Source organism: Actinomadura violacea (genome assembly GCF_017573465.1).
Lineage (GTDB): Bacteria > Actinomycetota > Actinomycetes > Streptosporangiales > Streptosporangiaceae > Spirillospora > Spirillospora violacea.
Genome location: NZ_JAGEPF010000024.1, coordinates 1 through 55,954 on the forward strand (window position 1 = coordinate 1; position 55,954 = coordinate 55,954).

The 55,954-nt window shown below is 73.8% G+C and carries 54 protein-coding genes (1 of these 54 cut by a window edge); 20 read left to right on the forward strand and 34 right to left on the reverse strand.

The features are described from left to right. Window positions 1-243: 243 nt before the first annotated feature. Complete coding sequence (locus J4709_RS35180; RefSeq protein ID WP_208247463.1) at window positions 244-729, reverse strand: carboxymuconolactone decarboxylase family protein; 486 nt, start codon at window positions 727-729, stop codon at window positions 244-246. A gap of 189 nt (window positions 730-918) precedes the next feature. Here J4709_RS35180 and J4709_RS35185 point away from each other — a divergent pair, with 189 nt between their 5' ends. After that, on the forward strand, window positions 919-1,833 hold the full coding sequence (locus J4709_RS35185; RefSeq protein ID WP_208247465.1) for an RNA polymerase sigma-70 factor: 915 nt from the start codon (window positions 919-921) through the stop codon (window positions 1,831-1,833). A 17-nt stretch (window positions 1,834-1,850) separates the two neighbouring features. Here J4709_RS35185 and J4709_RS35190 read toward each other — a convergent pair whose 3' ends face one another. Genes J4709_RS35190 through J4709_RS35205 form a run of 4 tightly spaced genes read right to left on the reverse strand, consistent with a single transcriptional unit; the run spans window position 1,851 to window position 5,713 of the window. Continuing rightward, the gene (locus J4709_RS35190; protein ID WP_208247467.1) at window positions 1,851-2,279 is read right to left on the reverse strand and encodes a hypothetical protein; all 429 of its coding nucleotides are present in this window, start codon (window positions 2,277-2,279) and stop codon (window positions 1,851-1,853) included. Beyond that, window positions 2,270-3,535, reverse strand: coding sequence for a S53 family peptidase (locus tag J4709_RS35195; protein ID WP_208247469.1), 1,266 nt, complete (start codon window positions 3,533-3,535; stop codon window positions 2,270-2,272). The genes J4709_RS35190 and J4709_RS35195 overlap by 10 nt, the downstream gene beginning before the upstream one ends. Before the next feature lie 45 nt (window positions 3,536-3,580). After that, on the reverse strand, window positions 3,581-5,128 hold the full coding sequence (locus tag J4709_RS35200) for a hypothetical protein (RefSeq protein ID WP_208247470.1): 1,548 nt from the start codon (window positions 5,126-5,128) through the stop codon (window positions 3,581-3,583). 33 nt (window positions 5,129-5,161) lie between these two features. Beyond that, a complete protein-coding gene (locus J4709_RS35205; protein ID WP_208247472.1) occupies window positions 5,162-5,713 on the reverse strand; it encodes a hypothetical protein in 552 nt (183 codons plus the stop codon). Window positions 5,714-6,169: 456 nt separating this feature from the next. On the opposite strand from J4709_RS35205, the gene J4709_RS35210 reads away from it, so the two are divergent. Next, window positions 6,170-6,802, forward strand: coding sequence for a TetR/AcrR family transcriptional regulator (locus tag J4709_RS35210; protein WP_208247474.1), 633 nt, complete (start codon window positions 6,170-6,172; stop codon window positions 6,800-6,802). Here the strand turns inward: J4709_RS35210 and J4709_RS35215 are convergent. The 6 genes from J4709_RS35215 to J4709_RS55070 are packed head-to-tail and all read right to left on the reverse strand — an operon-like array spanning window position 6,795 to window position 11,814. Beyond that, window positions 6,795-7,649: a glycosyltransferase family 2 protein gene (locus J4709_RS35215; protein WP_232384554.1), complete on the reverse strand. Its 855-nt coding sequence runs from the start codon at window positions 7,647-7,649 to the stop codon at window positions 6,795-6,797. The two genes, J4709_RS35210 and J4709_RS35215, sit on opposite strands and share 8 nt — an antisense overlap. Before the next feature lie 23 nt (window positions 7,650-7,672). Then, complete coding sequence (locus J4709_RS35220) at window positions 7,673-8,542, reverse strand: CDP-alcohol phosphatidyltransferase family protein (protein WP_208247479.1); 870 nt, start codon at window positions 8,540-8,542, stop codon at window positions 7,673-7,675. Continuing rightward, window positions 8,532-9,611: an iron-containing alcohol dehydrogenase family protein gene (locus J4709_RS35225; RefSeq protein WP_208247760.1), complete on the reverse strand. Its 1,080-nt coding sequence runs from the start codon at window positions 9,609-9,611 to the stop codon at window positions 8,532-8,534. The genes J4709_RS35220 and J4709_RS35225 overlap by 11 nt, the downstream gene beginning before the upstream one ends. 60 nt (window positions 9,612-9,671) lie before the next feature. Further along, the gene (locus J4709_RS35230; protein WP_208247481.1) at window positions 9,672-10,403 is read right to left on the reverse strand and encodes a phosphocholine cytidylyltransferase family protein; all 732 of its coding nucleotides are present in this window, start codon (window positions 10,401-10,403) and stop codon (window positions 9,672-9,674) included. Then, entirely contained in the window at window positions 10,400-11,002 is a 603-nt protein-coding gene (locus J4709_RS35235) for a DUF5941 domain-containing protein (protein WP_208247483.1), read from the reverse strand. Before J4709_RS35235 ends, J4709_RS35230 begins: the two co-directional genes overlap by 4 nt. Next, entirely contained in the window at window positions 10,999-11,814 is an 816-nt protein-coding gene (locus J4709_RS55070) for a DUF5941 domain-containing protein (RefSeq protein WP_208247485.1), read from the reverse strand. The genes J4709_RS35235 and J4709_RS55070 overlap by 4 nt, the downstream gene beginning before the upstream one ends. Window positions 11,815-11,913: 99 nt before the next feature. On the opposite strand from J4709_RS55070, the gene ispD reads away from it, so the two are divergent. Together ispD and J4709_RS35250 are read left to right on the forward strand one after the other, a co-directional pair. Then, on the forward strand, window positions 11,914-12,615 hold the full coding sequence (ispD, locus tag J4709_RS35245; RefSeq protein ID WP_208247488.1) for a 2-C-methyl-D-erythritol 4-phosphate cytidylyltransferase: 702 nt from the start codon (window positions 11,914-11,916) through the stop codon (window positions 12,613-12,615). After that, complete coding sequence (locus J4709_RS35250) at window positions 12,612-13,364, forward strand: glycerophosphodiester phosphodiesterase (protein ID WP_208247489.1); 753 nt, start codon at window positions 12,612-12,614, stop codon at window positions 13,362-13,364. The genes ispD and J4709_RS35250 overlap by 4 nt, the downstream gene beginning before the upstream one ends. Window positions 13,365-13,395: 31 nt before the next feature. Here J4709_RS35250 and J4709_RS35255 read toward each other — a convergent pair whose 3' ends face one another. After that, window positions 13,396-14,211, reverse strand: coding sequence for a hypothetical protein (locus J4709_RS35255; protein ID WP_208247492.1), 816 nt, complete (start codon window positions 14,209-14,211; stop codon window positions 13,396-13,398). A 100-nt stretch (window positions 14,212-14,311) separates the two neighbouring features. Then, window positions 14,312-15,379, reverse strand: a complete 1,068-nt coding sequence (locus J4709_RS35260) for a glycosyltransferase family 2 protein (RefSeq protein ID WP_208247494.1) — start codon at window positions 15,377-15,379, stop codon at window positions 14,312-14,314. 255 nt (window positions 15,380-15,634) lie between these two features. Here J4709_RS35260 and J4709_RS35265 point away from each other — a divergent pair, with 255 nt between their 5' ends. The 3 genes from J4709_RS35265 (at window position 15,635) to J4709_RS35275 (ending at window position 18,721) form a co-directional block, all read left to right on the forward strand. Next, window positions 15,635-17,302, forward strand: a complete 1,668-nt coding sequence (locus J4709_RS35265; RefSeq protein ID WP_208247496.1) for an LCP family protein — start codon at window positions 15,635-15,637, stop codon at window positions 17,300-17,302. A 42-nt stretch (window positions 17,303-17,344) separates the two neighbouring features. Continuing rightward, entirely contained in the window at window positions 17,345-18,148 is an 804-nt protein-coding gene (locus J4709_RS35270; protein ID WP_208247498.1) for a thioesterase family protein, read from the forward strand. 102 nt (window positions 18,149-18,250) lie between these two features. Then, entirely contained in the window at window positions 18,251-18,721 is a 471-nt protein-coding gene (locus tag J4709_RS35275) for a hypothetical protein (protein ID WP_208247500.1), read from the forward strand. A 68-nt stretch (window positions 18,722-18,789) separates the two neighbouring features. On the opposite strand, the gene J4709_RS35280 is transcribed toward J4709_RS35275, so the two are convergent. Both J4709_RS35280 and J4709_RS35285 read right to left on the reverse strand, forming a co-directional pair. Beyond that, window positions 18,790-20,190, reverse strand: coding sequence for a DHA2 family efflux MFS transporter permease subunit (locus tag J4709_RS35280; RefSeq protein ID WP_208247503.1), 1,401 nt, complete (start codon window positions 20,188-20,190; stop codon window positions 18,790-18,792). Window positions 20,191-20,318: 128 nt separating this feature from the next. After that, the gene (locus J4709_RS35285) at window positions 20,319-21,023 is read right to left on the reverse strand and encodes an RNA-guided endonuclease InsQ/TnpB family protein (protein ID WP_232384556.1); all 705 of its coding nucleotides are present in this window, start codon (window positions 21,021-21,023) and stop codon (window positions 20,319-20,321) included. Between the two features lie 65 nt (window positions 21,024-21,088). Between J4709_RS35285 and J4709_RS35290 the strand changes: the two genes are divergently transcribed. After that, entirely contained in the window at window positions 21,089-22,027 is a 939-nt protein-coding gene (locus J4709_RS35290) for a sigma-70 family RNA polymerase sigma factor (protein WP_208247505.1), read from the forward strand. A gap of 14 nt (window positions 22,028-22,041) precedes the next feature. On the opposite strand, the gene J4709_RS35295 is transcribed toward J4709_RS35290, so the two are convergent. Together J4709_RS35295 and J4709_RS35300 are read right to left on the reverse strand one after the other, a co-directional pair. Continuing rightward, a complete protein-coding gene (locus tag J4709_RS35295) occupies window positions 22,042-22,587 on the reverse strand; it encodes a hypothetical protein (protein ID WP_208247507.1) in 546 nt (181 codons plus the stop codon). Between the two features lie 34 nt (window positions 22,588-22,621). Further along, a complete protein-coding gene (locus J4709_RS35300) occupies window positions 22,622-23,791 on the reverse strand; it encodes an acyl-CoA dehydrogenase family protein (RefSeq protein WP_208247509.1) in 1,170 nt (389 codons plus the stop codon). Between the two features lie 116 nt (window positions 23,792-23,907). Between J4709_RS35300 and J4709_RS35305 the strand changes: the two genes are divergently transcribed. Beyond that, complete coding sequence (locus J4709_RS35305) at window positions 23,908-25,242, forward strand: UDP-glucose dehydrogenase family protein (RefSeq protein ID WP_208247511.1); 1,335 nt, start codon at window positions 23,908-23,910, stop codon at window positions 25,240-25,242. Window positions 25,243-25,281: 39 nt separating this feature from the next. Beyond that, window positions 25,282-25,701, forward strand: a complete 420-nt coding sequence (locus J4709_RS35310; protein WP_208247513.1) for a CoA-binding protein — start codon at window positions 25,282-25,284, stop codon at window positions 25,699-25,701. Between the two features lie 25 nt (window positions 25,702-25,726). Here the strand turns inward: J4709_RS35310 and purE are convergent, their stop codons facing one another. Next, a complete protein-coding gene (gene purE / locus J4709_RS35315; RefSeq protein ID WP_208247515.1) occupies window positions 25,727-26,221 on the reverse strand; it encodes a 5-(carboxyamino)imidazole ribonucleotide mutase in 495 nt (164 codons plus the stop codon). Between the two features lie 50 nt (window positions 26,222-26,271). Further along, the gene (locus tag J4709_RS35320; protein WP_208247517.1) at window positions 26,272-27,483 is read right to left on the reverse strand and encodes a 5-(carboxyamino)imidazole ribonucleotide synthase; all 1,212 of its coding nucleotides are present in this window, start codon (window positions 27,481-27,483) and stop codon (window positions 26,272-26,274) included. Between the two features lie 223 nt (window positions 27,484-27,706). Between J4709_RS35320 and J4709_RS35325 the strand changes: the two genes are divergently transcribed. Next, window positions 27,707-28,309: a GtrA family protein gene (locus J4709_RS35325; protein ID WP_208247519.1), complete on the forward strand. Its 603-nt coding sequence runs from the start codon at window positions 27,707-27,709 to the stop codon at window positions 28,307-28,309. A gap of 50 nt (window positions 28,310-28,359) precedes the next feature. On the opposite strand, the gene J4709_RS35330 is transcribed toward J4709_RS35325, so the two are convergent. The 5 genes from J4709_RS35330 to glgX all read right to left on the reverse strand — a co-directional run bounded on the left by J4709_RS35330 (window position 28,360) and on the right by glgX (window position 36,765). Further along, the gene (locus J4709_RS35330; RefSeq protein WP_208247521.1) at window positions 28,360-29,637 is read right to left on the reverse strand and encodes an ATP-binding protein; all 1,278 of its coding nucleotides are present in this window, start codon (window positions 29,635-29,637) and stop codon (window positions 28,360-28,362) included. A 102-nt stretch (window positions 29,638-29,739) separates the two neighbouring features. Then, a complete protein-coding gene (locus J4709_RS35335; RefSeq protein WP_019629095.1) occupies window positions 29,740-30,411 on the reverse strand; it encodes a response regulator transcription factor in 672 nt (223 codons plus the stop codon). Between the two features lie 177 nt (window positions 30,412-30,588). Next, entirely contained in the window at window positions 30,589-32,382 is a 1,794-nt protein-coding gene (gene treZ / locus J4709_RS35340; RefSeq protein ID WP_307801822.1) for a malto-oligosyltrehalose trehalohydrolase, read from the reverse strand. After that, window positions 32,379-34,613 (reverse strand): malto-oligosyltrehalose synthase, encoded by a 2,235-nt coding sequence (treY, locus tag J4709_RS53905; protein WP_307801823.1) that lies wholly within the window; start codon window positions 34,611-34,613, stop codon window positions 32,379-32,381. Before treY ends, treZ begins: the two co-directional genes overlap by 4 nt. Continuing rightward, a complete protein-coding gene (glgX, locus tag J4709_RS35345; RefSeq protein WP_208247525.1) occupies window positions 34,606-36,765 on the reverse strand; it encodes a glycogen debranching protein GlgX in 2,160 nt (719 codons plus the stop codon). Before glgX ends, treY begins: the two co-directional genes overlap by 8 nt. Window positions 36,766-36,955: 190 nt before the next feature. Here glgX and J4709_RS35350 point away from each other — a divergent pair, with 190 nt between their 5' ends. Next, window positions 36,956-37,267, forward strand: coding sequence for a (2Fe-2S)-binding protein (locus J4709_RS35350; protein WP_208247527.1), 312 nt, complete (start codon window positions 36,956-36,958; stop codon window positions 37,265-37,267). Window positions 37,268-37,352: 85 nt separating this feature from the next. After that, window positions 37,353-37,850, forward strand: coding sequence for a bacterioferritin (gene bfr / locus J4709_RS35355; RefSeq protein ID WP_151544618.1), 498 nt, complete (start codon window positions 37,353-37,355; stop codon window positions 37,848-37,850). A gap of 7 nt (window positions 37,851-37,857) precedes the next feature. On the opposite strand, the gene J4709_RS35360 is transcribed toward bfr, so the two are convergent. Both J4709_RS35360 and J4709_RS35365 read right to left on the reverse strand, forming a co-directional pair. Next, complete coding sequence (locus J4709_RS35360) at window positions 37,858-38,889, reverse strand: adenylate/guanylate cyclase domain-containing protein (protein WP_372442191.1); 1,032 nt, start codon at window positions 38,887-38,889, stop codon at window positions 37,858-37,860. A 147-nt stretch (window positions 38,890-39,036) separates the two neighbouring features. Then, entirely contained in the window at window positions 39,037-39,900 is an 864-nt protein-coding gene (locus J4709_RS35365; RefSeq protein ID WP_208247531.1) for a biotin--[acetyl-CoA-carboxylase] ligase, read from the reverse strand. A 175-nt stretch (window positions 39,901-40,075) separates the two neighbouring features. On the opposite strand from J4709_RS35365, the gene J4709_RS35370 reads away from it, so the two are divergent. After that, window positions 40,076-40,849 carry an enoyl-CoA hydratase/isomerase family protein gene (locus J4709_RS35370; RefSeq protein WP_232384541.1) on the forward strand — a complete coding sequence of 258 codons (774 nt, stop codon included), beginning with the start codon at window positions 40,076-40,078 and terminating at the stop codon, window positions 40,847-40,849. A 7-nt stretch (window positions 40,850-40,856) separates the two neighbouring features. Here J4709_RS35370 and J4709_RS35375 read toward each other — a convergent pair whose 3' ends face one another. After that, the gene (locus tag J4709_RS35375) at window positions 40,857-42,257 is read right to left on the reverse strand and encodes a DHA2 family efflux MFS transporter permease subunit (protein ID WP_208247534.1); all 1,401 of its coding nucleotides are present in this window, start codon (window positions 42,255-42,257) and stop codon (window positions 40,857-40,859) included. Between the two features lie 74 nt (window positions 42,258-42,331). Between J4709_RS35375 and J4709_RS35380 the strand changes: the two genes are divergently transcribed. After that, on the forward strand, window positions 42,332-43,093 hold the full coding sequence (locus tag J4709_RS35380; RefSeq protein ID WP_208247536.1) for an ArsR/SmtB family transcription factor: 762 nt from the start codon (window positions 42,332-42,334) through the stop codon (window positions 43,091-43,093). Here J4709_RS35380 and J4709_RS35385 read toward each other — a convergent pair. Both J4709_RS35385 and J4709_RS35390 read right to left on the reverse strand, forming a co-directional pair. Next, complete coding sequence (locus J4709_RS35385) at window positions 43,085-43,528, reverse strand: GNAT family N-acetyltransferase (RefSeq protein WP_208247538.1); 444 nt, start codon at window positions 43,526-43,528, stop codon at window positions 43,085-43,087. The genes J4709_RS35380 and J4709_RS35385 overlap by 9 nt on opposite strands. After that, complete coding sequence (locus tag J4709_RS35390; protein ID WP_232384561.1) at window positions 43,528-46,149, reverse strand: phosphoenolpyruvate carboxylase; 2,622 nt, start codon at window positions 46,147-46,149, stop codon at window positions 43,528-43,530. The genes J4709_RS35385 and J4709_RS35390 overlap by 1 nt, the downstream gene beginning before the upstream one ends. 133 nt (window positions 46,150-46,282) lie before the next feature. Here J4709_RS35390 and J4709_RS35395 point away from each other — a divergent pair, with 133 nt between their 5' ends. From J4709_RS35395 to J4709_RS35410, 4 genes are all read left to right on the forward strand, one after another. Beyond that, entirely contained in the window at window positions 46,283-47,875 is a 1,593-nt protein-coding gene (locus J4709_RS35395; RefSeq protein ID WP_208247542.1) for an acyl-CoA carboxylase subunit beta, read from the forward strand. Window positions 47,876-47,943: 68 nt separating this feature from the next. After that, entirely contained in the window at window positions 47,944-48,186 is a 243-nt protein-coding gene (locus tag J4709_RS35400) for an acyl-CoA carboxylase subunit epsilon (protein WP_208247544.1), read from the forward strand. Between the two features lie 141 nt (window positions 48,187-48,327). Continuing rightward, a complete protein-coding gene (locus tag J4709_RS35405) occupies window positions 48,328-49,395 on the forward strand; it encodes an NYN domain-containing protein (protein WP_208247546.1) in 1,068 nt (355 codons plus the stop codon). A gap of 62 nt (window positions 49,396-49,457) precedes the next feature. Beyond that, entirely contained in the window at window positions 49,458-49,712 is a 255-nt protein-coding gene (locus J4709_RS35410; protein ID WP_208247548.1) for a hypothetical protein, read from the forward strand. 59 nt (window positions 49,713-49,771) lie between these two features. Here the strand turns inward: J4709_RS35410 and abc-f are convergent, their stop codons facing one another. Continuing rightward, a complete protein-coding gene (abc-f, locus tag J4709_RS35415; RefSeq protein WP_208247550.1) occupies window positions 49,772-51,415 on the reverse strand; it encodes a ribosomal protection-like ABC-F family protein in 1,644 nt (547 codons plus the stop codon). A gap of 216 nt (window positions 51,416-51,631) precedes the next feature. Between abc-f and J4709_RS35420 the strand changes: the two genes are divergently transcribed. Next, window positions 51,632-52,846, forward strand: coding sequence for a YncE family protein (locus J4709_RS35420; RefSeq protein ID WP_208247553.1), 1,215 nt, complete (start codon window positions 51,632-51,634; stop codon window positions 52,844-52,846). Here the strand turns inward: J4709_RS35420 and J4709_RS35425 are convergent, their stop codons facing one another. From J4709_RS35425 to J4709_RS35440, 4 genes are all read right to left on the reverse strand, one after another. Then, window positions 52,847-53,512: a response regulator gene (locus tag J4709_RS35425; protein ID WP_208247555.1), complete on the reverse strand. Its 666-nt coding sequence runs from the start codon at window positions 53,510-53,512 to the stop codon at window positions 52,847-52,849. It lies immediately after the preceding gene. Beyond that, a complete protein-coding gene (locus J4709_RS35430) occupies window positions 53,509-54,666 on the reverse strand; it encodes a sensor histidine kinase (RefSeq protein WP_208247556.1) in 1,158 nt (385 codons plus the stop codon). Before J4709_RS35430 ends, J4709_RS35425 begins: the two co-directional genes overlap by 4 nt. A 14-nt stretch (window positions 54,667-54,680) precedes the next feature. Continuing rightward, window positions 54,681-55,271 (reverse strand): hypothetical protein, encoded by a 591-nt coding sequence (locus tag J4709_RS35435; protein ID WP_208247558.1) that lies wholly within the window; start codon window positions 55,269-55,271, stop codon window positions 54,681-54,683. Window positions 55,272-55,412: 141 nt separating this feature from the next. Continuing rightward, window positions 55,413-55,954 carry the 3' end of an AfsR/SARP family transcriptional regulator gene (locus J4709_RS35440; protein ID WP_208247560.1) on the reverse strand. It continues 2,608 nt past the right edge of the window, so only the last 542 of its 3,150 coding nucleotides appear in the window; the start codon falls outside the window, past its right edge; the stop codon is at window positions 55,413-55,415.

Sequence of the window (55,954 nt, forward strand, 5' to 3'; positions counted from 1 at the left end):
GCCCCGCCGCTCGCCCGACGCCGGGGGCCCGCGAGGCCGCGGACGCCGCCCGGGCGGCCCTGGCCGCCGTGGCGGGCTCGCCGGCGGACCGGCTGCTGCGCCGGTTCCTCGACGCGGTCGTCCGCCCCGCCGCCCCTGACGGTGCCCCCTGACGGCCCCCTGACGGCGCCCCGCGCGGCGCCGGGAGACCGCCGTGCCCGGATCCGCCCGCCCGCGACCGGGCGGGCGGTCCGGGCGGAACGGTCAGTTCTCCAGGCCGGCGAACGCGCCCGGCTCGAAGGAACCGCCCTTCTGGCGGACGATCACGCCGAGCCGGTTCGCCGCGTTGATCATCGCGACGAGGTAGACGAGCGCCGCGATCTGGTCGTCGTCGTAGTGCTCGCGCACGAGCGCCCACGTCGCGTCCGACACGCCCTCATGGGCGTCGGCGAGCCGGGTGCCCTCCTCGGCGAGCGCCAGCGCGGCCCGCTCCGCCCCGGTGAACACGGTGGACTCGCGCCACGCCGCGACCAGCGCGAGCCGCACCGCGGTCTCCCCCGCGGCCGCCGCCTCCTTGGTGTGGGCGTCCAGGCAATAGCCGCAGCCGTTGATCTGGCTGGCCCGCGTCATCACCAGGTCCTGGACCGTCCGGGGCAGCGACGACTGCTGGATCGCCAGGCTGACGTTGAAGAACCGCTTGCCGATCTTGGCGCCGATGCCGTTGGCCATCAGGTCGAACCGGGATTCCATGTCTTCTCCTCATCGCCGGGCCGCGCTCCTCGTCGCGCGGCGTCCCGATGCCATGAAGATGCCGGCGCCCCCGATCCTGTGACGGCGCCGTCCTGTGACGTACGCCACCGGCCGCGGGTGTCACAGGGCGGCCGCGGGCGGCATCCCATGCGCATGGCAGCCTTGACGACGAGCGAACAGGAGCCGGCCATGAGCGGACCCGCGGAACCGACGACCGGAGGCGGCCGGCCCGACCCCGCCACCGAGGCGTTCGTCGCCCACCGCAACCTGCTGTTCACCGTCGCCTACGAGATGCTCGGCTCCGCCGCCGACGCGGAGGACGTCCTCCAGGAGACGTGGCTGCGCTGGACCGGCGTCGACCTCGCCGGCGTCCGCGACCACCGCGCCTACCTCGTCCGGATCACCACCCGGCAGGCCCTCGGCCGGCTCCGCACGCTCCGCCGCCGCAAGGAGTCCTACGTCGGCCCGTGGCTGCCCGAGCCGCTGCTCACCGCCCCCGACGTCGCCGACGACGTCGAACTCGCCGACAGCCTCTCGATGGCGATGCTGCTGGTGCTGGAGACGCTCGCGCCGACCGAGCGGGCCGTGTTCGTGCTGCGCGAGGTGTTCGACCTGCCCTACGACGAGATCGCCGAGGCCGTCGGGAAGAACCCGGCCGCCGTCCGGCAGATCGTCCGCCGGGCGCGGGCGCACGTCGCCGCGCGCCGCCCCCGCGGCGCCGTCACCGCGGACCAGACCCGGACCGCGCTCCGCGAGTTCCAGCGCGCGGTCGAGACCGGCGACCTCCAGCGGCTGCTGGACGTCCTCGCGCCCGACGTGGTGTTCCTCGGCGACGGCGGCGGGGTCGCGCAGGCCGCGCTGGAGCCCATCACCGGAGCGGACCGGGTGGGGCCCATCGCCGTCGGGCTGTCCCGGTTCGGCGCGGCGGCGACGCTGCGCCCCGCGCACGTCAACGGCCATCCGGCGCTGGTGTTCCGGCTCGACGGCGAGATCGACACCGTCATCGCGGTCCGCGTCGACGACGGCCTCATCACCGGCCTGTACGCCGTCCGCAACCCCGAGAAGCTCTCCCGCATGGCGGAGGAGACCCCCGTCCTCCGCTGACCGCCGCCCGGACGGGGTCAGCTCGCGCGGACCGAGCCGTCGGCCGCCACGGTGACGCGCCCCTGGCGGGCGATCGTGTCGCAGCCCTTCGCGGCGATGCGGTGCGCCCTGGCGGACACGGTCCGGTCGACCAGCGCGGACCCGTCCGCGGCCGCCACGACGACCCGGATCCGCAACGGAGCGCCGTGATACGGCACCGTGATCCCCTGCGGTTCGGGCGGCTTCGCGGTGAGCGGGACGCACCGGCTCCCCACGCACAGCCGCCGGGCCCGCGGGTGGGCCGCGGCGAACGGCGCCGCGTCGATCGTGATGCCGTCGTGCCCGCGGATCATCGGGCACGCCCGGCCGCCCCCGCCCCCGCCTCCGCCGCAGCCGGCGGCGAGGGCGAGGGCGAGACCGGCCGGCACCAGCGCACCGCGCGCCCGCCGGTGCCCGGTCAGGGCCACCAGGGGTACCCCGGCGTCGCGACGAACGCGCCGATGCCGTTCGGCGTCCCGTTCCCCGTCGGCCCGTCGTAGCCCGGCCCGGCCTGGCAGGCGTAGGACGGGGTGCACGGGTCCCACGAGTTGCGGCCCGCCACGATGTCGTTGAGCTGGTCCGCGTGCTTGTAGACGGAGTAGGCCGGGTCGGTGCCGTCCGAGGCGGGCGGCCCGGCCAGCGCGTACACCGACGCGATGATCGGCGACGACGCGCTGGTACCGCCGTAGACGCCCCAGCCGTTGGTGGCGCCATAGGTGTCGTAGACGGCGACGCCCGTCTCGGGGTCCGCGACGGCCGACACGTCCGTGACCATCCGGTGCGAGCAGCCGGGGTCGGTCTGCCACGGCGGTCTCGGCTGCTCGTACTTCGAGCAGCCCGAACCCGTCCCGGACCAGGTGATCTCGTCCCAGCCCCGGGCGTTGGCGGCGGGCAGCAGGGACGTCCCGCCCACCGCGATCACGTAGGGGTCGGCGGCGGGGAACTCGACCTCCAGGCCGCTGTCGCCCGCCGACGCCGTCACCGCGATGCCCTCGGCCACGTAGTCGGCGTTGCGGTCGGGCGATGACGACGACTCCGTCGAACCGTAGCTGTTGGAGATGTACTTCGCCCCCGTCAGCCACGACGTGGCGGCGGTGCTCACCGCGCCGGCGAGGTCGTCGTTGGAGTTGGAGTCCGCCTCGACGAGCGCGATGTGGCAGTTCGGGCAGATCGCGGACACCATGTCGAGGTCGAGGGCGATCTCCCCGGACCAGCCGCGGTCGGGGTCGGGGTAGTCCTTCGTATCGCCGCGCTGGTTGTACTTGCGGAAGCAGCCGTTCGCGGTGGTGCACGGCGGGAGCCCGTAGAAGGACCGGTAGGCGGCGAGGTCGGATTCGGCGTGCGGGTCGTCGTAGGCGTCGACGATCGCGACCGTCTGGCCCTTGCCGTTCGTCTTCGACGGCAGGTTGTAGGCGTCCTGGAGCTCACTCGGCCCGTATCCGTCGGCCACGACGCCCTTCAGCCCGGCCTTTCCTCCGAGATCGGTGCGCCTGAGCGCGAGGCAGGAGGATCGGCCGTGCTGCGGTGGCCACGCGCACGTCCGCTCGACGCCGCCCGGCGACGGTCCGCCCGCTGACGGTCCGTCCGCCACCGCCGGCGGTACGGGAAGGAGTGCCGCGAGGCAGAGCGACGCGGCGATGGACAGGATCGTTCGGAGGACCCGTGCAGGGGGGAGCACTGTCATCTGTGGCTTCCTCAGAGTCGGAACGACGTGCCGTGGGGATCTCCGTCAGCCCGCCGAGACGGGACCCGTCACCTCGACCGTCGGCACGGTCGACGCCTGGTCGACGACCTTCTGGTAGACGTCCTGCTGCTGCATGTAGGCGAGGATCTGGGCGCGGTTCATGCCGAGCGTCTGGGAGAGGACCGCGTCGTAGAGGTTCAGGGCCGCGTTGCTCTCGTCCGGGGTCAGGACCGGCTCGCCCACCCCGTACGCTCCGCTCATCCCGAGGATGATGTTCAGGACGTCGCTGAGGTTCCCGTCGGTGACCGTCACCGTCGAGTCCGGGTCGGCCAGGACGCCGGCGAGCAGGTCGTGGTAGCGGTCGTAGTACGACAGGGCGTAGGACTGCGCGTCCGCGTCGGCCGTCTTGCCCTGCAGCCGGTCGATGACGACCTGCGAGTTCTGGTACAGCACGGAGATCAGCAGGTTCCCGGTGAGGCTCTGCGAGAAGAACTCGTCGCGCGCCTTGCTGGTCAGCGGGTTGTCGTCGACGAGGGGCAGGTCGTAGTAGCCGCCGACCGCGCCGAGGATCGGGCAGTCGACGCGCGGCTTCACCACGAACGTCATCCCGTCGCCGCCCTGGCAGGCGATCGCCCCCGAGTCGCCGGGCAGGTTGAACGCCTGCGTCCAGATGAGGTCGGACAGCACCCGGACGTCGCTGCGGTCCTGCTTCGCGGAGAAGTCGATCTTCACCTGTGCGGCGAGGGCGTCCACGGTGCTGGACGAGTAGCCGCTGGCCCGCCCGACCTTCTCGAGGTGCATCCCGATCGTCGCGGCGACCGTGCAGGGGGAGGACGAGGTCGCGGGCAGCAGGCTCACCTTCAGCTGCTGCAGCACGTGCCCGATCGGGGTGAGGAAGCAGTTGGTGCCCGCGTCGCCCGCCACGACCATCCCGACCACCGGGTGGGACGCCGAGATCGGCGCCATCAGCCCGTGCGCCACGTCCTGGCCGTAGGCGCTCTGGTCGTCGAGCTGCGCGATGGCCGCGTCCACGAGGTTGTCGGTGGCGGTCGTGCTGACCGCGACGGACCGCTTGAGCTTGGCGACCGTCTCCGCCGTCCCGCCCGCGTCGGCCGTGGCGGGCTGGGCGATGGCCTCCCCCTTCGCCCCGGCGCTCATCCGCCCCACGACGTGGTTGGACGACAGGATGTTGATGGTGCCGTCGGTGTCGTCGCGGACGAAGCAGCCGATCGACCCCGCCACGGAGCCGTGCGTGTTGGAGATCCCGCCGCCCTGCAGCGGCGGGCGGAGGCGGTCGGGGATGGGGCCGCTGGCCCGGCCGTGCCGGGCGAGGCGCCCCACCTCGACGACGTCGACACCGACGGACGCGCCGTCCACGCCGATCGTCTTCGGCAGCAGCCGGCGCCGGGACACGAAACCCTCGCCGAGCTTCTTCACCACCATGGCGACGACGACGGGCTCATCGAGCACCGCCCCCGCCCTGCGGCGGCGGCCGATCGCGCAGCCGGTGAAATTCGGGTCGTCGAAATGGCGGTCGAAGAGGTCGCGCCTGGCGCGTTCCAGTGTCGCCGGCGAATGCGCGTCCAACGTCATGGGTCTCCCTTTGTTCGGCTCGGCTTGTTCGGCTCAGCCCTGGACCGTCGGCCGGATTCCGTTGCGGTGCAGGCGGGCGAGCATTCCGAGCCAGGCGTCCGCGGCTTCGTCGGAACCCGGGTCGAAACGGCGGGACACCGTGGCGACCGCGAGCGCGGTGAGCGCGGTCAGCGGTTTCCTGCGGTCCGCGTCGGCGGCGGCCGCGCCGAGGTCGGCGAGCAGCGCCGCCCCGCTCTTGCGGTGCGCGCCGCGGGCGACGAGGTCCTCCGCGGCGGTCCGCACGGGCGTGAGCCGGGCGGCGTCCAGCTTCGCGGCGGCGGCCCGCAGACGGGGCTCGGTGGCCCGGCGGACGGCCGGGCCGGGTTCGCCGTAGGCCGGGAACGGGACGGGATAGACCGCGCCGATCCGCGCGACGGCCAGCACAGCCGCCGTCTGGTCGGTGGTCAGGGCGGCGCCGTCGCCGCCGGCCGGGCCCTCGGCGGCGCCGGCCGGCGCCGTCCCGACGAGCACGGCGGAGACGGCGGTCCCGCCGGCGACGAGGAAGACGCGGCGGGTCGTGGCTGGGGACGTCGGGTCGGGTTCCATGGCAGCCTCCGGAAACGGCGCATGGCCGTGTGTCAGCGGAAAGGCGGGCAGATCCGGGTCGCGGGACGGCTGGTCCGTCCCGGGCCGGCGACGATGGGAGAGGGAGCGATCGAAAGCCGATTCAAAATCAGTTGATCAGCTCTGTCAACGGTGCGGCCGGACCTGGACTCGCGCCCGGTATCGGCGCCGGGCGGAAAGGCGGCGAATTTTTGCGCACCGGAGCGGAATTCGACCGGGGCCATTCGCGGAAGTCATCGCGATGTGCGTGTTTCCGGCGGTGGCACGGGGGTCACTATCCGCGCCGGGACGGATGCCTCGGATTCCGGCCGGCCGCCCATCGGGGGGCGCCCTCGGCGGCACTCCGCGCGGGCGCCGGCCTGCTGAGCGGGAGGCGCGGGGGCGCGGGCGCGGTTAGGCTGGCGCTGCCTCCTTCCGACACCGCCAGAACGGAGATCGATGAGCGGCCGGAACCCCGCCCCCCGCCGCAGCTACGGTGGCCGCTCCGCCGAGGAGCGCCGCGCCGACCGGCGGGAGCGGCTCCTCGGCGCCGGCCTCGAACTGTTCGGCACCCGCGGCTACGCGGCGACCTCCATCGAGCGGCTCTGCGCCACCGCCAGCGTGTCCACCCGCAACTTCTACGAGGAGTTCGCCGGACGCGAGGAACTGCTCACCGCCCTGCACCGCGGCATCAACGAGCGCGCCCGCGCCGCCCTCGACACCGCCTACGCCGAGGCCGCCGGCGAGCCCCTGCCCGTCCGCGTCGAACGCGCCGTCCGCGCGTTCGTCACCGTCACCGCCAGCGACCCGCGCTGGGCGCGCATCGCGTTCGTCGAGGTCATCGGGGTCAGCCCCGCCCTCGAACGGCACCGGCTGCAGTGGCGCGCGCACTGGGAGGAGGCGATGCTCGTAATGATCCGGGAGGCCGTCGAGCGCGGCGAGGCCGCCGACCGCGACTACCGCCTCACCGTCATCGCGATCATCGGGGCCGCCAACAACCTCGTCCACCACTGGTCCGCCCGCGACCAGACGATCCCGCTGGACGACATCAGCCGGGAGCTGGCGCACCTGATCCTGTCGGCGGTCAGATGATGGGCGGGCGGCCCGTCCTCGTCATGCGCCAGGCGGTGCGGTAGGAGATCGGCCGGCGCGGACCGGCCGGCTTGCGCCAGCCCTCCAGGAAGCCCTTGAACCAGGGCTTCAGGGCGCTCGGCTTGCGCTCGCGCATCAGCGTCATGCCGACCCACACCGCGAGGTAGGTGAACGCCAGCGGCCACGGCAGGTTCCGGCGCGCCAGCCACACGCGGTTGCGCGCGTTGTACCGATAGAACATCTCGTGCCGCGTCGGCAGCACCGCCGGGTGGAACATCACCGCCGACGAGTCGTACACGATGTGGTAGCCGGCGTTGAGGATCTGCCACGCGAGGTCGGTCTCCTCGTGCGCGTAGAAGAAGTCCTCCGGCAGGCCGCCGCCCGCGTCGAACGCGGCGCGGCGGATCGCGCAGGCGCCGCCGAGGAACGTCGTGACCTCCGAGGAGCGCTCGGGGTCGCCCGCGCGCAGCCGCGGCACGTGCCGCCGCTCGCCGCGCCCGCCCTCCGGGTCGCGGACCCGGAACGACATGACGCCGAGCCCCGGATCGGCGGCGAACCGGTCCCGCAGGTAGGTGCCGAGGCGGTTGGAGCGGTAGAAGCCGTCGTCGTCGAGGAACACCACCACGTCGCCGCAGGACGCCTCGACGCCGCGGTTGCGGCCCGCCGGGATGCCGACGTTCGTCGGCAGGCTGATCGTCTTGACGCGCTCGTCGTCGAACGGCGGGATCCCGGCCCGGTCGCCGACCGGGTCGACGCCGTTGCCGACGAGGACGACCTCGACGTCCGCGTGCTCCTGCTCCAGCGCGCTGCGGACGGCGCGGGCCAGCTCCTCCGGGCGGTTGCCCATGGTGAGGACGACGACGCTGAGTTTCACTTCAGTCTCCGGGAGGCCAGGATGCTGACCAGGTGCAGCAGGGTCTGGACGACCGCGACGAGCGCGACGGCGACCATCAGGACGCGGATCGCGACGGGGGTGTCCGCGCCGGTCAGGGTGTCGATCAGGGCGGCGGCGAGGATCAGCAGCGACAGCTCGACGGCGCCGATGATGCGGTGGAAGCGCAGCATCGACGCGGCCTGCCGGGCCAGCGCGATCCCGGTGGAGCGGGGCCGCAGCGCCCGGTCGCCGCCGGACGGGTCGGCGGTCAGGCCCGACTTGGCGCGGGCCACCACGACGTTGTCGGTCTCCGCCTTGATCAGCGCGGCGCCGAGCGCGGCGACGAGCCCGAGCTCGGCCCAGCCGCCGTTCTTCCAGCCGCCCTGCGCGGCGAAGCCGAGCCCGATGAGCAGCGAGATCTCCGACAGGTAGTGCCCGATGCGGTCGAGGAAGACCCCCGCGACCGACGTCTGCCGCAGGTACCGGGCGACCTCGCCGTCGACGCAGTCGAGCAGCAGGTACACCTGGATGAGCAGGGCGCCGCCGAGGGCCGTCCACAGCGCGCCCGTGCCGGACGCGGGCAGCGACACCACGACGCCCGCGACGATGCCGCTCAGCATCATCAGGTACGTGAGCTGGTTCGGGCTGAACCCGAGCCGCAGCGCGATCCACCCGAAGTACGGGGACAGGTCGCGCATGTACAGGCGCCCCGCCCAGTGCTCCTCGTTGCGCCGGTCCTTCAGGCCGGGCGGCTGCCCGTACCGGCGGATGTCGGCGACCTTCGCCGCGTTGCGCGGCGGGCGGTGGTCGCCCTCCTCCGGGGAGCCGGGACCGGCCGCGGGGGGTCCGGGGAGCTCAGTCTCCATGGGCCTGGACATACTCTTCCACCGCCTTGAGCGTCTCGCCCTTGTCGAGGCCGAGGTGTTCCAAGATCGTATAGCGGCCGGGACGGGTGCGCGGGGCGTACAGCACGGCCTCCGCGAACTGGTCCTCGGTCAGGCCGACGTCGGCCGGGAAGCGGGGCAGCCCGTGCCGGCCGAGGCAGGCGAGGATCTCCGCGAGCCGCTCCGCGGCGGTGTCGCCAGCGCCCGCGCCGCCGCCGTCGAGCCGGGTGGCGCGCAGGTGGTAGCAGAACGCCGCGCCGATCCCCGCGAGCTCGCCGTGGTTGGCGGTCCCCGGGTAGAGCTGGTCGACGGCGTGCAGGATCTCGTGGTCGCCGCCGCTCGCCGGGCGCGAGTCGCCGGCGAACGACATCGCCATCCCCGACAGCACCAGGCCCTCGGCGAGGACGGTGAGGAACCGGTCGGACTCGATCGAGCCCGGCTGGTGCAGCAGCGCCTCGGCGGCGGTCCGGGCGACGGTCAGCGCCATCCGGTCGACGCGCTCGCCGCACTGCTCGGCGGCCAGCAGCCAGTCGTCCACCGCGGAGAAGTTGCTGACCACGTCGCCGACCCCGGCGCGGACGAGCCGGTCCGGCGCGTTGTGCACGTAGTCGAGGTCGACGACCATCGCCAGCGGCATCACGACGCCGAACGAGCCCTTGCCCTTGTCGTGCTGCAGGGACGCGACCGGGGAGCAGATCCCGTCGTGGGACAGGTTCGTGGCGACCGACACCATCGGGATGCCCGACAGCGTCGCCGCGTACTTGGTCGCGTCGATCGTCCGGCCGCCGCCGATCCCGACGACGGCCTCGAACGTCCCGCCGCGCAGCTTGCCGGCGAGGCCGACGGCCGCGTCGACGGTGCCGCCCTCGACCTGGAACACCTCGCAGGCCGACAGGGACGGGCGGACGTGCTCGGCGATGTGGTCGCCCTGGCCTTGGCCGACGGCGATGGCCACCCGTCCCTCGGTGGCGATCCGCTTGTCGGCGAGCAGCTCGCCGAGGGCGGCGACGGCGCCGCGCCGCACGTCGATGGACAGCGGCGCGTTCAGCATCCGCGTCAGCAGGGGCATGGGCCTCCTCGCTCGGGGTCGTCCCGCGTGGCGCCGGCGGCGTCAGTAGGTCTTGGCGATCCGGCGGGCCTTCTCCAGGTCGTCGTGGTTGTCCACCTCGACCCAGTCGACCGCGCCGATCGGCGCGACCGCGATGCGGCCGCCCCGGTTCACCAGCTCCTGGTAGCCGTCCTCGTAGTACTGGTCGGGGTTCGCCTCCCAGGTCGCCTTCAGGGCGTCCGCGAGGGGCTCCGCGGCGGCGGGCTCGATCAGGGTGGCGCCGATGTACTCGCCGTAGGCGGCGGACGGGTCCATCAGCTTGGTGATGGTCTTCAGGTTCTCGGACTCGTCGAGGATGACCTTCATCTCCTCGTCGGCGAGAGTTTTCACGTTGTCCACGGCGAGGAGGATGCCCGGTCCGCGGTTCGCCAGTAGCGTCTTCTCGACGCTCACCGGATGGACCGTGTCGCCGTTGACCATGAGGACGCCCTTGGAGAAGTGCTCCCGAGCCAGCCACATGGAGTAGGCGTTGTTCCACTCCTCGGCCTTGTCGTTGTGGACCAGCGTGATGGACACGCCGTACTTCTCCTCGAGGGCGGCCTTGCGCTCCTCGACGGCGCCGGCGCAGTAGCCGACGACGATGACCACGTCCGTCAGGCCGACCTCGGCGAGGTTGCCGAGCGCGATGTCCAGGATGGTGGTCTCGCCGTCCACGGGGACCAGGGCCTTGGGGAGGGTATCGGTGTACGGCCGCAGCCTCCGGCCCGCGCCCGCCGCCAGCACCATGCCGATCATGCCTTCTCTTCCTCCCAGTCGACCATCAATCCGCCGCGACGGGACCGCGCCCACGTGGCGACGCCCTCACCGCCGAACAGCACACCAAGGTAGGCGGCCAGCGCGGCGTACGCGAGCGGAAGGAGCCCGCAGAGGCCCGCGAAGGCCACCCAGAGCATCCGGCCCTCCCAGCCGAGACCGGCGCGGAGGGCGAGCCCTCGCGGCCGGACCCCGCGGCGGGAGCGGTACGCGACGTCGCAGTGGTGGAGCGCGAGGACGGCCGCCGGCACGTAGACGACCGGTGCCGACACTCCCTGCGCAAACCCCAGTACGGCGAGGTAACCATACTCGATCGCGCGGATTATGGGCGGTACGAGCCAGTCCAGCCGTCCGGTATGCGGGTGACCTGCGGAGGGGCCGGCCAGCAGGACCGCCACGAACGGGGCGAGGAGCGCGGGGACGGGCGAGCCGCGCGCGCCGGCGGCGAGCAGCAGCGCGGTGACGCCCGCGGCGGCCAGCGCGGCGGGCAGCGGCGGGAGCCGGCCGCGCGCCGTCCCGCCGAGCAGCAGACACACGGGCCCGTCGTCGCGGTGGTCGCCGACCTGGACGGCGTCGCTCACCGGTCCGCCGGTCCCGGTGCGGGCCCCGGCCGGGCGAACGAGTCGCGCGCGTGCCCGGCGAGGACGAACGCGGCCGCGGCCGACCCCCACACCAGCAGGACCGTCAGCGTGACGCGGGCGCCGGCGAGCGCGGCGGTGACCGCGATCAGCGCGAACCGCTCGCCGGCCGGGAGCGCGAGCGCCCGCACCGCGCGGCGCGCGACCTCGTTGCGGATGCGGGGCGGGCGCGGGCGCCGGCCGTGCCGGGACGTCGCGTACGCCACGTCCATCGTCTGCCGGACCGTGAGGAGCGCGAGCGCGGCCACCGCCGCCGCCCACGCGTTGCCGGCGAGGCCGGGCCCGCCGGACGGCTCCGCTCCCGCGCCGGCGGCGAGGCCCGCGTACACGGCGGCCTCCTTGGCGCGGCTCAGGACGCCCGCCGGCCACGCGGTCCCGGGCGTCCCGGCCGCGCGCGCCAGCCCGCCGTCCACGCAGTCCAGGACGAACGAGGCGTAGAGCAGCCCCGCGCCGGTGATCATCCCGGCGCGGGAGCCGGCGGAGAACCACACCGCGGCGAGCGCCCCGAACGAGAACGAGATCGCCGCGACGGTCCCGGACGTGAGGCCGCGCGACGCCGCCCAGCGCACCAGGTACGGCGCGTACCCGCCGACCGCGTACGCGGCGACGAGCCCGTCGCCGCGGTGCCGCGCGGCGCGGCCGCGGTCCTCGCGCCCGGCGGGCCACCGCGGGCGGGCGCGGTTCTCCTCCGCGGCGCCGGCCGCCTCCGGTACGTTGAGCGGGGCGGGCCGGCGCCAGGGGCGCACCCTGGGCATCGGCGCCTCCAGGCGGGATCGGAGCATGCGGGTGACTGCTCAGCGTAGCGACTCGGTGACCGTCTGTCCCGCGGGCGGGACGAGCGGCGAGAGGGAGAGATGGCGGCGCGGACGGTTGCGGTGGTGCTCGCCGGCGGCATCGGCGAGCGCATGGGCGCGGGACGTCCCAAGCAGCTCATCGAGGTGGGCGGGCGGCCGATCCTGGCGCACGCGATCGCCGCGTTCGACGCCCATCCCGGCATCGCCGAGGTGCTGGTGGTGATGGCCGCCGGGCACCTGCGCGACGCGGGCGTGATCGCCGCGCCGTTCCGCAGCGTGACGGGCGTGGTCGAGGGCGGCGCGACCCGCACCGCCTCGACGGTCGCGGCGCTGCGCGCCCTGGAGGACCGTCCCGCCGACACGCGCGTGCTGTTCCACGACGCGGCCCGCCCGTTCGTGGACGCCCCGGTCATCGACCGGGTCCTGGACGCGCTGGACGGCCACGACGCCGTCGCGGTGGGCGTCCCGTCGCCGGACACGATCGTCGTCGTCGAGGACGGCGTGGTCGCGTCCATGCCGCCGCGCGAGACGATGTGCCGGTTCCAGACGCCGCAGGGCTTCCGGCTCGGGACGCTCCGCAAGGCGTACGAGCTGGCGCTCGCCGATCCGGCGCTGCGCGCCACCGACGACTGCGGGATCGTGCACCGCTACCTGCCGGACATGCCGATCCGGGTGGTCGAGGGCAGCGAGCGCAACCTCAAGGTCACCCAGCCGCTGGACGCCGTCGTCGCCGAGCACCTCGCCCAGGAGGACCTGCCTTGATCTTCGAGACGTCACCGGCCGTCATCGGGCACCGCGGCTACGGCGCGGGCAGGCTCACCCCGCCCGGCGCGGCGTCGCCGGTCGCGGAGAACACCCTGGAGTCGATGCTCGCCGCCGCGGCGGCGGGGCTGTCGTGGGTGGAGATCGACGTGACCCGCACCGCCGACGACCACCTCGTCCTGCGGCACGACCCGACCGTCGAGGGCGGCGACCACATCGTCGACATGCCCGCCGACGCCAGCGGCCTGCCGCTGCTCACCGACATCTTCGACGCGCTGCCCGCGGACGTGGCGGTCGACGTCGACGTCAAGACGGTGCTGGAGGACGCGGTGGACGCGCCGTCCCGCCGGACGGGCGCGCTGCTGCTGCCGGTGCTGAAGCGCGAGGCGCGGCGGCGCCGGCTGCTGGTCACCTCGTTCGACCCGGCGCTGCTGGTGTTCCTGCGGGACGAGCTGCCGGACGTCCCGCTGGGCCTGCTGACCTGGCTGCGGTTCCCGATGTGGCACGCGGTCCCGGCCGCGGCGGGCCTGAACCTGCAGGCCATCGCGGTGCACACCGGCTCGTGCGGGTTCGAACACCCCGACAGCCGGCTGCGGCCGCTGGAGCACTGCGTGGACGTCGCGCACGAGGCGGGCCTGGACGTGATCGCCTGGTGCCCGGCCGCCGAGCGCGCCCCGGACTACGCGGCCGCCGGGGTCGACGCGATGGTCGTCAACGACGTCCCCGGCGTCCTCGCGGCGCTGGCCTAGCGGCCGGGCCCGGGGCCGGGCCGGCGGCGCGCTAGCGGTTGCCGGACAGGTCGTCGCCGCCGTACATCTGGGTCCACTCGCCGACGCCGGCGCCGGACCCGCCGCCCTGCCCGGACGGCTTGGGTCCCTCGTCCTCGAACGGGACGGCGCCGGCCGCCGGACGCGCGGGCGGGGACGCCGGCCCGGACGACGACGCCGGCGGGAGGCTCGGCTGCGCGGGAGCCCCGTACTGCGGCTGCGCGGGAGGCTGCGCGGAGGGCTGCTGCCCGTACTGCGGGGGGCGTCCCCACGGCGCGTCCTGTGCGGGCGGCTGGGGCGCGCCCAGCGGCGCCGGAGCGCCCGGCGCACCGGCCGGCGGGCCCATAGGGGCGGGCGGCGGGCCTGCGTAGCGCGGCGCGGCGGCCCCGGCCGTCCGGGCGCGCCACCTCGACGGCGGCACGGACGCGACGAGCAGCGCGATGCCGAGGAAGAGGAACATCCCGAACATCGCGAGGTTCAGGTACCCGAAGGTGAGGGAGTCGGGGAAGGACTTCTTCGCCGTGTTCTGCGCCGCCCACGAGGCGTCGGCGACCCACAGCAGGCCGACGGCGCTGAAGAGCACGCCGGGGATCAGCGAGGCGATCGGCGACACCCGCGATCCCACGACGAGCCCGAGCACGACCGCAGCCACGAGCAGCAGCGCCACCCCGGTCCACAGCTGCCCGCCGTGGTAGTTGCGGAAGGTCGCGGAGTAGTAGCGCTGGACCATGGACATCTTGTAGGTGCCCATGGTCAGGCAGAACGTGAGTATCGCGGTCGCGACGACCCCGACCACCACGCCTATTCCGTGGCGTGCGCCGTTGGACATGGCAACCTCCTCGCGTCCGGCGGGCGTGATCCCGTCGAACCTAACCCTCAGACGTGCGGAAACGCACGAGGGTTCAGGGGAGATTAGCCGAATTTCGCCGTCACATAACCGGTTCGCCGGGTTTGGCCGGAGTCGGCTGGCCGAGCCGCGGCGGGCTGGTCAGGAACCCGACCCCCCACGTCACGTGCATGGTCGCGAACACCAGCGGCAGCCGCACCCAGGCGGACGGCGCCAGCCCGCGGCCCTCCACGGCGGCGCCGGCGACCATCGCCGCCGCGTACCCGCCGGGCAGCAGCCAGCCGGGCCAGAACCCGAACGCCCCGGCGACCACGCCCGCGGTCATCGCGACCACGGCGATGGGCGGCGCGAGGTAGCGCAGGTTGAGCGTGCCCTGGTGCTCGCGGCCGACGACGCGGCGCCAGCGCCCGGTGTGGAAGTACTGCTTGGCGAGGGCCCGCAGGTTGGGCCGCGGCCGGTAGGTGACGCGCATCCGCGGCGTGAAGAAGATCCGCCCGCCGGTCTGCCGGATGCGGTGGTTCATCTCCCAGTCCTGCGCGCGGGTGAAGGTCTCGTCGTAGTACCCGACCCGCTCCAGCGCGCTGCGCCGGAACGTGCCGAGGTAGACCGTCTCGACCTCGCCGGCCTCGCCGCCGGTGTGGAAGCGGGCGTTGCCGACGCCGATCCGCGAGGTCATCGCGCGGGCGACGGCCTGCTCGAACGGGGTGACGCCCTCGGCGGCCATGATGCCGCCGACGTTGTCGGCGCCGGTCTCCTCCATCGTCTCGACCGCGGCGCGGACGTAGTCGGGCGGCAGCAGCGAATGCCCGTCCACCCGGACGATGATCGAGTACTGCGACGCCTTGATCGCGATGTTGAGGCCCTGCGGGGTGCGCCCGGTGGGGTTGGCGACCACGACGACGCGGGAGTCCTCGCCGGCGAGCCGGCGGGCGATCTCCTCGGTGCGGTCGCGGGACGGCCCGACGGCGAGCACGAGCTCCATCTCGCCGGGATAGTCCTGCGACATGATGCGCCGGACGGAGTCGGCCAGATGGCGCTGCTCGTTGAGGACCGGCATGACCACCGACACCGCGGGCCAGGTGCGTTCGCCGCCGGCGCGCTGTCGCGTTCCGTGCCGTTCCGTGTGCTGGGCGTGGGGAGATGGATTCATGTGGGCTCGCGGGCGCACCTCGGCCGTGGCGACGGGGTGCCGCGGCCGGAGGGAGGCCCCCCTTCCTCTCTCTCGCTTGCTTGTCTGACGCAGCCCACGCCACCCAGGTTTGCGTGCGGGCCGCCGGGGTGTGGTCAAGACGGCGCCACGTTACTGCAAGGACACGAGGTCCAGGTAGCGAACGGACGGGTGTTCCCCACTTTAGAGTGGTGGGGACCCACGCGAGAACGAGGTCTTCGGGAGGCGGGCGCCGGCATGGTGGACGGGCACGACTCGGGACGCGGCGACCCCGATCCGCTGGAGCGCTACTTCCGGCCGAGACCCGCTGGTGGGGCGGCCGGCGAGGGCGACGACGGCGACATCGAGGGCGTCACCATCGACGGGATGCCGGCGCCCCGGGTGAAGGTGGACGGCCCGCGCGGGCCGCGCCGGCCGGGCCGCCGGATCAGCCCGCGGGCGGCGATGAGCGCCCGCCGGCAGAAGCGGTTCCTGACGCTGACCGGGACGATGTCGGCGTTCGTGCTGCTGACCTCGGGCGGCGCGTGGGCGTTCCAGAACTACGTGACGGGCGCGATCGACAAGGTGCACGTCGGCGGGCTCGGCAAGGGCAAGGACGGCCCGAAGGGCGCGATGACGATCCTGGTCGCCGGGGTCGACCGGCGCGAGGGGCTGACGAAGGCGCAGCAGAAGGCGGCCAAGCTCGGCCACGACCCGGGCGAGCGGTCCGACACGATGGAGCTGGTGCACGTCTCCAAGGACCACGACCGGGTGTCGATCGTGAGCCTGCCGCGCGACTCGTACGTGACGATCCCGGCGCACAGATCGAACGGGTCGGAGGGGGCGAAGGGGGAGCAGATCCCGGCCCGTCCCGGCAAGCTGACCTGGGCGTACCAGTTCGGCGGGCCCGACCTGACGGTGGCGACGATCAAGCAGGCGACCGGCGTGTCGATCGACCACTACATCGAGGTGAACTTCTACGGGTTCGTCAACATGGTGGACGCGCTCGGCGGCGTGGACGTCTGCACCGAGCAGGCGGTGAACGACCCGAAGAGCGGGCTGAAGCTGCCGGCGGGCAAGTCGCACGTGGACGGGCTGAAGGCGCTGGCGTTCGCGCGGGCCCGCTACACCCTGACCGGCGGCACCGACCTCGGCCGGATCGACCGGCAGCAGCAGTTCATGGCGTCGATGATGAAGCAGGCGCTGTCGTCCAAGACGCTGAGCGACCCGGTGAAGTCGACGAAGTTCCTGAACGCGTCGCTGAAGTCGCTGCGGGTGGACCCGGAACTCGCCAAGGGCCTGCCGAAGCTCGCCGACCAGATGAAGGACCTGTCGACCGACAGCCTGACCTTCGCGAACGTGCCGCTGTCCAACCCGGGCTACAACGCGATGCTGTGGAACTCGCCGACGCCGCAGTCGACCGTCCAGTGGGACCAGGCGAAGGCGAACGACCTGTTCGGCCGGATCCGGCACGACCAGCCGCTGAACGAGACGAAGAAGACCCCGAAGCCGAGCGCGTCGCCGTCCAAGACCCCGTCGGACGGCCCGACGGTGCCGCCGGACGAGATCAGCGTCCGCGTGCTGAACGCGATCGGGACGCCGGGGCTGGCGACGCACGCGGGCTCGCAGCTGACCAAGGACGGCTTCCGCGTCACGGTGGTGCCGGGCGTCGCGCGGCGCGGGCTGCAGCACACGCAGATCCAGTACGGCCCGGGCCGTGAGGACTCGGCGAAGACCCTGGCCGCGGCGATCCCGAACGCGAAGCTGAAGGAGGTCTCGTCGCTGGGGTCGCGGGTGCAGGTGATGGTGGGCGCCGACTGGGACGGGGTGAAGAAGGTGAAGGTGTCCTCGCCGTCGCCGACGGCGTCGCCCGCGTCGGGGTCGTCGCTGGACTCGGGGACCGCCACGGAGAAGCTCTGCCACTGACGTCCTAGAATGCCGTTCTAGGACAGTGGAAGGAGCAGGGCGTTGGACGGTGACCTCCCCGAGGCGTTCTACGAGCCGCTCGGCGGCGGCCGGTTCGCGAGCACCACGGCGACGGCGGGCCCGTGGTCGCCGTCGCTGCAGCACGCCGGGCCCGTCGCCGGCCTGATGGGCCGGGCGTTCGAGCGCACCGACCCGGTGCCCGGCACCCGCGTCGCGCGGGTGACGGTCGAGATCCTCTCCCCCGTCCCGGTCGCGGAGCTGGAGGTCACCGCGCGGGTCGTCCGCCCGGGCCGGCGGATCGCGCTGCTCGAGGGCGAGATGACCCACGAGGGGCGGCCGGTCGTCCGGGCGACCGCCTGGCGGATCGCGGCGGCGCCCGCCGAGGTGCCCGAGACCGTGCACGCGCCCGCCGCGCCCCCGCTCCCCGCGACGGGCCGGCCGTTCACGAGCGCCTCGCAGATGCACTCGGACGGCTACCTGTCGGCGATGGAGTGGCGGCTCGTCGACGGCTCGTTCTTCGAGCCGGGACCCGGGACGACCTGGGCCCGCGCCCGCGTCCCGCTGGTCGCCGGCGAGACCGACTCGCCGCTGGTCCGGGCGCTCACCCTGGCCGACAGCGCGTCCGGCGTCGGCAGCCAGCTCGACCTCGCCAAGTGGATGATCATCAACACCGACCTCACCGTCGCGCTGCACCGCGACCCGGTGGGCGAGTGGCTGTGCATGGGCGCGTCGCTGAGCGTCAGCCCGCACGGCAGCGCGCTGTGCGAGGCGACGCTCTCCGACGGTCACGGAGAGTTCGGACGCGTCCTGCAGACCCTGATCGTGGACGAGCAGCCAACGCCCTGACCTGGGTCGATGACACGCCTTCCGGAGGCTCGGAGATTCTTGATCGACTACTCTGGGTAGTGCTATGCGTGCACAGGGAAGTCATCGTCAGGAGTCCAGAGGATGTCGACAAGGTTTCTCGGCCTGATCAGCACCACCGCGGCCGCCGCGCTCGCCGTGTCCGGCTGCGCCGCGCACACCCGCGCCCGGCTCGCCGCCGCGGACGAGCCCGTCCCGTCGGCGAGCGCGGCCGCCGCACCGGCCTCGCCGTCGCCGTCGGCGGCGCCGAAGGGCAAGAAGAGCGCGGCGAAGGACGGCACGAACCTCAACGCCTGCCGCGACGCCTCCTGCGAGGTCGAGGTCGCCGACGGCGAGCAGATCCCGCTCGACCCGAAGTACGGCCTGGACGGCATCGACGTCCGGCGCGACGGCCCGCAGGTGATCTTCACCGCGCACGGCCGGGACAGCAAGATGGTCACCTCGATGGACGCCTCGTGGGCCGGCTCCGGCTCGTCCTCGACGGTCAACGGGCTGACCTTCCGCCCGCGGATGAGCAAGGACGGCAAGATCATCGTCCAGATCAGCCACGACTGACGGGCTCCGGGACGGGCGGCCACCGGTACGGCACCGTGGCCGCCCGTCCCGTGCGCGGCGCCTGAGGCTCAGCGGCCGGCGGTGAGGACCGGGTCGGCGGGCTCCGGCTCCGGGGCGGGAGCGCGGCCCGGGATCGCCAGAGCCGCGGCGGCGCCGGCCAGCGACAGCGCCGCGCCGACCCCGATCGCGGCGGCGAAACCGTCGGTGAAGGCCGACGGTCCCGTGTAGCCGCCCGCCCGGCCGAACGCCAGGGCCAGGACCGCGACGCCGAACACCCCGCCGAGCTGCCGCCCGGTGTTGAACACCCCGGACGCCTTCCCGATCTGCTGCGGCGCGACCGCGTTGAGCACGGCGGACTGCGCGGCGGGCATCGCCATGCTCACCCCGGCGCCCGCGATCAGCATCGGCGCGACCAGCTCCCAGTACGGCACGGACGGCGTGGCGGCGAGCGCGAGCCAGCCCAACCCCGCCGCCTGCAGCGCCAGCCCCAGCGCCGCCGGCGGCCGGGCGCCGATCCGGTTCACCACCCGGCCCGCCACCGGCGCGACGACCGTCACCGCCGCCGTCCAGGCGAGCAGGTGCAGGCCCGCGGCGAGCGGCCGGTCACCGCGCCCGGTCTGGAAGTACTGCGCCGCGAAGAACAGCGCCCCGTAGAGCGAGGCGTACATGAACACCCCGGCGGCGTTGCCCGCCGCGAAACCGCGCAGCCGGAACAGCTCCAGCGGCACCATCGGCCGCGCCGCGACCCGTTCCCAGGCCACGAACGCGACGGCGCAGACCGCGCCCCCGGCCAGCGTGCCCGCGACCTCGGCGCTGCCCCATCCGGCGGCGTCCGAGCGGATCAGGCCCCACACCAGCCCGAGCGCGGCGCCCGTCACCAGCAGCAGCCCGCCGGCGTCCACGCCGTCGCCGCCGCCGCGGCTCTCCGGGACGCGGCGCAGCACCAGCGGAATGATCGCCAGCCCGATCGGCACGTTCAGCCAGAAGATCCACTCCCAGGCGAGCCCCTGCGTGACGGCCCCGCCGACGACCGGCCCGCCGACCACCGCGAGCCCGGTCAGCCCGGCGAACAGCCCGAGCGCCTTCGGCCGGTCCGGCGGCGGGTACGCGGCGCTCAGCAGCGCCATCGCCAGCGGCATCACCAGGGCCGCGCCTGCGCCCTGCACCACCCGCGCCGCGATCAGCCCGTTCACGTCCGGGGCGAGCGCGCACGCCGCGGACGCCGCCGTGAACAGCGCCAGCCCCGCCGTGAAGACCCGCCGCCGCCCGAACCGGTCGCCCAGCACGGCACCGGTCATCAGCAGCACGGCGAAACTCAGACTGTAGGCGTTGACCGTCCATTCGAGCTGCGCCATCGAGGTGCCGAGATCCAGCCGGATCCGGCTCAGCGCCGTCGTCACCACCGTGGCGTCCAGCGCCACCATCACCGAGCCCGCCGAGGCGAGCCCGAGCACCCATGTCCTGTTCATGCCCATACCGACCCGCGCCCCGGCGAGATCCGCCGGTCCAGACCCGATGAATCCGGCGCGCCGGCGGGTCTGTACAAGAAAGGGAGGAGCACGGATTGACTTCCTCCGCTCCCCGAAGGGAGGGAGTCCTACGGCTCGCGCCGTGGGTGTTCCTGCTTCGCAGCCGATTGCGGAAGGGAGGTCCCTTGCCGTCTGACTTCAGCTCCACAGACATCGCCGGGGATGTCCCCGGCTACGGCTCGACCAGCCGCAAGGATGTTCTTGGCCGCGTTGACGTCCCGGTCGTGCCGGGTGCGATGCTTCGGGTTGGCGATGCGGCCTCCCTCGGACGTCACCGCGAAGTCCTTCACCCCGAGATCGACGCCGACCTCGTGTCCGGCGGTCTCCAAGGGGGCGGGCTCGTCGGCGTCGATGGCGAAGGCGACGTACCAGCGGCCGTGGGGCTCCCGCGAGATCACCACCATCGTCGGGTCCAGTGCCGCCAGGTCCACCTCGTCGAAGGACCACACGAACGCCAGGGGCGCGGTGGTCTTAACCATCCGAAGCTCGCCGTCGCGCATGCGGAACGCCGAACGGGTGTAGTGCGCGGACTGGCGGGAGCCCCGGGTTCTGAAGCGGGGGTAACGGGCGCGTCCGGCGAAGAAACCGCCGAACGCGGCGTGCTGGTGCCGCAGCGCCTGCTGCAGCGGCACCGAGGAAACCTCAGAGAGGAACGCCAGGTCGTCGTTCTTCTTCCACGCCGTCAGCGCGGCGTCGGCCTCCTTGTAAGAGATGCGCCTGTTCTCAACGTGGTAAGCGCGATGCCGTTCGGCGAGCGTCTTGTTCCAGACCAGACCTGTAAGAGCTTTCGAATATCAACGGACCCGGCCCGGAAGCCGGGGCATTTTTGGAGGACCAGGTGACCGTGATCGAGCGACCGGACGACGAGTTCGTCCGGCTGACCGGACCGTACCGGCGGGAGCTGCTGACGCACTGCTACCGGATGCTGGGCTCGGTGCAGGACGCCGAGGACCTCGTCCAGGAGACGTACCTGCGGGCCTGGCGGGCCTACGACGGTTTCGAGGGCCGCGCGTCACTGCGCACCTGGCTCTACCGGATCGCCACGAACGCCTGCCTCAACGCGCTGCGGAGCGGCGTCCGCCGGGTGCTGCCGTCCGGGCTGGGCGGGCCCATCGATGACCCGGACGCGCTGAGCCCGCGCGACCCGGAGATCCCGTGGCTGGAGCCGATCTCCGACGAGCAGGCCGACCCCGCCGCGATCGTGGCCGGACGGGCCGGGCTGCGCCTCGCCCTCGTCGCGGCGCTGCAGCACCTGCCCGCGCAGCAGCGGGCCGTCCTCATCCTGCGGGACGTGCTGGCCTGGTCGGCGGAGGAGACCGGCGACGCGCTCGGCGTCAGCGCGACCGCGGTGCACAGCACCCTCGCCCGCGCCCGGGCCCGGCTGGACCGGCTCGGCCCCGCGATCGACGAGATCGCCGAGCCCGCCGAGCCGGAGCGCCGCGACCTGCTCGACCGGTACGCCGACGCCTTCGAGCGCGCCGATCTCGCCGCGCTGGCCCGGCTGCTCACCGAGGACGCGGTCTGGCAGATGCCGCCGAACCCCTCGTGGTTCGCGGGCCGCGACGGCGTCCTCCGGCTGCTCGCGGCCAGGCTGCGCGGCAAGCGGAGCCGGCTGGTGCCGGTCGGCGCCAACGGCCAGCCGGCCTTCGCGATGTACGTGGACGGCGAGGCGTTCGCGCTCCAGGTCGTCACGCTGCGCGGCACGGCCGTCGCCGCCGTGACCGCGTTCCACGACCCCGCCCTGTTCCAGCGCTTCGGCCTCCCCCGCCGCCTGTGACCGGCGGTGCCCTGTCAGACCGCGAACGGGTCGGTGGCGAGGGTGTGGAGGCCGCCGGCGATCGGGTGGAAGCGGGGGTCGTCCTCGCGGCCGTAGGTGATCGCCTGCGCGAGGGCCGCGAGCTCGTGGGCGGGGAGGAGCGCCCTCCTGCGGTCCGGGTCCCGCAGCCAGAGCCTGATCGGCTCCTCCCCGTCATGCCAGGCGACGAGGCGGGGCAGCGCCGACGTCAGCGCGAGCGGGTCGGGCGACACCGACTCGACCGAGACCCACGCGGTGCTCAGATCGCACCGGCGGTTCCGGCCGACCCGGCGCTGGACGAGCGCGGTGCCCTCCAGCCACCAGGCCCGCCGGTACAGGCGCACGCCGAGCAGCACCACGACAGCGCATAACGCCCCGGCGACCACCACCCCGAGCAAGGACGCCCCACCGCCACCGCTCAGCACTCCGACCAGCAGCAGAAGCGCGAGGACCAGAACCGGAAGGCAGAGCAGCACGAGCAGGAGGTAGGCGGCCCATGTGATCGGGCCGGGCCCCGCGCTGAGCCGCGTTCTCCCCGTCACCGCGCCCCCTCCCCACGCGCCGGCTGTTCGCGGGTTACTTCAGGAGCTGGCGGGCGATGACCATCCGCTGGATCTGGTTGGTGCCCTCGTAGATCTGGGTGATCTTGGCGTCGCGCATCATCCGCTCCACCGGGAACTCCCGCGTGTACCCATACCCGCCCAGCAGCTGCACGGCGTCGGTGGTGACGTCCATCGCCACATCCGAGGCCAGCGCCTTGCACGCCGACGACACGAACGTCAGATCCGCGATCTTCTCGCCGTGCATCGCCCGCTCGGACTTCACCGCCGCGTGATAGGTCAGCTGCCGCGCGCCCTCCAGCCGCATCGCCATGTCCGCCAGCATGAACTGCACACCCTGGAAATCAGAGATCGGCTTGCCGAACTGGCGGCGCTCCTTGACATACCCCAGCGCGAAGTCCAGCGCGCCCTGCGCGATGCCCAGGGCCTGGGCGGCGATGGTGATACGGGTGTGGTCCAAAGTGGCCAGCGCCGTCTTGAACCCCGTCCCCTCCGCACCGATGATCCGATCGGCCGGGATCCGCACATCCTCCAGGATGACCTGGCGGGTCGGGGAGCCCTTGATGCCCAGCTTGCGCTCCTTGGGCCCGAACGACACCCCCGGATCGGACTTCTCCACCACAAAAGCCGAGATCCCCCGCGCCCCGGCGGAGGGGTCGGTGACGGCCATCACCGTGTAGTACTCCGACACGCCCGCGTTGGTGATCCACATCTTGGCGCCGTTGAGCACCCAGGCGTCACCGTCACGGACCGCACGGGTCTTCATCCCCGCCGCATCCGACCCCGCATCCGCCTCCGACAGGGCGTAGGAAAACATCGCCTCCCCGCGCGCCACCGGCCCCAGGTACTTCTTCTTCAGCTCCTCCGAGCCCGACAGCAGCACCGGGACCGTGCCCAGCTTGTTCACCGCCGGGATCAACGACGACGACGCGCACGCCCGCGCGACCTCCTCGATCACCACCACCGTCGCCAGCGCGTCCGCACCCGCGCCCCCATACACCTCGGGGACGTGCACCGCGTGCAGGTCATTGGCGACCAGCGCGTCCAGCGCCTCCTGCGGGAAACGAGCGTCCTCGTCCACCTCCGCCGCGAACGGCGCGATCTTGGCATCCGCCAGCTCACGCACCGTCGCCCGCAGCAACTCCTGCTCCTCCGACGGCGCGTACGCGGGAAAGTCATCGCTCATGCCCCTGATGCTACCGGCCAGTAGACTCCGCTCGGCCGCCACCGGTACCGGGCAGCACTTCGGGGAAGGTTCACTAGGGCGGACGGACGGCGGCAGCGAACCGGAAGGAGCCCGCCTTGACCCAGCGGCTGACGGTCATCGGAACCGGGTACCTCGGCGCCACCCATGCGGCCTGCATGGCCGATCTCGGCTTCGACGTGCTCGGGCTGGACGCGGACGAGGACAAGATCGCCCGGCTCGCGGCGGGCGACCTGCCGTTCTACGAACCGGGGCTGGAACCGGTGCTGCGGCGCGGCCTGGAGAGCGGCCGGCTGCGGTTCACCACGTCCTACGAGGAGGTCGCCGAGTTCGGCGACGTCCACTTCCTGTGCGTCGGGACGCCGCAGAAACCCGGCGAGTACGCCGCGGACCTCACCTACGTGGACGCGGCGGCCGGCGCGCTCGCGCCGCTGCTGCACCGGCCCTGCCTGATCGTCGGCAAGTCGACGGTCCCGGTCGGGACGGCCGCGCGGCTGGCCGAGACGGTCGCCAAGTCCGCGCCGGTGGGCGGCGACGCCGTGCTGGCGTGGAATCCGGAGTTCCTGCGCGAGGGGTTCGCCGTCGACGACACCCTGCACCCGGACCGGATCGTCGCCGGGCTGCCCGCCGAGCAGGGCGCCGCCGAGCACGCCGAGAAGGTGCTGCGCGAGATCTACCGGACGATGATCGCCGACGGCACGCCGTTCCTCACCGCGGACTACGCGACCGCGGAGCTGGTCAAGGTGTCGGCGAACGCGTTCCTGGCCACCAAGATCTCGTTCATCAACGCGATGGCGGAGGTCTGCGAGGCGGCGCACGCGGACGTGGCGAAGCTGTCGGAGGCGCTGTCGTACGACGACCGGATCGGCGGCCGGTTCCTCGGCCCGGGGCTCGGGTTCGGCGGCGGCTGCCTGCCCAAGGACATCCGCGCGTTCATGGCGCGGGCCGGGGAGCTCGGCGCCGACCAGGCGCTGACGTTCCTGCGCGAGGTCGACGAGATCAACATCCGCCGCCGGATCCGGATGGTGGACCTCGCCCGGCGGCAGCTCGGCGGCTCGTTCGCCGGCCGGACGGTCGGGGTGCTGGGCGCGGCGTTCAAGCCGAACTCCGACGACGTGCGCGACTCGCCGGCGCTGGACGTGGCGGCGTCGATCCGCGCGCAGGGCGGCGCGGTGACGGTCTACGACCCGCGCGCGATGGACAACGCGCGGCGCGCCCAGCCGTCGCTGGCCTTCGCCCCGTCGGCGCTGGACGCGGTCCGGGACGCGCACGTGGTGCTGCTGCTGACGGAGTGGCAGGAGTTCCGCGAGATGGATCCGGCGGACCTGTCCGCGGTGGTGGCGGAGCGCAACATCGTGGACGGCCGCAACGCGCTGGAGCCCGAGCAGTGGCGGGCCGCCGGCTGGAACTACCGGGCCCTCGGCCGCCCCTGAGGCGGGAACGATCGAGGTCCCGCGGGTGTTATGCCGGGCATGGGTGATGTCTACGCCGACCCGGACGTGATCAGCCGCCTGCTCAGCGAGTCCAGGACGTGGGCGTTCGTGGGCCTGAGCGACAATCCGGCCCGGGAGGTCCACAACCAGGCCCGGCTGCTGCAGCGGCGCGGCAAGCGGATCGTCCCGGTGCATCCGTCCGGGAACAGCGTGCTGGGCGAGGAGGGGTACGCGTCCCTCGCGGACGTGCCCGACGCCGCGGACATCGACGTCGTGGGCGTCTACCGGCGCTCCGAGCACGCGGGGGCGGTCGTGGACGAGGCGATCGCGGCGGGTGCGAAGGCCGTGTGGATGCCGCTCGACGTGGTCGACGAGGCGGCGGCCCGGCGCGCGAGGGACGCCGGGCTCGACGTGGTCATGGACCGCTGCCCCGCCATCGAGTGGAGTCGCCGGCACTGACCGGCCGGTCCCCCGGCGGCGAGGCTCAGAGGCTCTCTCGGAGCCGTTCGCCCTTCGCCTTGGCCTGGTCGTACAGGGACTGCTGGAAGTCCTTCATCTTCGCCTGGAGCGCCTCGTCGGACGCGGCGAGGATGCGGACGGCCAGCAGCCCGGCGTTGCGCGCGGCGCCGACCGCGACGGTCGCGACGGGGACCCCGGCGGGCATCTGCACGATCGACAGCAGCGAGTCCATGCCGTCGAGGTACTTCAGCGGGACGGGCACGCCGATCACCGGCAGCGGCGTCACCGAGGCGAGCATGCCGGGCAGGTGCGCGGCGCCGCCGGCGCCCGCGATGATCGCGCGGAGCCCGCGCCCGGCGGCCTGCTCGCCGTAGGCGATCATGTCGTGCGGCATCCGGTGCGCGGACACGACGTCGGCCTCGTAGGGGACGCCGAACTCCTCCAGCGCCTCGCCGGCGGCCTTCATGACCGGCCAGTCGGAGTCGCTGCCCATCACCACGCCCACCAGCGGGCCGCTCATTCGTGCCTCCTGGGGAGGGGCGACCCCCCACGCCCCCCGGTTCGCTTCGCTCATTCGTGCTCCTTCATCGCCGTGCCCCAGCGCAGGTAGGCCGCCGCATGCTGGGCGCGTTCCCGCAGGTCCGGGAGGTCGTCACCGAGCACGGTGACGTGCCCGATCTTGCGGCCGGGACGGGACTCCTTGCCGTACATGTGCACCTTGACGCCCGGGTCGTGCGCCATCACGTGGATGTAGCGCGAGTAGACGTCCGGGTCGTCGCCGCCGAGGACGTTCGCCATCACCGTGTACCGGGCGGTCGGCTCGGTGGAGCCGAGCGGCAGGTCCAGGACGGCCCGCAGGTGCTGCTCGAACTGGGACGTGCGGGCGCCCTCGATCGTCCAGTGGCCGGAGTTGTGCGGGCGCATCGCCAGCTCGTTCACCAGCAGCCCGCGGCCGCTGCCCTGCCGGCCGGTCTTCGGCGGCTCGGTCTCGAACAGCTCGACCGCGAGCAGCCCCACGACGCCCAGCTCGTCGGCGATCCGCAGGGCGAGGCTCTGCGCCTCGGCGGCCAGTTCGCCGGACAGTCCCGGCGCCGGCGAGATCACCTCGACGCAGATCCCGTCCTTCTGGACGGTCTCGACGACCGGGTACGCGGCGCCCTGCCCGTACGGGGAGCGCGCGACGAGCGCGGCCAGCTCCCGGCGGAACGGAACGTGCTGTTCGACCATCAGGCCGACGCCCTCGGCGACCAGCCGCCCGACGAGCTCCACGGTCTCGACGCCGAGGTTGTCAGCGATCCAGACGCCCTTGCCGTCGTAGCCGCCGCGGGTCGCCTTCAGCACCACCGGCCAGCCGTGCTCCTGCCCGAACGCCTCCAGCGCCGGCATCGGGTCGGACGAGGGCAGGGGCGCGTAGGCGGGGCAGGGCGCGCCGAACTCCGACAGCCGCTCCCGCATGACCAGCTTGTCCTGGGCGTGCGCCAGGGCGGCCGAGCCGGGCCGGCACGGCGTCCCGGACTCCTCCAGCTCCCTGATGTGCGCGCCGGGGACGTGCTCGTGGTCGAACGTCACCACGTCGCAGCCCTTGGCGAACGCCGTCAGGTCGGCGAGGGCGCGGTCGTCGCCGACCCGGACGTCCGCGACGACCTTCGCCGCCGAGTCGTCCGGCGCGCCCGCGAGGACCCGCAGCGGCACGCCGAGGGCGATCGCGGCCTGCTGGGTCATCCGGGCCAGCTGCCCGCCGCCCGCCATGCCCACGACGGGTGTCTGAGGTGGATTGCTCACGTCAGAAGGCTATCGGCCGGTGCGCCCGAACAATTCACCCGTTCCGGACGTCTCACCTGGTGTGGACCTCTGGGCCCCGGGCAGGGAACGCGAGGAAAACGCAGAACGTTCATGTTCCGACGCCGCGGGGGCCGGGGGCGTCTATCCTCGTTGTGCTCCCGCAGCAGCGCCGCGCCAACGGCCGCGGTCCCACCAGCCGAGGTCCGGAAGGACGGTTCCCTTCGTGAACCTGATCGCCACTCTCCACCGGCGTTTCGCGCACCTGCTGCGCGAGCTCGCCCAGTTCGGCAGCGTGGGCGCGATCGCCTTCGTGATCACGGTGGCCATCGGCAACGGGATGAACAGCGGCCTCGGCATGGGCCCGCTCACCTCCAACGGCGTCGCCACCATCGTCGCGACGACGTTCGCCTACCTCGCCAACCGCTACTGGACGTTCCGGCACCGCGACCGCACCGGGCTCGGCCGCGAGTACGTGCTGTTCTTCGCGCTGAACGGCGTCGGCCTGGTGATCACCGAGATGTTCATCGGGTTCACCCACTACGTGCTGGGGCTGTCGGGCGCGATCCCCTACAACATCTCGCTGGTGATCGGCACCGGCGTCGCCACGCTGTTCCGGTTCTGGTCGTACAAGAAGTGGGTGTTCCTGCCCGCGAGCGCCCCGCCCGTCGACCCGGCGTCCGGGCTGCCCGAGGGCCCCGGCGTGCACGCCGCGACCAGCGCGCGCGCCGCGAACGGCCCTGCCGCGAACGGCGGGGCCACCGCGTCCGGGCCGCTCGGGCACCCGCTCGACCAGGACTCCGCCGGCGACTACGCCCAGTTCTCCTGACCCGCTACGGTCCGGCGGCCTTCCGCGCCCGCCCCGGACCCCGCCCCTGATCAGGCGGGGCCGAGGACGACGCGCTCGCCGGCCAGCCGGGCCTCGGCGGCCTCGCGCAGGAACACCCCGAACACCGCCGGGCGGGACTGGATCAGCTCCAGCCGCCCGCCGTCCACCACGGCCAGCGAGCGGGCCAGGTAGAGGCCGAGGCCGGTGCCGCGGCCGCCGCTGACGCTCCGCTCGAAGATCCGCGGCTCCAGCTCCGGCGGGATCCCGGCGCCCTCGTCGCCGACCTCCACCACCACCGAGCTGGCGCCCGGCTTGGTGTGGATGGTGACGGTCCCGGCGCCGTGCATCAGCGAGTTGTCCAGCAGCGTCGCGACGATCTGCGACAGCCCCTCGGGGTTGGTCATGCCGACCAGGCCCTGCTCGCCGACGATCCGCACGTCCCGGCCGTCCCGCCGGAAGATCGGCCGCCACTCCTCCACCTGCTGGCGGATGATCTCGTCGATCGGGGAGGCGACGGCGCCGCCGGTGCGGTCGTGCCGGGCGCGGGCGAGCAGCTGCTCGACGACGGCGACGAGCCGCTCGGTCTGCGCGACGGCCGCGGCGCCCTCCTCCCGGACGACGTCGGGGTAGTCGGCCGCCTCGATCATCTCCTCCAGCCGCATCGACAGCGCGGTCAGCGGGGTGCGCAGCTGGTGGGAGGCGTCGGAGGCGAACTCGCGGCTGGCCGCGAGCAGGTCGGCGATGCGGACCGCGCTGCGGTCCAGCACCTCGGCGACCCGGTCGACCTCCGGGATGCCGTAGCGGCGCCGGCGCGGCCGCGCGTTGCCGGTGCCGAGCCGGTCGGCGGTCTCGGCGAGGTCGCGCAGCGGCAGCGTCAGCTTGCGGGCCTGGACCATCGCCAGGCCCACGGTGACGGCGACGCCGAGCAGCGCGAGGCTGCCGATGAACAGCAGCAGCCGCAGCTCCTGGTCCTTCAGCTGGGAGGCGGGGCGCGACAGCCGGACCCGCACGCCCGGCCCGGACGCGGTCGCCGTGAGCTGCCGCGCGCCGGGCCGTGGCCGCGGGCCCGCCTCGACGGCGGCGCCGCCGGGCAGGGTGACCGCGATGTGCCGGCCGGGATACTCCCGCGCGATCGCGGCACCGGTCACGGGCTGGCGCGATTCGAGAGTGTAGGCGACCCCGCCGGCGATGGCGGAGGCCTCCCGGTCGAGGGACTGCCCGGCCTCCTCGTAGATGAGCTTGTGGGCGGCGTAGGCGAGGGGTATGCCGAGCAACAGGATCGCGACCACCGCCACCGCGAGCGTCGACAGGAGGAGTCGGCGCCTCATCTGGGCTCCTTATGGTGGGGCCACGCCCGGGCGGGGCGCCCCGGGCCTCTCGGGAAGGCCCGGGGGCTGACCGCGCGGCCGTGGCGGCCGGTTGAGGGCCTGTCAGTCGCCGCGCTCGAACCGGAAGCCGACGCCCCGCACCGTGGTGATGTAGCGGGGGCTGCCGGCGTCGTCGCCGAGCTTGCGGCGCAGCCAGGAGATGTGCATGTCGAGGGTCTTCGTGGAACCCCACCAGTTGGTGTCCCACACCTCGCGCATGATCTGTTCGCGGGTCACGACCTTGCCCGCGTCCCGCACGAGGACGCGCAGCAGGTCGAACTCCTTGGTGGTGAGCTGCAGTTCCTGGTCGCCCATCCAGGCGCGGCGCGACTCGGCGTCGATCCGCACCCCCTGGACGATCGGGGTCTCGGTGCTGCCGCGGCGCAGCAGCGCCCGGACCCGGGCCAGCAGTTCGGCCAGCCGGAACGGCTTGGTGACGTAGTCGTCGGCGCCCGCGTCGAGCCCGACGACGGTGTCGACCTCGTCGGCCCGGGCGGTCAGGATCAGGATGGGCACTCCATGCCCCTCGGCACGGACCCGGCGGGCCACCTCGAGGCCGTCCAGCTCGGGCAGGCCGAGGTCGAGGACGATGAGATCAACGCCGCCGCCGAGCGCCCGCTCGAGCGCCTGCGGACCGTCCGGGCTGACTTCGACGGTGTACCCCTCGCGACGCAGCGCGCGGGCGAGAGGCTCGGAGATGGACGTGTCGTCCTCGGCGAGCAGTACTGAGGTCATGAACCGATCGTATGACCATTCTTGAACGTTTCCCGGGTGCCGCCGCGCTCTTGACCTGCGGTTTGCCACTCATAGTACATCCTCGAACACGCATCTTCCGGGTGGTACCGGGAGCTAGGCGGACATCCCGTCTCGGGCCCCTGGCCGCCGCGGCGGTCGGCGCGGTGCCGCGGACGGTCATCCGAGGACGGCGGCCGACGCGCCGGGGAGGACCAGGGCCGGCGTTTTGGAATCGCCGTTGACGCCGGTTTCCATCCGGATTGCCGGGTCTGACGCGAGCAGCGGGCGCGCCGCGTCCGGCGGCAGCGGGAGCCGGACGGTCCCGTCGCCGAGGTTCGCCGCCACCCGCACCCCGCCGCGCTTCATGACCAGCCACCGGCCGGTGCCGTCGGCGCCGTCGCCGATCTCGATGGCCGCTCTGGTCAGGCGCGGGTCGTTCAACTCGGGCCGGGCGCGGCGCAGCGCGATCAGGGACCGGTGCCAGTCGAGCAGGTCGGCGTGCGGGTCCGCGGCGGGCTCGTCCCAGTCGAGGACGGACCGCCGGAAGGTTTCCACAGCCTGTGGATCGGGGACCTCGCCCGTCCAGCCGTGCCGCGAGAACTCCCTGCGCCGCCCCTCGCTCACCGCCCGCGCGAGGCCCGGGTCCTGGTGGTCGGTGAAGTAGCACCAGGGGGTGGACGCGCCCCATTCCTCGCCCATGAAGAGCATCGGCGTGAACGGCGCCAGGACGAGCAGCGCCGCGCCGACCTTGAGCAGCCCTGGGGAGAGCCCGGCCCCGGCCAGGACGGCGCCCATACGGTCCCCTGCACCCCTGTTACCGACCTGGTCGTGGTTCTGCAGGAAACCGAGGAACCGGTGTGCGGGCAGCTTTTCCACGTCCACGGGACGGCCGTGCCTGTGCCCCCGGTAGGTCGACATCGTCCCGTCGTGGACGAACACCCTCGTCAGTGCTTTCTTGAGGGTTTCCAAAGAACCGAAGTCGCAGTAATAGCCCTGCCGTTCACCGGTCAGCGCGGCGTGCAGGCAGTGGTGGAAGTCGTCGCTCCACTGCGCGTCGAGCCCGTATCCGCCCGCCTCCCTGGACGTGACCAGGCGCGGATCGTTCAGGTCGGATTCCGCTATGAGGAACAGATGCCGTCCCAAGTGCGCGGACAGGGCCGACACGGCCTGCGCCATCGCTTCCAGGACGTGAACGGCGCTGTGGTCGGTGATGGCGTGGACGGCGTCCAGGCGCAGCCCGTCGAAGTGGTAGTCGCGCAGCCACATCAACGCGTTCTCAATGGCGAAGGCACGAACCTCGTCGGAGCCTTCCTGGTCGTAGTTGACCGCGTCGCCCCACGGCGTGCTGTGGGCGCTGGTGAAGTAGGGGCCGTAATCGCCGAGATGATTGCCGTCGGGCCCGAGATGGTTGTAGACGACGTCAAGGACGACGGCTAGACCGCGCGCATGGGCGGCGTCCACGAAACGCTTCAGCCCGTCCGGGCCGCCATAGGGCTCGTGGGGTGCCCATAGGAGCGCGCCGTCGTATCCCCATCCGTGGTGGCCCGGAAAGGACGCGACGGGCAGGAGTTCGACGGCGTCGATTCCGAGCGCGACGAGATGGTCGAGGCGTTCGATCGCGGCGTCGAACGTCCCTTCGGGGGTGAACGTGCCGACGTGCATCTCGTACAGGACGCTTCCGGGCAGCGGGCGTCCATGCCATCGCCCGTCCGTCCACGTGAACCGGTCGTGCTCGTAGACGCGGCTGGGGGCGTGCACGCCGCCCGGCTGCCATGGGGAGCGCGGGTCGGGCAGCGGGTCGGCGGCGCCGTCCAGCGCGAAGCCGTAGTCGGTCCCGTGCCCGGCGCCGGGCACGTCGGCCGTCCACCAGCCGGCCCGCCCGTCGGCCTCCGCCATGGGGTGCCGTTCTCCGGCGACGACGACGTCGACGCGCCGGGCCGCGGGGGCCCAGACCTGGAACCGCTGATTCACCTGTCGATCTCCCGGGGGACGAGCAGCGCGACGGGCAGATGCGCGAACACCTCGGCGACGTCCAGGCGCGGGCCCCAGTGCGTGGCGCCGGTGAGGACGTCCCGCCAGCCCTGCCGGCCGACGTCGACCTCGGTCCCGGACCAGCCGCCCCGGCGCTCCAGCCCGACCGGCAGCCGGGTGGCGAGCGCGACCGCGCTGCCGCGCCGGAACGCGACGACGTGGTCGGCCGCGTGGCCCGCCGCGGCGACCGGCTGGTGCCCGGCCCGCGGCCCGAACCAGTGCGGGTGCGCGCGGCGCAGCCGCAGCGTCCGCGAGGTGACCAGCAGCTTCTCGTCGTCGACGTCCTTCGGCGCGCGGCCGGTGTCGAGCCGGTGCAGCCGCTCGCGGCGCCGCCCGTAGTCGACGGGCCGCCGGTTGTCGGGGTCGACGAGCGCCAGGCCGGTCAGCTCGCAGCCCTGGTAGACGTCCGGGACGCCCGGCATCGCGAGCTGGACGAGCTTCTGCCCCAGCCCGTTGACGCGCGCGTACGGTTCGAGCCGCGCCACGAACGCGGTCATGTCGGTGACGAGGTCGGGGTCCTCCAGGACGCGCCTCGCATAGCCGAGGGCGGCGTTCTCGTAGGCGGTGTCCTGCTCGGCCCAAGACGTCCGGGTCTTGGCCTCGCGCATCGCCTTGACGAGGAACTGCTGCAGGCGGTCGGGGATGATCGGCCATGCGCCGACGAGCGTCTGCCAGAGCAGGTACTCCAGGTCGGGTTCCATGGGCGACTCGGCGGGGCCCCACCAGGAGCGCCAGCGGTGCACCGCGTCGGCCCACTCGCCTGACAGCTCCGACAGGACGGCCAGGCGCGCGCGCACGTCCTCTTGGCGTTTGGTGTCGTGCGTGGACAGCGTCGTCATGGTGGACGGCCAGTCCCGCGCGAGCCGGATGCAGTGCGTGTGGAAGTCGACCGGGCTCACGGCGAAGCGGCCGGGTGCGCCGCCCACCTCGTTGAGGGCGGCCATCCGGTTCCAGCGGTAGAAGGCGGTGTCCTCGACGCCCTTGGCGGCCAGTGGTGCGGCCGTCTGCTGGAACCGCACGATGAACTCGGGATCGGGGTTCTCGCCCCGTCCGAGTGCCATGTCCACCACGGTGTCCAGTGCCGGATACAGGTTCTCGGGGATGTGCCCGCGCGCTCTCTGCGCGGCCTCGTTGAGGACGTCCACGGCCTGCGGCGGCGCGTCCTCGCCCGGGACGACATAGGCGCGGTACACGGGCATCGCCACGAGCAGCGCCTCCAACGCCCGTTCCAGGTCGGAATCACGCTCGCCCACGACACGGCCTAGGACGCGCATCAGCCGGTCCATCTCCGGCTTCATGCCGTGCGTGGCGGCGTACAGGCGCGCGTCGTGCTCGACCTCCTCGAAGCGCGTGGGACCGCCCGTCAGCGTCGCGTAGAGGGCGGTGAGCGGCTCCTCGCCGCCCGGGTCGACGAACAGGCCGCCGATCATCCCGAGCGAGTCGTAGCCGGTCGTGCCCGCGCATGGCCAATCCGCGGGCAGCCGCTCCGCCCCCTCGGTGATCTTCTCGACGAGCAGCAGGCGGCCGGGCGCGGCGTCCGCGAGGCGGCGCAGGTAGCCGCGCGGGTCCGCGAGGCCGTCCGGGTGGTCGACGCGCAGGCCGTCCACGAGCCCCTGCTCCACCAGGCCGAGCAGCAGCGCGTGCGTCCGCTCGAAGACCTCCGGCTCCTCCTGCCGCAGCCCGATCAGCCCGGAGATGTCGAAGAACCGGCGGTAGTTCGGCTCGCCCTGGCCGGGCAGGACGAGCCGCCCGCCGCCCGCGTCCCAGTCCACGTCGAACCACTTCGCGTAGGGCGACGACGCCCCCTCCGCCAGGACGGCGTTGAGCGGCAGGTTCAGGTCGGGCGGCACCGGCACGGCCATGTGGTTCGGGACGAGGTCGACCAGCAGCCGCAGCCCGTGCGCGCGGAACCGCTCCGCCATCGCGCCGAACGCCTCTCCGCCGCCCAGCTCGTCCGACAGCCGGGAGTGGTCGACGACGTCGTAGCCGTGCGTGGAGCCCGGCGCGGCCTGCAGGATCGGCGACAGGTACACGTGCGACACGCCCAGCGCCGACAGGTACGGGGCGAGCGCGGCGGCCTCGGCGAACCCGAAACGGCCGTCGGGCGTTCCGCGGAGCTGGAGCCGGTAGGTGCCGGACGGGGCGGGGGGCCGGGGGGAGTCGTCAGACACGGCGCAGCACCTGGATGGAGCGGGCGCCGACCCGCACGGTGTCCCCGGCCTTGACGACCGGCGACTCCTCCTCGGCGAGCAGCGGGTCCGCGGTGTCCAGCACCTTGATCCACATCTGCCCGTACGCGGCGGGCGGCAGCGCGAACGCCAGCTCCCCGTCGTGCGCGCTGATCAGCAGCAGGAACGAGTCGTCCCGCACCTGCCGGCCGCGCCGGTCCGGCTCGCCGATCGCCTCCCCGTTCAGGAACACGTTCAGCGACTTGTTGAACCCCGCGGACCAGTCCTTGCCCGCCATCTCCTCGCCGCCCGGGGTGAACCACACCAGGTCCGGCAGCTCGTCGGCGCCGCCGCGGCCGCTCCGGTCGCCGGACGGGCCGCCGACGAAGAACCGGCGGCGCCGGAACACCGGATGGTCGGTCCGCAGCTTCGACAGCCGCCGGACGAAGTCGAGCAGCGGCCCCCGCTCGTCGAAGAACGTCTCGTCGCGCAGGCCCGTCCAGTCGATCCAGGAGATCTCGGTGTCCTGGCAGTAGGCGTTGTTGTTGCCCTGCTGGGTGCGGCCGAGCTCGTCGCCGTGCAGCAGCATCGGGACGCCCTGCGACAGGAACAGCGTGGTCAGGAAGTTGCGCTTCTGCCGCTCCCGCAGCGCGATGATCTCGAGGTCGTCGGTCGGGCCCTCGTGGCCGCAGTTCCACGACCGGTTGTCGTCGCTGCCGTCCCGGTTCCCCTCCCCGTTGGCGTCGTTGTGCTTGCCGTCGTAGGAGACGAGGTCGTGCAGCGTGAACCCGTCATGGCAGGTCATGAAGTTGATCGACGCGATCGGGCGGCGGCCGTCGTCGGCGTACAGGTCCGACGACCCGGTCAGCCGGGACGCGAAGTCGGGCAGCGCGCCCGGCTGCCCGCGCCAGTAGTCGCGCGTCGTGTCGCGGTACTGGCCGTTCCACTCCGTCCACAGCGGCGGGAAGTTGCCGACCTGGTAGCCGCCCTCCCCCACGTCCCACGGCTCGGCGATCAGCTTGACCTGCGAGACCACCGGGTCCTGCTGGACGAGGTCGAAGAACGCCGACAGCCGGTCCACCTCGTGCAGCTCGCGGGCCAGCGTCGCGGCCAGGTCGAACCGGAACCCGTCCACGTGCATCTCCGTGACCCAGTACCGCAGCGAGTCCATGATCAGCTGCAGGACGTGCGGGCTGCGCATCAGCAGGCTGTTCCCGGTGCCCGTGGTGTCCATGTAGTAGCGCTGGTCGCCGTCCGCCAGCCGGTAGTACGAGGCGTTGTCGATGCCCCGGAACGACAGCGTCGGCCCGAGGTGGTTGCCCTCGGCGGTGTGGTTGTAGACCACGTCGAGGATCACCTCGATGCCCGCCTCGTGCAGCGCCTTCACCATCGCCTTGAACTCCAGCACCTGCTCGCCGCGCTCCCCCGACGAGGAGTACTCGCCGTGCGGCGCGAAGAAGCCGATGGTGTTGTAGCCCCAGTAGTTGCGCAGCCCCCGCTGGATCAGCACGTCGTCGTGGACGAACTGGTGCACCGGCATCAGCTCGACCGCCGTGACGCCGATCGACTTCAGATGGTCGATGATCACCGGGTGGGCGAGGGCGGCGTAGGTGCCGCGCAGATCCGGCGGGATCTCCGGATGCCGGGCGGTGAGGCCCTTGACGTGCGCCTCGTAGATCACCGTCTCGTGGTACGGGATCCGCGGCGGCCGGTCGTCGCCCCAGTCGAAGTACGGGCTGACCACCACCGAGCGCATCGTGTGCCCGGCCGAGTCCCCGTCGTTGCGCGACCACGGGTCGCCGAACCGGTAGCCGAAGCACGACTCGTCCCAGTCGATGCGTCCCTCGATCGCCTGCGCGTACGGGTCGAGCAGCAGCTTCGCCGGGTTGCACCGGTGGCCGCGCCGCGGATCGTACGGGCCGTGCACCCGGAACCCGTACCTCCGTCCCGGCATCACCCCGGGCAGGTACCCGTGCCAGACGAACGCGTCGACCTCCGGCAGCGCGAGGCGCGTCTCCTCGCCGTCGCCCGCCGGCCCGTCGAACAGGCACAGCTCCACTCGTTCGGCCGCCTCGGAGAAGACGGCGAAGTTCGTGCCCGCGCCGTCGAACCGGGCTCCGAGGGGGTATGCATCGCCCGGCCATACCTGTGCCACTGTCCCGCCCTCCCGTCGTACCGCCCGAAGCCCTTCCCCGTGAGGGGTGAATCACACCGATCGGGAGGTCACTGGCCAGAACGGACACCCGTGGGTTACCTTAGGGGAGCCTTACCTTAATGAGGGTCCCCTAAAGGCCCAGGTCAGGCGCGTCGGTAACCGGGTAGTCGCATGGAAGGTCCCCCACCGGATGTACGTCTGCATCTGCAACGCGATCACGGAGGACGACGTTCACGGCTGCCTGTCCGGCGGCGGCTGCGGCACCGCCAAGGAGGTCAAGGCGGCCTGCGGCTTCAAGCCGGGCTGCGGCTCGTGCACCAAGCGGCTGCACGCCATGGTCAGCGAGTACCGCACCGCCAGCGAGCTCGCCGACGCCCTCACCGGCGGCCCGCTGCCCCTCGCCGCCGTCCCCGACGAGACCCCGGTCGGCGCCGCCGCGGACGAGATCGTCCCGCCGGCCCCCGCGACCGAGACCGGAGCGGCACCGCGCACCGCCGCCTGACCCGCCGCCGACCGCCCGGCCCGCCGCGCCGCGGGCGCGCGCCGCTGCGGGGATCAGTGCCGCCCCCTGTGCGAGCATGAGGCGCATGGAAGGCGACAAGGACATCATCGCGCTGCTGAACGACCAGCTCACCGCGGAACTGACGGCGATCAACCAGTACTTCCTGCACTCCAAGATGCAGGAGAACTGGGGCTTCACCCGCATCGCCAAGCACACCCGCGACGAGTCGATCGACGAGATGCGGCACGCCGAACGGCTCACCGACCGCATCCTGTTCCTCGAGGGCCTGCCGAACTACCAGAAGCTCGGCACCCTGCGGATCGGCCAGACCATCGTCGAGCAGCTCAAGGCCGACCTCGAGATCGAGATGGAGGCCGTCGCCCGGCTGCGCCCCGGCATCGAGCTGATGCGCTCGCGCGGCGACGTCACCTCCGCGCGGATCTTCGAGGAGATCCTCGCCGACGAGGAGTACCACATCGACTACCTGGAGACCGAGCTCAGCCTCGTCCAGGCCCTCGGCGAGCAGAACTACCTGCAGCGCCTCACCGACGCGCCCGGCGAGGAGATCAGCAAGCCGGTGTGACCCCGGCCTAGCGGCCGCCGTCGCCCGGCGGCCCGTCCTGGGGACGCGGCGCGCGGCGCAGCACGAACGGCTGCACGATCCCGAGCCCCTGGACGGGCCGCCGGACGATCCGGTGGATCGAGTACGCCGGCTCCTTCTCCAGCCGCGCCGCCAGCTCCATGTCGATCACCACCGACCCCGGCCTGGCCAGCGACGTCAGCCGCGCCGCCAGGTTCACCGTGGTGCCGAACACATCGCCCATCAGCGGCAGCACCGGCCCGTGCGCCACGCCGACCCGCACGTCCGGGACCTCCGTCTCGTCCTGGATCGCCGCCGCGATCGTCAGCGCGATCTCCGCGCCCACCGTCGGCGACTCCGTGCTGAACAGCACCTCGTCGCCCAGCGTCTTCACCAGCCGGCCCCCGCACGCGGCGATGATGTCGGCGGCGGTCTCCTCGAACCACTCCACCACCCGGGCCAGCTCGATCTCCTCCAGCTCCCGGCTGACCTGCGTGAACGACACCATGTCCGCGAACCCGACGGTGGTCATCGGACGGCCCGCGGGCTCCCCGTCCTCGCGCGTCGTCGCCGCCGCGACCGCCCGCGTGCCCGCCGCGGCCAGCTGCCGCCGCCACGCGTGCACCACCAGCGGCTCGAACTCCCCGATGTGCTTGTCCGCGATCTCCATGATCGTCCCGACCGCCTCCGCGGACGGCGTCTCCGCCGGGCCCGGCGCGACCATCTCCCGCATCAGGTTGACCTGCCACTCCGCCAGCCGCGTCATGGTCTGCCCGAACGCCCGGATGAGCCGGATCACCCCGTCCTCGTCCAGCACGCCCTCTTCCATGAGGCGCCGGATCCGGCACAGCGCCGCGATGTCGCCCTCGGTGTAGGCGACCGCGTCGTCCGGCATCGACGGGTACCCGAACGCGCGCCACAGCCGCCCGGTGAACTCCCGCGACACCCCCGACAGCCGGACGGCGTCGACGCGCGTGTAGCGGAGCTCGCCGCCGAGGAGCAGCTCCTCGATCTCCTTGGGATCCGGCAGTCCGCGCGCCATCATCCGCCCCTCAGTCCGCCGTCGCGCGGGACCCCGCCGCCGGCGTCGTGGATCGGTACCATCCCATATCGTTGCAGATCCGACCGGGGTCCCCCACGCCGACCGGCCAATACGCGGATCGCCGCAGCGCCCGCAAAGCGCGGCCGGTCAGCGGACGTGGACGACGTCGCCGGCGCTCACCGCCACGTCACCGCGGGGGCCCTCGACCACCAGGCGGCCCGAGCCGTCGATGTCGCGCGCCGTGCCCTCGAGGGTCTCGTCCGCGGGCAGCTCCACGCGGACGCGGCGGCCGAGCGTCGCGCACAGGTCCTTGTAGGCGGTGCGCAGGCCGCTGGACTCCGGGTCGCCGCCGAGCATCGTCCACTCGCCGTACCAGGTGCCCATCTCGCGCAGGATCGCGCGCAGCAGCGGCGCCCGGTCGGTGAGCGGCGCGCCCTCGATCGCCAGGGACGTCGCGGTCGGCACCGGCAGCTCCTCCGCGCGCAGCCCGACGTTCAGGCCGACGCCCACGATCAGCGCGCCGTCGACCTTCTCGGCGAGGATCCCGGCGAGCTTGCGGTCCCCGACGAGCAGGTCGTTGGGCCATTTCAGCCGGGCGTCGACGGTGACGTCGCCGTCCGCGCCGCCGAAGAACCGGTCCCCCGACTCGCCGAAGGCCGTCATCCGGCGGATCGCGGTGGCGACGGCGACGCCGGTCAGCAGCGGCAGCCAGCCGAGCAGCGGGACCGGGACGGACGGCCGCAGCAGCATCGAGAACATCAGGCCGGAGCGCGGCGGCGCCGTCCACGGCCGGCCGAGCCGTCCGCGTCCGGCGGTCTGCAGCTCGGTGACCAGGACCATGCCCTCCGGCGCCCCCTCCTTGGCGCGGGCGGCGAGGTCGGCGTTGGTCGAGCCCGTCTCGGGTACGACGCTCACCTCCTGCCACAGCCCGCCCTCCTGGACGAGCGCGCGCCGCAGCGCCGCCTCGTGCAGCGGCGGCCGGTCGAGGTCCCCATACGCTGATTCGCTCACCCCTCCATCCAACCTCACCGGCCGCGACGCCCACCCGCCCACCACCAGAACCACGTTCACTTGCGGCGTGTCGGCCTTATCCGGGCCTTCTTAAGGACGACACGCCGCAAGTCAACGGAGCGGGAGGGGGCGGGGCGGGGGTCGCCGGGGCGGGGCGGGCCATTAGGGTCGCGGCATGGATGGTGTGACGCTGCGGCGCGACGGGCACGTCGCGGAGATCGTGCTGGACCGGCCCGAGGCGCTGAACGCCCTGTCGACGGCGATGGCGCGGCGGCTGGCGGCGGTGTGCGCGGAGGTCGCGGCGGACACGTCGGTGCGGGCCGTGGTGCTGAGCGCGGCGGGCGAGAAGGCCTTCTGCGTCGGCGCGGACCTGAAGGAGCGCAACGCGATGAGCGACGCGGAGATCCTCGCGCAGCGGCCGGTCTTCCGGGCCGCGTTCGGCGGCGTGCTGAACCTCCCGCAGCCGGTGGTGGCGGCGGTGCACGGGTACGCGCTGGGCGGGGGCTGCGAGTTCGCGCTGTCCGCCGACCTGGTCGTGGCGGACGAGTCGGCGGTGTTCGGGCTGCCGGAGGTGGGCGTCGGCCTCGTCCCGGGCGGCGGCGGGACGCAGCTGGCGCTGCGCAAGCTCGGCCCCGGCAAGGCAGCGGACCTGGTGTTCACCGGCCGCCGCCTCGGTGTCGAGGAGGCGCTGGAGTACGGGCTCGCCGACCGGAAGGTGCCGGCCGGCACGGCCCGCGAGGAGGCCCTCGGCATCGCCGAGGTGATCGCGCGGAACTCCCCGACGGCCGTCCGCGCCGCCAAGCGGGCGCTGCGCCTCGGCGCCGGGGTGGCCCTGGAGGCGGGCCTGGACCTGGAGGACAACGCCTGGCGGACCGTCGCGTTCTCCGCCGACCGCCGCGAGGGCGTCGCCGCGTTCAACGAGAAGCGCAAGCCGGACTGGCCGTCCTAGCCCCGCGTCAGGCGGCGGGGGCGGCGCCGATGAAGCGGGCGGCGAGCAGGGCGGCCGCGGCGAACCCGGCGGCGGCGATCGTCACGCCCGTGTGCGCGCCGGAGACGAGTCCGGTGGCGGCGAGGGTGCCGAAGACCGCCACGCCGACGGCGCTGCCGGCCTGCCGAGCGGTGTTGAAGACGGCGGACGCGACGCCGCCCTTGCCGTCGGGGGCGGCGCGCATGACGGCGGCGGTCGCGGCGGGCATCGTGAACGCGGTGCCGAAGCCGACCGCGGCCATCGGCACGATCAGTACCGCGTAGGGGGTGCCGGTCCCGGCGGCGAGCCAGCCGAGCAGCCCGGCCGCGCCGGCGGCGAGCCCGGTGACCATGGGGAACCGGGGCCCGGTGCGCGCGGTGACGCGTCCGGCGAGCGCGGAGGACGCCGCGACGACGCCCATCGCGGGGAGCAGCGCGAACCCGGTGTGCAGCGCGCTGTAGTGCTGGACGCGCTGGAAGTAGAGCGGGGCGGCGAACAGCCAGCCGTAGAAGCCGAGGTTGAGCAGGACGCCGATGGCGGCGGACGCGGAGAACTCGGCGGACCGGAACAGCCGCAGCGGCAGCATCGGCGCCCGGGACCGCCGCTCCAGCAGCAGGAACGCGCCGAGGGCGAGGACGGACACGGCGAACGCGCCGAGGACGGGCGGGGCGCCCCATCCCGCGGTCCCGGCCTCGTTGAGCCCGGCGGCGAGGCCGGTGAGGCTGAGCGCCCCCGCGACCTGGGCGGGGACGTCCAGGCCGGCGCGGCGGTCGGAGGCGGGCGGCGGGGACGGGACGTACCGCAGCGTCAGCGCGAGGGTGGCGAGCCCGATGGGCAGGTTGACGAGGAAGACGCTGCGCCAGCCGAACGTGCCGGTGAGGACGCCGCCCAGCACGGGTCCGGCGCCGGCGGCGATGCCGGAGACCATCCCCCACACGCCGAACGCGCGGGCCCGCGCGGCGCCGCCGGTGTAGGCGGCCTGCAGCAGGGCGAGGGAGGCGGGCACCATGAGCGCGGCGCCGGCGCCCTGGACGAGCCGGGCCGCGATGAGGACGGCGGCGGTCGGCGCGATCCCGCAGGCCGCGGACGCGAGCGTGAACACCACGACCCCGGCGGCGAAGACGTGCCGTCCGCCGAGCCGGTCGCCGAGCCCGCCGCAGAACAGCAGCAGCCCGGCGAACGCGAGCGTGTAGCCGTCCACGACCCATTGCAGGGCGGTGACGCCGCCGTGCAGGGCGGTCCCGATCGACGGCACGGCGACGGTGACCACGGTGACGTCCAGGATCACCATGAAGTATCCGAGGCAGAGCGCGACGAGGGGCAGCCGTGAGGCGCGGCCCTCGGCGGTCCCGGCGCCGGCCGGAGTGGTCTGAGCGGTCCGTGCGGCCATGACGCCAACGTAACGACGATTCGATACGGCGTTCGCCGAAACGTTCTGGACATCGGCGCCGTAGCATCGGAGGCATGGACGACACCGGCAGGGGCGCCGAAGCGGACATCGCGGGCGTCGCCGCGGCGATCGGCGACCCGTCGCGCGCGAAGGTGCTGCTGGCGCTGGCGGGCGGCGCCGCGCTCCCGGCGAGCGCGCTGGCCGCCGAGGCGGGCGTCTCGAACTCCACGATCAGCGGCCATCTGGCGAAGCTGCGGGAGGCGAAGCTGCTGACGGTCGAGCTGGACGGGCGGCACCGCTACTACCGGCTGGCGACCACGGAGGTCGCGGCGGCGCTGGAGCAGCTCGCGCGCATCGCGCAGCCGCTGCCGGTCCGTTCGCTGCGCGACGACACGCGTGCGCAGGCGCTGCTGCGGGCGCGGCTTTGCTACGACCACCTCGCGGGGCGTCTCGGCGTGTCGGTGATGGCGGCGCTGCTGGACCGCGGCGTCCTCGCCCGCGAAGCCCCTGGCCCCGGCGCGGGCGGCGCGGGCGGCGCGGAGCCGGACGGGCGGGCCGTCTACCGGCTCACCGCCGGCGGGCGCGCCGAGCTGGCCGCGTTCGGCGTCGACACCGAGAGGCTGCCGCGCCGCCGCTCGACGGTCCGCTACTGCGTCGACTGGGGCGAGCAGCGGCACCATCTCGCGGGGCCGCTCGGCGCGGCGGTCACCGGCCGCATGTTCGACCTCGGCTGGCTGCGCAAGGGCCGCGCCCGCCGCGTCGTCCACCTCACCGACGCGGGCGAGCGGGGCCTGCACGAGGCCTTCGGCGTCCCCGCCGGCGACCTGTCAGGTTAGGGCTTTGGCCATATGGACGACGTTGCGGGCCTTGAGGACCTCGCGGCCCGTCTCGCGGTAGCCGAGGCGCTCGTAGCGGGCGATGTTGGTGGTCATCCGCTCGTTGGTGATCAGTCGGAGGCGGGGCAGGCCGAGGTCGCGGGCGCGGTCCTCGGCGAACGCGAGCAGGCGCGTGCCGACGCCGGTGCCGTGCAGCGCCGGGTCCACGGCGACGTTGTCGACGAGCAGGACGCCGTCCTCGGGGATGAGGACGATCAGGCCGTCCGGCCCGGGGCCGGTCACGTACACGTGCCCGGCCCCGATCAGCGCCACGTAGTCGTCGTCCATGGGCATGGGACGGGTGCCGATGGCCTCCGCCCACGGCGCGTACGCGGCCTCGACGATCTCCTCCACCCGCGCGCGGTCGGCGGCCGCCGCGGGCCTCACCCCGTCCATCAGCCGGTGTTCTGCAGGCCGGCGGCGACGCCGTTGACCGACAGGAGCAGCAGCGCCTCGAGGTGCTCGCGCTCCTGCTCGTCGGTGACGTCCCCGGCGCGCAGGGCGGTGAGGGCGCGGAGCTGGAGGTGGGAGAGCGCGTCCACGTACGGGTTGCGCAGCTCGACGGCGCGGGACAGGACGCGCCGGTTCTCCAGCAGCCGCTCGTGGCCGGTGACCGCGAGGACGAGCCGCCGGGTGCGGTCGTACTCGGCGAGGACGGCCTCGGACAGCTCGGGCCGCCCGCCGAGCGCGAGGTAGCGCTCGGCGATCGCCCGGTCGGACTTGGCGAGGCTCATCTCGGCGTTGTCGAGCAGGGTGTTGAACAGCGGCCACGCCTCGTAGGCGTCGCGGATCTCGGCGAGGTCGCGGCCGTCGTCGGAGACGGCGGCGAGGCCGCTGCCGAGCCCGTACCAGCCGGGCAGGTTGACGCGGGTCTGCGTCCACGCGAACACCCACGGGATGGCGCGCAGGTCCTCCAGGCCGCGGGCGGCCTTGCGGCGGGACGGGCGGGACCCGATCCGCAGCTCGGCGATCTCCTCCAGCGGGCTGACGCGAGCGAACCAGGCGGCGAAGTCCGCGGTCTCGATGAGCGACCGGAACGCGTCCTTGGCCGCCTCGCCGATCTTGTCGGCGAGCGGCCGGAACCGGGCGGCGGCCTGCCGCGCGCGGTCCTGGACGGCGTCGGTCGAGGCCAGCAGGACGGCGCTGGTGACCTGCTCGACGTGCCGCTCGGCGATCTCGGTGCGGCCGTACCGGGCGAAGATGACCTCGCCCTGCTCGGTGACCTTGAAGCGGCCCGCGACGGACCCGGGCGCCTGCGCGAGGATCGCCCGGTTCGCGGGGCCGCCGCCGCGGCCGAGGGACCCGCCGCGGCCGTGGAACAGCGTCAGCGTGATGTCGTTGCGGGCGGCCCACTCGGTGAGGGCCTCCTGCGTGTCGTACAGGCGCAGGGTGGCGCTGGCCGGGCCGAGCTGCTTGGCGGAGTCGGAGTAGCCGAGCATGACCTCCATGCGGCGGCCGGTGTCGTCCAGACGCCGCCGCACGGCCGGGATCTCCAGCATCCCCTCCAGCACGGACGGGGCGCGCTCCAGGTCCTCGCCGGTCTCGAACAGCGGGATCACGTCGATGACGGGCGCGCCGTCGCCGAGCGACTCGGCCAGCTCGTGGACGTTCGCCATGTCCTGCGCGGACCGGGTGAACGACACGATGTAGCGGTGGCAGGCGCGGACCCCGAAGCGCTTCTGGATCCACGCGACGACCCGCAGCGTCTCGAGGATCTCCTCGGTCATCTCCGACAGCCCGCCGCCCGCCCGGACCTCGGCCAGCGCCTGCTCGTGCAGCTCGGAGTGCTGCCGGATCTCCAGCTCGGCGAGGTGGAACCCGAACGTCTCGACCTGCCAGATCAGCTGCTGGACGCGCCCGTACGCCTGCCGGACGGCCCCGGCCGCGGCCAGCGACTCCTGGACGGTCCGCAGGTCGGCGAGCAGCTCGTCCGGCGAGCCGTAGGCGAGGTCGGCGTCGCGCTCGCGGGTCGCGGCGATCCGGTTCGCCGCGTACAGCAGGAACTGGCGGTGCGGCTCGCCCGGCGACCGCTTGGCGCCCTCGGCGAGCCGCGACGGGTGCGCGGTGCGGGCGCCGGCGAGCGCGGTGCGCAGCGCGTCGGACGCGGGCGTCGTCGACTCGTGGACGGTCAGCTCCCGGCCGACCCGCGCGCACGCGTTCTCCAGCGCGCGCAGCACGTGGTCCGCCTGGATCATGACCGCGTCCCGGGTGACCTGCGCGGTGACGTACGGGTTGCCGTCCCGGTCGCCGCCGATCCAGCTGCCGAACCGCAGGTACGGGCGGGCCTTCGGCGGCCGGGTGCCGGTGTCGTCGCCGTCGAGGGCGCGGTCGAGCGTCCGGTACACGTGCGGGACGACCCGGAAGATCGTCTCGTCGAACGCGGCCATCGCGGTCCGGACCTCGTCGAGGGGGTCCATCTGGGTACCGCGGCGCAGCGCCGTCCGCCACAGCACGTCGATCTCCTCGCGGAGCCGCCGCTCGGTCTCCTCCCGCTCGCTCGCGCCCTGGCCCGCGTTCAGCGCGGTCAGCAGGTCGCTGATCCGCTGGATCGCGGTGACGACGGCGCGGCGCCGGGCCTCGGTCGGGTGCGCGGTGAAGACCGGCCGGAACTCCAGGCCGCCGATCATCTCGGCGAGCCGGCCGCCGCCCGCGGTGCCGGTCTTCTCGGTGCCGGTCTTCTCGGTGCGGATCTCCTCGACCGCGGCGGCCACCGAGCCGGGCACCGTCTCCCCGGTGTCGCGCTCGCGCAGCGTCCGGATCCGGTGGTGCTCCTCGGCGAGGTTCGTCAGGTGGAAGTACACGGTGAACGCCCGCGCGACCTGTTCGGCGCGCTCCAGCGTCCAGCCGTCGACGATCGCCGCGACCTCGTCCGCGGACGTCTCGCCGCGGCGCGCCGCGATCACCGCGTGGCGCAGCCGCTCGACGTCGTCCAGCAGCCCTTGGCCGCCGTACTCCACGAGCCCGTCGCCGAGCATCGCGCCGAGCAGCCGGACGTCGCGGCGCAGCGGTTCGGGCATGTCCTGCCGAAGGGTGTCTCGCGTCTTCGTAGCCACGTGCCCCAGCGTAACGAGGGCCCCTCCGGGGCCGTTCATCCCGGTCAGCGGGCCCCGCCCGCATTGTGTGCATCAGTGTGCGGTTACCCTGGCCCGCATGGCGATGGAAGCCCCTGAACCCGCGGTCGAGTACGACATCCACACGACGGCGGGAAAGATCGCGGACCTGGAACGACGCCGCTACGAGGCGGTGCACGCCGGCTCGGCGCGCGCCGTCGAGAAGCAGCACGCCAAGGGCAAGATGACGGCCCGGGAGCGGATCGACGCGCTGCTCGACCCCGGCTCGTTCGTCGAGTTCGACGAGATGGCGCGGCACCGGTCCACCAACTTCGGGATGGAGAAGAACCGGCCCTACGGCGACGGCGTCGTCACCGGCTACGGCACGGTCGACGGCCGGCCGGTCGCGGTCTTCAGCCAGGACTTCACCGTCTCCGGCGGATCCCTCGGCGAGGTCTTCGGCGAGAAGATCGTCAAGGTGATGGACCACGCGCTGAAGACCGGCTGCCCGATGGTCGGGATCAACGACTCCGGCGGCGCGCGGATCCAGGAGGGCGTGGTCGCGCTCGGCCTGTACGCCGAGATCTTCAAGCGGAACGTGCACGCCTCCGGCGTCATCCCGCAGATCTCGCTGGTCCTCGGGCCGTGCGCGGGCGGCGCGGTGTACTCCCCCGCGATCACCGACTTCATCGTCATGGCCGACCAGACCTCGCACATGTTCATCACCGGCCCGGACGTCATCAAGACGGTCACCGGCGAAGAGGTGACCATGGAGGAGCTCGGCGGCGCGCACTCGCACAACTCCAAGTCCGGCGTGGCCCACTACCAGGGCTCCGACGAGGAGGACGCGATCGAGTACGTCAAGTCGCTGCTGTCCTACCTGCCGTCCAACAACCTCGCGGACGCGCCCGCGTTCGACGCGCCGGCCGACCCGTCCGAGCTGGTCGAGGACCTCGACACCCTCATCCCGGACTCGCCGAACCAGCCGTACGACATGCACACCGCGATCGAGCACGTGCTCGACGACGGCGAGTTCCTGGAGGTCCAGGAGCTGTTCGCGCCGAACATCATCTGCGGGTTCGGCCGCGTCGAGGGCCACTCGGTCGGCATCGTCGCGAACCAGCCGATGCAGTTCGCCGGGACGCTCGACATCGACGCCTCCGAGAAGGCCGCCCGGTTCGTCCGGACCTGCGACGCGTTCAACGTCCCGGTGCTGACCTTCGTGGACGTCCCCGGCTTCCTGCCCGGCACCGACCAGGAGTGGAACGGGATCATCCGGCGCGGCGCGAAGCTGCTGTACGCCTACGCCGAGGCGACCGTCCCGCTGGTCACCGTGATCACCCGGAAGGCGTACGGCGGCGCGTACGACGTCATGGGCTCCAAGCACCTCGGCGCCGACATCAACCTCGCGTGGCCGACCGCGCAGATCGCCGTGATGGGCGCGCAGGGCGCCGTCAACATCCTGTACCGGCGCGAGCTGGCCGCCGCGGACGACGCCGACGGCCGCCGCGCCGAGCTGATCACCGAGTACGAGGACACCCTCGCCAACCCCTACGTCGCCGCCGACCGCGGCTACGTCGACGCGGTGATCAAGCCGTCGGAGACGCGCGGCCAGGTCGTGAAGGCGCTGCGGGCGCTGCGCGAGAAGCGCAAGACGCTGCCGCCGAAGAAGCACGGCAACATCCCGCTGTAGAGCACCGAGACGGACGCCCGTTCCGGGGCCGGGCCGCCGCGCCCGGTCCCGGCGGCCGAGGAGAACCCGTGACCGCTGAAGACAAGCCGTTCCTGCAGGTGGTGCGGGGCGACCCGTCCCCCGAGGAGGTCGCCGCGCTCGTCGCCGTGCTGACCGCGCGCGCCCGCGCGGCCGCCGCCGCCTCGGGCGGCGCGGGCGAGGCCCGCACGTCCCGCTGGGCGGACCGGACGCGGCTCGTCCGCGCCACCGTGTCCGGCGGCCTCGCGCCGCGCGGCCCCGGCGCGTGGCGGGCCAGCGGCCTGCCCCGCTGACCCCGGACGCGACGCGCCCGGGATGCGCCCGATCTCGCGGCGTATGGGGTGTGTTGATCCACGCGCGGGGAACGCGATCGGACGACACGTAACCGTGGTTCGCACCCAGCGGGGGTCCCCGCACGAATAAGGTGGAAGGCCATGGCCACCTCGGAGTTCGTCCCACAGCCCGCGCGCTACGCCATCTTCGTCGACGCGGGGTACCTTTACGCGGCCTCCGGGGCCCTGCTGCTCGGCTGCGGCTCCCGGCGCGAGTACCGGGTCGCCGCCGAACAGCTGATCAAGGCGCTGACCAGCCATGCCGACGACCAGCTGCTCGGCGAGCTGCTCCGGGTGTACTGGTTCGACGCGGCGCCGAAGAAGCAGCCGACCGTCGACCAGCGCGTGATCGCGAACCTGCCGCTGGTGAAGCTGCGGCTCGGCAACCTCAACGCGCAGGGCCAGCAGAAGGGCGTGGACGCGCAGCTGCGCGCCGACCTGGAGGCGCTCGCCCGGCACCGCGCGATCACCGACGCGGTGCTGCTGGCCGGCGACGAGGACATGCTGCCCGCCGTGGAGGCCGCGCAGCGCTACGGCGTCCGCGTGCACCTGTGGGGCGTGGAGCCGACGCACGGCTCCAACCAGGCCGAATGGCTGGTCTGGGAGTCCGACCGGGTCGAGGTGCTGTCCGCCGACTTCCTGCGCCCCTACTTCACCAAGGCCAAGGTGCTGCCGGTGCCCGCGCCCGGCACCGCCGCCGCGGTCCGCGACGCGGCCGCCGCCGCGCACCGCGCCTCGCCCGTCCCGTCGCCGTCGCAGGTGTTCGCCGGGCGCCCCCCGGCGGTCAAGCCGGCGCCCGCCGCGGCCGTCCGCACCGCCGTGCCCGTCCCGGGCGGCGCCCCGGTGACCCCGGCGACCGTGGCGGCCTCGATGAACGCGGCGTCCGCCGCCCAGTCCGACGGCCGGCTCGGCCCCGACCGCGACCACATGCTGGAGATCGGCGAGCACGTCGCACAGAAGTGGATCTTCGAGCGGGGCCGCGACAACATCCGCGACCTGCTCCCCGGCCCGATCCTGCCGCCCGTCATCGACAAGGAGCTGCTGATCGAGGCGGAGAAGGAGCTCGGCGGCTCCCTGCGCCCCTACCAGGAGGCCCGCACCTGGCTGCGGGACGGCTTCTGGGAGCGCGTCTACCGCGAGTTCGGCATCGGCTTCGGCAAGTCCGACTGACCCGCCTCCCGCGGCGTAGGATGCGGCGGATCCGACCGGTCCGCTCCGGCGAGGAGGTCCGCATGCGCCGCCACGGTTGGCGTCTGGTGTTCGTCGGCTGGCTCGCCGTCGCCATGGGCGGTGTCCTGGCGATCGCCTCCCTCTGCTACCTGAATCCTCCCGGCATCCTGGCCGGCGTGGGGGCGGCCGGCGGCGGGTTCGTGCTCGTCCGCGCGGCGCGGCAGGAGGGGCTGCGCGCCGCCGGTTTCGTCCTGGCCGGGTTGCTCATCGCGGTCGTCGCCGGGCTCGCCGCCGGGCGGCTCCCCTCGTCCGGCTGACGCGTGCTCGGGGGCGCCCGCGGCGGGGACCGGAACGGTGTCCCGGCCCCCGCCGCCGGTCAGGCGGCCTGCTCGCCGGTCACCCGGCCGTCCCGGAGTTCCAGGCGGCGGCCCGTGAAGGACGCGCGCATGCGGCGGTCGTGCGTGACGATGACGAGCGCTCCCGCGTAGCCGTCGAGGGCCTCCTCCAGCTCGTCGACCAGCAGCGGCGACAGGTGGTTGGTGGGTTCGTCCAGCAGGACGAGGTCCGCGCGGCCGGAGACGAGGCGGGCCAGCTCCAGCCTGCGGCGCTGCCCCGCCGAGAGGGCCCGGACGCTCTTGCCCAGGTCGGGGGCCGTGAACAGGCCCATGGCGAGCAGCTCGGCGGCGTGCTCCTCAGGCTCGCCGGCCCGGCCCTCGCCGAACGCGCGCAGCAGCGTCCGGCCGTCGCGGTGGGACGGCCCGCCGTCCTGGCGCAGATGGCCGACGTTCGCCGGGCGGCGGACACGGCCCTCCGCCGGGTCCAGCTCACCGGCCAGCACCCGCATCAGCGTCGTCTTCCCGGCGCCGTTCGGGCCGGTGATCAGGACCCGCTCGCCCGGCCGGACGCGCAGCGACCCGATCTCCAGGCGGCCGGGGATCCGGACCTCCTCGAGTTCGACCGCCGGGCCGTCCGGCGGCGCGCCGGCGGTGGACGGGCGGGCCGCGAACCGCAGCGGCTCGGGCGGCGGCGCGACCGGGTCGTCCCGCAGTTCCCGGAGCCGCTGCCGCGCGCTGCGGATCCGGGACATCGCGCCGTGCGAGCGGGACCGCGCGCGGAACGCCCCCGCGCCGCTGAACGCCCACGGGCCCTTGCGCGGGATCGCCGAGAGCCGTTCGATGTTGCCGTCGGCGAGCGCCTCGTGCCGCCGCACCTCCTCCCGCCACGTCTCGTACTCGTGCCGGTGCCGCTCCCGGGCGGCGGCCTTCGCGGCGAGGTAGCCGGTGTAGCCGTTGCCGTAGCGCCGGACCGTCCGCCGGTCGTGGTCGACTTCGAGGACGGTGGCGGTGACGCGGTCGAGGAACGCGCGGTCGTGGGTGACGGCGACGACGGTCCCGCGATGGGTGCGCAGCCGTTCCTCCAGCCACTGCGCGGCGTCGTCGTCGAGGTCGTTGGTGGGCTCGTCCAGCAGGAGCAGTTCGGGGGACGCGGCGAGCGTCGCGGCGAGCATCAGCCGCGACCGTTCGCCGCCGGACAGGGTGCCGAGCGTCCGGTCGCGGGCGAAGCCGGACACGCCGAGGGCGCTGCGGGCGATCTCGACGCGGGCGTCGGCCTCGTAGCCGCCGCGCGCCTCGAACCGTTCGACGAGGTCGCCGTACTCGGCGAGTTCGGCGGGCGTGGCGGTGCCGAGCCCGGCCTCGGCGCGGGCCATCCGGTCCCGGAGGTCGCGCAGGTCGGCGAGCGCGAGGTCGATCGCGTCCTGCACGGTCGCGGACGGCGGGAGGTCGAGGGTCTGCGGCAGGTGGCCGATGCCGCCGGGCGCGGTGACGTCCACGGTGCCGTTGTCGGGGGCCTCGACGCCGGCGATGAGGCGCAGAAGCGTCGACTTCCCCGAGCCGTTCTCGCCGATCACCCCGACCTTGTCGCCGGGGCGGATCGACAGCGACACCCGGTCGAGGACGACGTGGTCGTCGTAGCGCCTGGTGACGCCGGACAGGACGAGGCGGGATTGCGCGGTACGCAAAAAGGAACTCCAGTGATCAATGCGTTGGCAGGGCGTGGCGGAGCGCGGCTCGACGCCGGGTGCGCGCTTGCAACGCAGTGATCACAGAGTTCCCATTGCCCCCATTACTAGCAGACGGCTTCCGGAGCGGCAAGCCTCGCCTTCACGCGAAACGAGGATGGACACGTCTCGTAGTTATTCGGGCGCGGTGAGTTGCGGGCGAGTACAGTCCCCGCCGTGATGGGGAGAGGCTGTGCCGCGGGACGGCGCCGGAGCCTGCTCGGCGCGTTCGCGCTGGCCGGGGTCATGGCGCTGGCCTCGGGGTGCGGGTCGCCCGTGGACTTCTACCGGCCCGGCGAGGGCGGCGCGGACGAGCCCGTGGTGGGGCTCGGCGGCGCCGCGCCCTACGTGCGGCCGAGGCCGGGACGGCCCCGCGCGGCGGACCCGCCGGGCGCGGTGCCCGTCGCCCCGGCGGGCGGGCGCGTGTACGCGGCGACCGGCCCCGGCATGATCGCGCCCGGCGCGCGGGACATGCCGGCGCGGCTGTACGTCGCGGACGGGCGCGGCATCGAGGTCATCGACCCGCGGACGCTGCGCCTCGTCGGCCGGCTCGGCGCGGGCGTCGCCGCGTCGGGGGTCGTGCCGTCGTGGGACATGCGGCGGCTGTGGGCTGCCGACACCGTGCACGACGTGCTGGTCCCGCTGACGGCGCGGACCGGGCGCCGCGGGCGGCCGGTGAAGGTCACCGACCCGGCGGGGCTGTTCTTCCCCCCGGACGGGCGGGCGGCGCTGGTCGTCGCGGGGCGTCCGCGGCGGGTCGAGGTGCGCGACCCGCGGACGATGCGGCCGCGGGCGTCGGTGCCGCTGCCGTGCGCGGCGGCGGCGGGCGACTTCTCGCTCCGCGGCCGCACCCTGGTGCTGAGCTGCGCGGCGGCGGGGGCGCTGGTGCGCGTGGACGTGCCGGGGCGGCGGGTCGCGGGCACGCTCCGGCTGCCGGACGGCGCCCGGCCCGGCGACGTGCGGCTGTCCCCGGACGGCGGGACGTTCTTCGTCGCGGACGCGGCGAGGGGCGGGGTGTGGGCGGTGGACGCGCGGGCGTTCGCGCCGCGCGGGTTCGTCCGGACGGCGCCGGGCGCGCGGGGGCTGGCGATCAGCCGGGACGCGCGGCGGCTGTTCGTCGCGGGCGGCGGGACGCTGGCCGCCGTGGACTTCCGGACGCGCCGGGTCACCGCGCGGTGGCCGCTGCCGGGCGGCGGGGACGCGGTGCCGGGCGGGGTGTCGTCGGACGGCCGGGCGCTGTGGCTGGCCGACGGCGGCGGGCTGGTGTACGCGGTGTCGACGCGGACGGGCCGGGTGCTGCGGCACGCGCGGCTCCGGGGACGTCCGGCGGGGCTGTGCGTGCATCCGCAGCCGGGCCGGTACTCGCTCGGCGGCACAGGCCTGTACCGCTGATCAGGGCGGGAGGCGGCCGGGGACGGCGAGTCCGGTCTCGTAGGCGGCGATCACGGCCTGGATCCGGTCGCGCAGCCCGAGCTTGGTGAGCACGTTGCTGACGTGCGTCTTCACCGTGTGCTCGCTGACCACCAGGGCCGCGGCGATCTCGGCGTTGGACAGCCCGCGGGCCAGCAGCCGCAGCGTCTCGCGCTCGCGGACGGTGAGCACGTCGAGGCGCCCGGCGTCCAGCGGGCGGGACGCGGCGCCGGAGGTGAACGCGGCGATCAGCGTGCGGGTGACGGCGGGCGCGAGCAGCGACTCCCCCGCGGCGACGACGCGGACCGCGTGCACGAGGTCGTCGCGGCGGACGTCCTTGAGCAGGAACCCGCTCGCGCCCGCCCGCAGCGCCTCGAAGACGTAGTCGTCCTGCCCGAACGTGGTCAGCATGATCGCGCGGCAGCCCGGCTCGGCGCACACGGTGCGGGCGGCCTCGATGCCGTCCATGCCGGGCATCCGGATGTCGAGGAGGACGACGTCGGGGCGGTGCTCGCGAACCGCGCCGACCGCCTGGAAGCCGTCGCCCGCCTCGGCGACGACCTCGATATCGGGCTGCGCGTCGAGGATCATCGCGAACCCGGCGCGCACGAGCTCCTGGTCGTCGGCGACCACGACGCGGACGGTCATGCCGCCGCCCCGGCGAGCGGGAGCCGCGCCGACACCTCGAAGCCGGGGCCGTCGGCACGCGGCCCGGCGGTCGCGGTCCCGCCGCAGGCGGCGGCGCGCTCGCGGATGCCGATCAGGCCGTTCCCGCCGGACGGCAGGCCGGTGCCGGCGCCCCGGCCGTCGTCGACGACGCTGATCGTCAGCGCGTCGTCGGCCCAGGTCAGCCGGATCTCGGCGGTCCCGGCGCCCGCGTGCTTGACCACGTTGGTGAGCGCCTCCTGCGCGATCCGGTAGGCGGCGACGCCGCAGTCGGCGGGCAGCGGGCGCGGCTCGCCCTCGGCGGAGCAGCCCACCCGCAGTCCCGCGCCGGAGACCTGCGCGGCGAGGGCGGGCAGGTCGTCAAGGGTCGGCTGCGGGGCGCGCGGCCCGTCCTCGTCCTTCAGCACGGCGAGCATCCGGCGGAGCTGGCCGAGCGCGTCGCGTCCCGTGCCGGCGATGGTGTCGAACGCGGCGGCGGCGCGGTCGGGGGCGCTGCCGAGGACGACCGGCCCCGCCTCGGCCTGCACCACCATCAGGCTGATCGAGTGGGCGAGGACGTCGTGCATGTCGCGGGCGATCCGGGCGCGCTCGCGTTCGGCGGCCCGTTCCGCGTCCAGCCTGCGCTCGCGCTCCAACCGGGCGGCGCGTTCCTCCAGCACGGCCGCCTGCGCACGGGACCCGGCGGCGGCGCGGCCGAGCGCGTACGCGGTCACGTACAGCACGACGCCGCGCAACGCGGTGTCCGCGGATCCGACGGTGGCCAGCCCGCCGGCGCACAGCAGGGCGAACACCGCGAGGCGGACGGCCGGACGCGACCTGGCGGCGACCCCGTAGATCGCGATGAGCGCGCCGTACCAGAGCGGCTGCGAAGGAACCGTGTCGGCCAGGTCGTACGTCGACCCCACCATGACGGTCAGCAGCGCGGCCGCGGCGGGGGCGCGCCGCCGCCACAGCAGCGGCACCGCCGATCCGATGGTGGCGACGTAGCCCCACTGGTCCCAGGGCCGCCCGGCTTGGGCGTCCGTGAACAGCAGCGGCCAGACCTGGGCGACCGCGACGACACCGGTGAGCGCCACGTCCGACCACCATGATCCCGCCAGCCGGCGGACCGGGGCGAACACCGGCGAAGTAGCCACGGGCCACGATTGTGTCACGCGCCGGCCCGGACACCGGCGGCATGCCGGGCGGCGCGGTCGCCGCGGACCAGCGGGACGAGCGCGGCGAGGATGAGCAGGCCCGCGACCGGCAGCAGGTCCAGGTCGGCGGCCGACGCGGCGACACCGGCGAGCAGCACCACCGGCGCCCACACCGGGACGGCCCGCCGTGCCGCGACATGTCCGAGCGAGACGGCCAGCCCGACGTAGAACAGCACCGGGCCGACGGTGTAGACGACCGGCATCACGCCGGGGACGCCCTGGACGTCGTCGAACCTCCGGGCCATATCGGCGTGGTCGGAGGCGAGCGCCCCGACGACGATGTCTATGCCGATCTGCACCATCGCGCACGCCACCCCGGTCAGCCCGACGACCGCGGTCGCGGTGGCGAACGCGCCGCCGCCCGCGCGCCGCCGCATCTCCCACAGCACCGGGAGGAACAGGACGAGCGCGGCGAGGAACGCGACGTGCCCGGCCGTCCAGGCCGGGCCGGGGCCGCGGTCTCCTTCCATGCCGTCCGCGAGGCGGAACAGGCCGTACACGGTGACGAGGAGGGGAGCGGCGATGAACGGAACCCGTGTCTTCATGCCCTCGATCGTCGTCCGGCGGGCGTCCTGGGGCATCGCCGACTCAGGCGATCTTCCGCCTCCCCCGCACGACCCACCCGCCCCGTTGACTTGCGGCGTGTCGGCCTTAATACGGCCGCGATAAGGCCGACACGCCGCAAGTCAACGTGAGAGCGGGCCGGTGCCGACGCTGTGCCACTCCGGGAGGAGTTCCTCGACCAGCGCCTCCGTCTCGGGCTGCAGCTGGTCGATCATCGGGTCGCGGCCGACGCGGCCGCGCAGCTCGTCCACCGCGATCGCGACCTGCGCCTGGTCGCCGGTCGCGTGGACGGCGCGGAGCAGGTCCCGCCACAGCCCCTCGTCGTCGGGCGCGAGGCGCAGCCCGGCGCGGGCCGCGGCGACCGCGCCGCGCGCGTCGCCCTCCTCCAGCCGCAGCACGGCGAGCCGGTGCGCGACGTCCACGACCCGCGCGGTCGCCTCGTACTCCAGGTCGTGCGCGGCGAGCCAGGAGTAGCGGCCGCGCGGGCGGCCGGCGAGCAGCGGGCCCCGGACGAGGTCCAGCGCGTACGACATGTAGGCCGTCTCGGACGCGGGCTCGGCGGCGGACCGCCACACCAGCCACCGGAACACCGCGAGGTCGACGCGGACCTCCGAGCCGAGCCGGATCCGGCCCCGCTCGTCGTAGTACAGGTTCGGGCGGCCGC

Coding starts and splice junctions, on each gene's coding strand:
- J4709_RS35180 (WP_208247463.1), bottom strand. CDS start 729: ATGGAATCCCGGTTCGACCTGATGGCCAACGGCATCGGCGCCAAGATC.
- J4709_RS35185 (WP_208247465.1), top strand. CDS start 919: ATGAGCGGACCCGCGGAACCGACGACCGGAGGCGGCCGGCCCGACCCC.
- J4709_RS35195 (WP_208247469.1), bottom strand. CDS start 3,535: ATGACAGTGCTCCCCCCTGCACGGGTCCTCCGAACGATCCTGTCCATC.
- J4709_RS35200 (WP_208247470.1), bottom strand. CDS start 5,128: ATGACGTTGGACGCGCATTCGCCGGCGACACTGGAACGCGCCAGGCGC.
- J4709_RS35205 (WP_208247472.1), bottom strand. CDS start 5,713: ATGGAACCCGACCCGACGTCCCCAGCCACGACCCGCCGCGTCTTCCTC.
- J4709_RS35210 (WP_208247474.1), top strand. CDS start 6,170: ATGAGCGGCCGGAACCCCGCCCCCCGCCGCAGCTACGGTGGCCGCTCC.
- J4709_RS35215 (WP_232384554.1), bottom strand. CDS start 7,649: ATGGGCAACCGCCCGGAGGAGCTGGCCCGCGCCGTCCGCAGCGCGCTG.
- J4709_RS35220 (WP_208247479.1), bottom strand. CDS start 8,542: ATGGAGACTGAGCTCCCCGGACCCCCCGCGGCCGGTCCCGGCTCCCCG.
- J4709_RS35225 (WP_208247760.1), bottom strand. CDS start 9,611: ATGCTGAACGCGCCGCTGTCCATCGACGTGCGGCGCGGCGCCGTCGCC.
- J4709_RS35230 (WP_208247481.1), bottom strand. CDS start 10,403: ATGATCGGCATGGTGCTGGCGGCGGGCGCGGGCCGGAGGCTGCGGCCG.
- J4709_RS55070 (WP_208247485.1), bottom strand. CDS start 11,814: ATGCCCAGGGTGCGCCCCTGGCGCCGGCCCGCCCCGCTCAACGTACCG.
- ispD (WP_208247488.1), top strand. CDS start 11,914: ATGGCGGCGCGGACGGTTGCGGTGGTGCTCGCCGGCGGCATCGGCGAG.
- J4709_RS35255 (WP_208247492.1), bottom strand. CDS start 14,211: ATGTCCAACGGCGCACGCCACGGAATAGGCGTGGTGGTCGGGGTCGTC.
- J4709_RS35260 (WP_208247494.1), bottom strand. CDS start 15,379: ATGAATCCATCTCCCCACGCCCAGCACACGGAACGGCACGGAACGCGA.
- J4709_RS35265 (WP_208247496.1), top strand. CDS start 15,635: ATGGTGGACGGGCACGACTCGGGACGCGGCGACCCCGATCCGCTGGAG.
- J4709_RS35275 (WP_208247500.1), top strand. CDS start 18,251: ATGTCGACAAGGTTTCTCGGCCTGATCAGCACCACCGCGGCCGCCGCG.
- J4709_RS35280 (WP_208247503.1), bottom strand. CDS start 20,190: ATGAACAGGACATGGGTGCTCGGGCTCGCCTCGGCGGGCTCGGTGATG.
- J4709_RS35300 (WP_208247509.1), bottom strand. CDS start 23,791: ATGAGCGATGACTTTCCCGCGTACGCGCCGTCGGAGGAGCAGGAGTTG.
- J4709_RS35310 (WP_208247513.1), top strand. CDS start 25,282: ATGGGTGATGTCTACGCCGACCCGGACGTGATCAGCCGCCTGCTCAGC.
- purE (WP_208247515.1), bottom strand. CDS start 26,221: ATGAGCGGCCCGCTGGTGGGCGTGGTGATGGGCAGCGACTCCGACTGG.
- J4709_RS35330 (WP_208247521.1), bottom strand. CDS start 29,637: ATGAGGCGCCGACTCCTCCTGTCGACGCTCGCGGTGGCGGTGGTCGCG.
- J4709_RS35335 (WP_019629095.1), bottom strand. CDS start 30,411: ATGACCTCAGTACTGCTCGCCGAGGACGACACGTCCATCTCCGAGCCT.
- J4709_RS35350 (WP_208247527.1), top strand. CDS start 36,956: ATGTACGTCTGCATCTGCAACGCGATCACGGAGGACGACGTTCACGGC.
- bfr (WP_151544618.1), top strand. CDS start 37,353: ATGGAAGGCGACAAGGACATCATCGCGCTGCTGAACGACCAGCTCACC.
- J4709_RS35360 (WP_372442191.1), bottom strand. CDS start 38,889: ATGGCGCGCGGACTGCCGGATCCCAAGGAGATCGAGGAGCTGCTCCTC.
- J4709_RS35370 (WP_232384541.1), top strand. CDS start 40,076: ATGGATGGTGTGACGCTGCGGCGCGACGGGCACGTCGCGGAGATCGTG.
- J4709_RS35375 (WP_208247534.1), bottom strand. CDS start 42,257: ATGGCCGCACGGACCGCTCAGACCACTCCGGCCGGCGCCGGGACCGCC.
- J4709_RS35380 (WP_208247536.1), top strand. CDS start 42,332: ATGGACGACACCGGCAGGGGCGCCGAAGCGGACATCGCGGGCGTCGCC.
- J4709_RS35385 (WP_208247538.1), bottom strand. CDS start 43,528: ATGGACGGGGTGAGGCCCGCGGCGGCCGCCGACCGCGCGCGGGTGGAG.
- J4709_RS35390 (WP_232384561.1), bottom strand. CDS start 46,149: ATGCCCGAACCGCTGCGCCGCGACGTCCGGCTGCTCGGCGCGATGCTC.
- J4709_RS35395 (WP_208247542.1), top strand. CDS start 46,283: ATGGCGATGGAAGCCCCTGAACCCGCGGTCGAGTACGACATCCACACG.
- J4709_RS35405 (WP_208247546.1), top strand. CDS start 48,328: ATGGCCACCTCGGAGTTCGTCCCACAGCCCGCGCGCTACGCCATCTTC.
- J4709_RS35410 (WP_208247548.1), top strand. CDS start 49,458: ATGCGCCGCCACGGTTGGCGTCTGGTGTTCGTCGGCTGGCTCGCCGTC.
- J4709_RS35425 (WP_208247555.1), bottom strand. CDS start 53,512: ATGACCGTCCGCGTCGTGGTCGCCGACGACCAGGAGCTCGTGCGCGCC.
- J4709_RS35435 (WP_208247558.1), bottom strand. CDS start 55,271: ATGAAGACACGGGTTCCGTTCATCGCCGCTCCCCTCCTCGTCACCGTG.